General features: G+C 66.8%; 42 protein-coding genes and 3 pseudogenes (1 of these 45 only partly in view). 24 read left to right on the forward strand and 21 right to left on the reverse strand.

Translation table 11 applies throughout. The annotated features are described in order from the left end of the window. The 3 genes in view from U9978_RS00980 to U9978_RS00990 are tightly spaced (at most 60 nt apart) and all read left to right on the forward strand, a layout consistent with a single transcriptional unit that may run on beyond the window. Window positions 1-190 carry the 3' portion of an NAD-dependent epimerase/dehydratase family protein gene (locus U9978_RS00980; RefSeq protein ID WP_322759103.1) on the forward strand. Its footprint begins 803 nt before the window's first position, so only the last 190 of its 993 coding nucleotides appear in the window; its start codon lies beyond the left edge, outside the window; its stop codon occupies window positions 188-190. Window positions 191-193: 3 nt separating this feature from the next. Beyond that, a complete protein-coding gene (locus U9978_RS00985) occupies window positions 194-1,351 on the forward strand; it encodes an MGDG synthase family glycosyltransferase (RefSeq protein ID WP_322759104.1) in 1,158 nt (385 codons plus the stop codon). Between the two features lie 60 nt (window positions 1,352-1,411). Next, on the forward strand, window positions 1,412-2,305 hold the full coding sequence (locus U9978_RS00990) for a hypothetical protein (protein WP_322759105.1): 894 nt from the start codon (window positions 1,412-1,414) through the stop codon (window positions 2,303-2,305). Between the two features lie 857 nt (window positions 2,306-3,162). Here the strand turns inward: U9978_RS00990 and U9978_RS00995 are convergent. Beyond that, a complete protein-coding gene (locus U9978_RS00995; protein WP_322759106.1) occupies window positions 3,163-3,894 on the reverse strand; it encodes an NUDIX hydrolase in 732 nt (243 codons plus the stop codon). 89 nt (window positions 3,895-3,983) lie between these two features. Here U9978_RS00995 and U9978_RS01000 point away from each other — a divergent pair, with 89 nt between their 5' ends. After that, window positions 3,984-5,087 (forward strand): SPFH domain-containing protein, encoded by a 1,104-nt coding sequence (locus tag U9978_RS01000; RefSeq protein ID WP_322759107.1) that lies wholly within the window; start codon window positions 3,984-3,986, stop codon window positions 5,085-5,087. Then, window positions 5,087-6,028, forward strand: coding sequence for a hypothetical protein (locus U9978_RS01005; protein ID WP_322759108.1), 942 nt, complete (start codon window positions 5,087-5,089; stop codon window positions 6,026-6,028). Before U9978_RS01000 ends, U9978_RS01005 begins: the two co-directional genes overlap by 1 nt. Before the next feature lie 39 nt (window positions 6,029-6,067). Here U9978_RS01005 and U9978_RS01010 read toward each other — a convergent pair whose 3' ends face one another. From U9978_RS01010 to U9978_RS01020, 3 genes are all read right to left on the reverse strand, one after another. Then, window positions 6,068-6,226 (reverse strand): hypothetical protein, encoded by a 159-nt coding sequence (locus U9978_RS01010; protein ID WP_322759109.1) that lies wholly within the window; start codon window positions 6,224-6,226, stop codon window positions 6,068-6,070. Between the two features lie 707 nt (window positions 6,227-6,933). Next, window positions 6,934-7,167 carry a DUF397 domain-containing protein gene (locus tag U9978_RS01015; protein WP_322759110.1) on the reverse strand — a complete coding sequence of 78 codons (234 nt, stop codon included), beginning with the start codon at window positions 7,165-7,167 and terminating at the stop codon, window positions 6,934-6,936. Then, entirely contained in the window at window positions 7,164-8,024 is an 861-nt protein-coding gene (locus tag U9978_RS01020) for a helix-turn-helix transcriptional regulator (protein WP_322759111.1), read from the reverse strand. The genes U9978_RS01015 and U9978_RS01020 overlap by 4 nt, the downstream gene beginning before the upstream one ends. A 206-nt stretch (window positions 8,025-8,230) precedes the next feature. Between U9978_RS01020 and U9978_RS01025 the strand changes: the two genes are divergently transcribed. Next, window positions 8,231-8,524, forward strand: coding sequence for a hypothetical protein (locus U9978_RS01025; protein WP_322759112.1), 294 nt, complete (start codon window positions 8,231-8,233; stop codon window positions 8,522-8,524). Window positions 8,525-8,626: 102 nt separating this feature from the next. On the opposite strand, the gene U9978_RS01030 is transcribed toward U9978_RS01025, so the two are convergent. Further along, a complete protein-coding gene (locus tag U9978_RS01030; protein WP_322759113.1) occupies window positions 8,627-8,800 on the reverse strand; it encodes a hypothetical protein in 174 nt (57 codons plus the stop codon). Window positions 8,801-8,858: 58 nt separating this feature from the next. Here U9978_RS01030 and U9978_RS01035 point away from each other — a divergent pair, with 58 nt between their 5' ends. Both U9978_RS01035 and U9978_RS01040 read left to right on the forward strand, forming a co-directional pair. Further along, window positions 8,859-9,110, forward strand: coding sequence for a type II toxin-antitoxin system VapB family antitoxin (locus tag U9978_RS01035; protein ID WP_322759114.1), 252 nt, complete (start codon window positions 8,859-8,861; stop codon window positions 9,108-9,110). Further along, window positions 9,107-9,547: a type II toxin-antitoxin system VapC family toxin gene (locus U9978_RS01040; RefSeq protein ID WP_322759115.1), complete on the forward strand. Its 441-nt coding sequence runs from the start codon at window positions 9,107-9,109 to the stop codon at window positions 9,545-9,547. Before U9978_RS01035 ends, U9978_RS01040 begins: the two co-directional genes overlap by 4 nt. A gap of 279 nt (window positions 9,548-9,826) precedes the next feature. Here U9978_RS01040 and U9978_RS01045 read toward each other — a convergent pair whose 3' ends face one another. Beyond that, the gene (locus tag U9978_RS01045) at window positions 9,827-10,186 is read right to left on the reverse strand and encodes a hypothetical protein (protein WP_322759116.1); all 360 of its coding nucleotides are present in this window, start codon (window positions 10,184-10,186) and stop codon (window positions 9,827-9,829) included. Then, on the reverse strand, window positions 10,183-10,509 hold the full coding sequence (locus tag U9978_RS01050) for a PadR family transcriptional regulator (protein ID WP_322759117.1): 327 nt from the start codon (window positions 10,507-10,509) through the stop codon (window positions 10,183-10,185). The genes U9978_RS01045 and U9978_RS01050 overlap by 4 nt, the downstream gene beginning before the upstream one ends. 263 nt (window positions 10,510-10,772) lie before the next feature. Here U9978_RS01050 and U9978_RS01055 point away from each other — a divergent pair, with 263 nt between their 5' ends. From U9978_RS01055 to U9978_RS01080, 6 genes and pseudogenes are all read left to right on the forward strand, one after another. After that, a complete protein-coding gene (locus U9978_RS01055) occupies window positions 10,773-10,994 on the forward strand; it encodes a type II toxin-antitoxin system HicB family antitoxin (RefSeq protein ID WP_322759118.1) in 222 nt (73 codons plus the stop codon). Then, window positions 10,991-11,218, forward strand: coding sequence for a type II toxin-antitoxin system HicA family toxin (locus tag U9978_RS01060; protein WP_322759119.1), 228 nt, complete (start codon window positions 10,991-10,993; stop codon window positions 11,216-11,218). Before U9978_RS01055 ends, U9978_RS01060 begins: the two co-directional genes overlap by 4 nt. 390 nt (window positions 11,219-11,608) lie before the next feature. Beyond that, a complete protein-coding gene (locus U9978_RS01065; RefSeq protein ID WP_322759120.1) occupies window positions 11,609-12,487 on the forward strand; it encodes a phosphotransferase in 879 nt (292 codons plus the stop codon). A gap of 147 nt (window positions 12,488-12,634) precedes the next feature. Next, window positions 12,635-12,733, forward strand: a pseudogene (locus U9978_RS01070) (Fe-S cluster assembly protein HesB); the annotation flags it as partial. 138 nt (window positions 12,734-12,871) lie between these two features. Next, on the forward strand, window positions 12,872-13,861 hold the full coding sequence (locus tag U9978_RS01075) for an alpha/beta hydrolase fold domain-containing protein (RefSeq protein ID WP_322759121.1): 990 nt from the start codon (window positions 12,872-12,874) through the stop codon (window positions 13,859-13,861). A gap of 15 nt (window positions 13,862-13,876) precedes the next feature. Next, the gene (locus U9978_RS01080) at window positions 13,877-14,593 is read left to right on the forward strand and encodes a helix-turn-helix transcriptional regulator (RefSeq protein ID WP_322759122.1); all 717 of its coding nucleotides are present in this window, start codon (window positions 13,877-13,879) and stop codon (window positions 14,591-14,593) included. Between the two features lie 313 nt (window positions 14,594-14,906). Here U9978_RS01080 and U9978_RS01085 read toward each other — a convergent pair whose 3' ends face one another. After that, window positions 14,907-15,314 (reverse strand): type II toxin-antitoxin system VapC family toxin, encoded by a 408-nt coding sequence (locus U9978_RS01085; RefSeq protein WP_322759123.1) that lies wholly within the window; start codon window positions 15,312-15,314, stop codon window positions 14,907-14,909. Continuing rightward, on the reverse strand, window positions 15,305-15,574 hold the full coding sequence (locus U9978_RS01090) for a hypothetical protein (protein ID WP_322759124.1): 270 nt from the start codon (window positions 15,572-15,574) through the stop codon (window positions 15,305-15,307). Before U9978_RS01090 ends, U9978_RS01085 begins: the two co-directional genes overlap by 10 nt. Before the next feature lie 276 nt (window positions 15,575-15,850). Here U9978_RS01090 and U9978_RS01095 point away from each other — a divergent pair, with 276 nt between their 5' ends. Both U9978_RS01095 and U9978_RS01100 read left to right on the forward strand, forming a co-directional pair. Beyond that, a complete protein-coding gene (locus U9978_RS01095; protein WP_322759125.1) occupies window positions 15,851-16,378 on the forward strand; it encodes a cupin domain-containing protein in 528 nt (175 codons plus the stop codon). A 696-nt stretch (window positions 16,379-17,074) separates the two neighbouring features. Beyond that, window positions 17,075-17,164, forward strand: a pseudogene (locus U9978_RS01100) (NYN domain-containing protein); the annotation flags it as partial. Between the two features lie 126 nt (window positions 17,165-17,290). Here the strand turns inward: U9978_RS01100 and U9978_RS01105 are convergent. Next, a complete protein-coding gene (locus tag U9978_RS01105; protein WP_322759126.1) occupies window positions 17,291-19,105 on the reverse strand; it encodes an ATP-binding protein in 1,815 nt (604 codons plus the stop codon). Between the two features lie 225 nt (window positions 19,106-19,330). Between U9978_RS01105 and U9978_RS01110 the strand changes: the two genes are divergently transcribed. After that, a complete protein-coding gene (locus U9978_RS01110; protein WP_322759127.1) occupies window positions 19,331-19,906 on the forward strand; it encodes an HhH-GPD-type base excision DNA repair protein in 576 nt (191 codons plus the stop codon). Window positions 19,907-20,308: 402 nt separating this feature from the next. Continuing rightward, a complete protein-coding gene (locus U9978_RS01115) occupies window positions 20,309-23,980 on the forward strand; it encodes a choice-of-anchor D domain-containing protein (RefSeq protein ID WP_322759128.1) in 3,672 nt (1,223 codons plus the stop codon). Window positions 23,981-24,099: 119 nt separating this feature from the next. Here U9978_RS01115 and U9978_RS01120 read toward each other — a convergent pair whose 3' ends face one another. The 4 genes from U9978_RS01120 to U9978_RS01135 form a co-directional block, all read right to left on the reverse strand. After that, window positions 24,100-25,182 carry a M56 family metallopeptidase gene (locus U9978_RS01120; RefSeq protein ID WP_322759129.1) on the reverse strand — a complete coding sequence of 361 codons (1,083 nt, stop codon included), beginning with the start codon at window positions 25,180-25,182 and terminating at the stop codon, window positions 24,100-24,102. Further along, entirely contained in the window at window positions 25,179-25,718 is a 540-nt protein-coding gene (locus U9978_RS01125; RefSeq protein ID WP_322759130.1) for a BlaI/MecI/CopY family transcriptional regulator, read from the reverse strand. Before U9978_RS01125 ends, U9978_RS01120 begins: the two co-directional genes overlap by 4 nt. An 81-nt stretch (window positions 25,719-25,799) precedes the next feature. Beyond that, window positions 25,800-27,134: a PH domain-containing protein gene (locus tag U9978_RS01130; RefSeq protein WP_322759131.1), complete on the reverse strand. Its 1,335-nt coding sequence runs from the start codon at window positions 27,132-27,134 to the stop codon at window positions 25,800-25,802. Continuing rightward, window positions 27,131-27,604, reverse strand: coding sequence for a PH domain-containing protein (locus U9978_RS01135; protein ID WP_322759132.1), 474 nt, complete (start codon window positions 27,602-27,604; stop codon window positions 27,131-27,133). The genes U9978_RS01130 and U9978_RS01135 overlap by 4 nt, the downstream gene beginning before the upstream one ends. A gap of 299 nt (window positions 27,605-27,903) precedes the next feature. On the opposite strand from U9978_RS01135, the gene U9978_RS01140 reads away from it, so the two are divergent. Both U9978_RS01140 and U9978_RS01145 read left to right on the forward strand, forming a co-directional pair. After that, a complete protein-coding gene (locus tag U9978_RS01140) occupies window positions 27,904-28,710 on the forward strand; it encodes a type II CAAX endopeptidase family protein (RefSeq protein ID WP_322759133.1) in 807 nt (268 codons plus the stop codon). Between the two features lie 159 nt (window positions 28,711-28,869). Further along, window positions 28,870-30,582 (forward strand): CYTH and CHAD domain-containing protein, encoded by a 1,713-nt coding sequence (locus U9978_RS01145; protein WP_322759134.1) that lies wholly within the window; start codon window positions 28,870-28,872, stop codon window positions 30,580-30,582. Between the two features lie 29 nt (window positions 30,583-30,611). Here the strand turns inward: U9978_RS01145 and U9978_RS01150 are convergent, their stop codons facing one another. Further along, window positions 30,612-31,598 carry a helix-turn-helix transcriptional regulator gene (locus U9978_RS01150; protein ID WP_322759135.1) on the reverse strand — a complete coding sequence of 329 codons (987 nt, stop codon included), beginning with the start codon at window positions 31,596-31,598 and terminating at the stop codon, window positions 30,612-30,614. 381 nt (window positions 31,599-31,979) lie between these two features. On the opposite strand from U9978_RS01150, the gene U9978_RS01155 reads away from it, so the two are divergent. Next, window positions 31,980-32,450 (forward strand): DUF5666 domain-containing protein, encoded by a 471-nt coding sequence (locus U9978_RS01155; protein ID WP_322759136.1) that lies wholly within the window; start codon window positions 31,980-31,982, stop codon window positions 32,448-32,450. On the opposite strand, the gene U9978_RS01160 is transcribed toward U9978_RS01155, so the two are convergent. From U9978_RS01160 to U9978_RS01170, 3 genes are all read right to left on the reverse strand, one after another. Beyond that, window positions 32,434-33,756, reverse strand: coding sequence for a HAMP domain-containing sensor histidine kinase (locus tag U9978_RS01160; RefSeq protein ID WP_322759137.1), 1,323 nt, complete (start codon window positions 33,754-33,756; stop codon window positions 32,434-32,436). The genes U9978_RS01155 and U9978_RS01160 overlap by 17 nt on opposite strands. 151 nt (window positions 33,757-33,907) lie before the next feature. Further along, the gene (locus U9978_RS01165; RefSeq protein WP_416210814.1) at window positions 33,908-34,606 is read right to left on the reverse strand and encodes a response regulator transcription factor; all 699 of its coding nucleotides are present in this window, start codon (window positions 34,604-34,606) and stop codon (window positions 33,908-33,910) included. Window positions 34,607-34,737: 131 nt separating this feature from the next. Then, entirely contained in the window at window positions 34,738-35,331 is a 594-nt protein-coding gene (locus U9978_RS01170) for a hypothetical protein (RefSeq protein WP_322759139.1), read from the reverse strand. A gap of 175 nt (window positions 35,332-35,506) precedes the next feature. Here U9978_RS01170 and U9978_RS01175 point away from each other — a divergent pair, with 175 nt between their 5' ends. Further along, complete coding sequence (locus tag U9978_RS01175) at window positions 35,507-36,220, forward strand: response regulator transcription factor (protein WP_322759140.1); 714 nt, start codon at window positions 35,507-35,509, stop codon at window positions 36,218-36,220. Window positions 36,221-36,245: 25 nt separating this feature from the next. Here the strand turns inward: U9978_RS01175 and U9978_RS01180 are convergent, their stop codons facing one another. Continuing rightward, window positions 36,246-37,253: an aldo/keto reductase gene (locus tag U9978_RS01180; protein ID WP_322759141.1), complete on the reverse strand. Its 1,008-nt coding sequence runs from the start codon at window positions 37,251-37,253 to the stop codon at window positions 36,246-36,248. A gap of 769 nt (window positions 37,254-38,022) precedes the next feature. On the opposite strand from U9978_RS01180, the gene U9978_RS01185 reads away from it, so the two are divergent. After that, complete coding sequence (locus U9978_RS01185; RefSeq protein ID WP_013872098.1) at window positions 38,023-38,226, forward strand: cold-shock protein; 204 nt, start codon at window positions 38,023-38,025, stop codon at window positions 38,224-38,226. A 316-nt stretch (window positions 38,227-38,542) separates the two neighbouring features. Here the strand turns inward: U9978_RS01185 and U9978_RS01190 are convergent, their stop codons facing one another. Together U9978_RS01190 and U9978_RS01195 are read right to left on the reverse strand one after the other, a co-directional pair. Continuing rightward, entirely contained in the window at window positions 38,543-39,667 is a 1,125-nt protein-coding gene (locus tag U9978_RS01190; RefSeq protein ID WP_322759142.1) for an aspartate-semialdehyde dehydrogenase, read from the reverse strand. After that, window positions 39,664-40,932: an aspartate kinase gene (locus U9978_RS01195; protein WP_322759143.1), complete on the reverse strand. Its 1,269-nt coding sequence runs from the start codon at window positions 40,930-40,932 to the stop codon at window positions 39,664-39,666. Before U9978_RS01195 ends, U9978_RS01190 begins: the two co-directional genes overlap by 4 nt. 536 nt (window positions 40,933-41,468) lie before the next feature. Between U9978_RS01195 and U9978_RS01200 the strand changes: the two are divergent. Beyond that, window positions 41,469-41,740, forward strand: a pseudogene (locus U9978_RS01200) (hypothetical protein); the annotation flags it as partial.

A 41,740-nucleotide genomic window follows, 5' to 3' on the forward strand; every position in this document is an offset into this window, starting at 1 on the left:
CCGGGGTCGGTCCGTATCGAACGCAAAGGCCGAGGCACTGCTGGGCTGGCGGCCGACCACTCGCTTCGCCGACGGCGTCAGACAGTACGTCGAGTGGTACCTGGCGGACCGACAGGCCGCGAGCGAGCGGCCGGTGTCGGTACCCGCCCGTCGGGCCGACGGGGTCGGCGTCCCAGCCTCCGCCGAGTAGAGCATGACGGGCGATCACGCGGACGGGTCGGCGGAGTCCCCGACGAACGGGGGAGGACAGCCTGACCGGCGGGCGCTTCTACTCTCGGGTTCGCTCGGGATGGGCCATGACGTCATGGCCCAGGCATGTGCGCACTCGTTGGCCCTGCGTGGATTCTCCACCCGCACCTTGGACTCCCTGCGCATGATGGGCGGACGGGCCGGGTCGGCGGGTGAGGGCGTCTTTCGCGGGATGCTGGCCGTCCCCGGGCTGTATGACGCTGTGCACTTCTCACAGATGCGTCCCGGCGGCGGGCTGTCGAAGGCGATCGAGGCTGCTTCGTCGCGTTTTCTCGTACCCAAGCTCCGGATGGAACTGCGCGACCAGTCAGTGGAGCTGTTGGTGTCAATCTTCGCCACCGGGGCTGCCGCGGCCAGCAGGGTCAAGTCCGAACATTCCCGAATGGTGACCGCGGTTTTCTGCACGGATGTCTGCGTGCACCGGCTGTGGGTGCATGAGAACACCGACCTGTACCTGGTCACCTCGAACACGGCGGCACGGTTCGTCCGGCGCTTCCACCCGGAGGCGAGGATCGCCGTGGTACCGACGCCGGTTCGTCAGCCGTTCTACGATCCACCGACACAGGAGACGGCCCGCGAGGCACTCGAGATCCCCGCGGATGCACGGTGTGTGCTGTTGATGTCGGGTTCCTGGGGCCTCGGGCCGCTGGTCGAGGGCGCTCGGGCGCTTGCCGAGGCCGGCGTCTGGGTACTCGCGGTCGCTGGCCGCAACGTCTCGCTCGCTGGTCGTCTGCGAGAACTCGCGAACACGCACCCGCAGGTCGTCCCGTTCGGTTTTACCGACCGGATTCCCGAATTGATGGCAGCGAGTGATCTTGTTGTCACATCGTCGGGTGACACCTGTAGCGAGGCACGGGTCATCGGTCGTGATCTGCTGCTGTTGGACGTCGTGCCCGGCCACGGCCGGGACAACCTGCAGCTGGAGCTCGACCGGGGTCGGGCGGACGTCACCTCCGCCGATGCGGCATCCTTGCGCCGTTCAGTCTTGGCGGCCCTCGACCGCACCAAACCACCATCGGTGCGCGTGGTCGGGACGCCGGAGGCATGGGAGCAGGCATTCGACGGCGCGCTCAGTCAGGTTGAGCTGGCCAATGGTTGGTGACGTTCTGATCCCGCACAGTATGAGAACGGGTGCGAGCACGAACCGGTTCCTGGAAGACGTGTGAGCGACGCGCTCGTCATCGGCATCCCGGTCGCCATTGTGTCGGCGGCGCTGTACGGGATGGCCCCACTCATCCAGGCCGTTGCGGCACGCCAGGCCCCACCCGGTGGTGGGCTGGGGCTTGGCCTGCTGCTACGTCTCGTACTGCGACCGCTGTGGTTGCTCGGACTCGCCGTCGAAGCGGGGTCGTTCCTGCTGGAGGTAGTCGCGCTTTCGGTGGCACCGGTTGCCCTTGTCGCTCCGCTCATGGCGGGCGACATGGTGGTGTTCTCGTTGTTGGCCCGGCGGTTTCTGGGAGAACGGATCAGCCGGGTCGGCTGGCGTGGGATGGCGTGCATGGTCGCGGGAATCGGCCTGCTGGCACTCGCCTTCAGCCGCGGGGCCCAGGTCGGTACCCCGGCGAGCAATCACGATCTGGCTTTGTTCCTGGCCTTCGGACTGACGTTCACCGCGGTCGGGGCGTGGCTGGCCAACCGGGCGGGGCACAGGGAGCGGATCGCGCAGGCGGCTCTGCTGTTCGGATTATCGGCTGGGGTCGGCTATGCGATCGCAACGCTGGCGACCCGTCAGATCGGTCTTTATCTGGACGACCATGAGTTGACCGGGCTGCTGTGGACACCGACCCCCTATGTGCTGATCGCCTTCTCCGTCCTTGCTCTGGGTCTGGAACAGCGGGGCCTGCAGGGTCGGGCCGCTGTGATCGCGTTTCCCGTCACCAGCGGGGTCTCGGCCTTTCTGCCGGTGATGCTCGGCCTGACCCTCTTCGACGAGTCGGCACCTGAGGGGCCGCAGCTGGTGGCGTTTGTCGTCTCGTTGGGGCTGGTCGCGATCGGAATCTTCGGTCTTGGACGGGACCGGGCCGCAAGCGTCGCGCGGGAGTCCGCGACGGTCTGAGGGCCAGGGCCAGGGCCAGGCCCTGGCCTCGGTCTGACGGGATGCCGGTACACGATGTCGCTGGACGACGTCACGCCGGTGGGTGTTGTTGTGTTTTTATCGTCGATATTTGATGGTCTGGGCGTGCTGGTTGCCCGACCAGAGGGAAGACTTGTTGTCTTCGGCTATTGTATGTGCGGATTATCCGAGTATGGTTGTTGTCGTGGGCATGTTTTTCATAACCGTCTGTAATTAGGGTAGCGGTAATTGGGACGGGTTGTAGTCAGGCGTTGAGGCAATGGCCGCAAGCGACATGCGGGGGTGGCGCAACGTGTATTCGGACGGAGTGGGTGGCCCCTACCAGGTAGTGCCGGTGACACTTCCTGTGGATCTGGTGGAGCATCTGGTGAGCCGCGTTGGAGTCCAGGGACTCTCGGCCTACATAACGCAGGCCCTGGTTCGGCAGGAGCCGATGGCATCGCTTATCGATTTCCATCACATGACAGCCGTCGCACTCGGGCTTTTACCGGAAGCCGTGGAGCCGTCGCGGCCAGCCCTCTACGGTCGTGAGTCCGTCCGGTAGACGTTGTTCCCGCCAGGGTTCGGTTTCGGCGGTGACGTACCAGCCCAGCCCGGGTCGATGGGTGCCGGACGGGCGAGTTCGTCACCGCGGTCACACCACCAGCCGGCCCGCGGCGATTCCATTCCGTGTTTTCACTGCCCAGACCGCAGAGTGAGAGGTGGCCGGCCGTTCGGGTTCACCCCCCCGATCACCCGGGCTGCCGGCCACCCCGCTCCATCTCACCGCCGTAGAGTCCATTTTGGATCTTTCGTTCGGCTGTCGAACCGGGGCGACGATTTTACCCAGGAGCCCGATTTCAATGGTTGTTTCGGGTTGAATCCGGTGTTGGGCGCAGCATGGCTGGGTGCAGAATGCCGGCCGGGCCGCGCCGGAAGAGCTCGGCCGGCCGACCGCTGTCGCGCCTGGTCGTCCGTCCTGTTCGGAGCAGGAAGCCCGGGGTGCCCGTTACCTTGCGGTGGAAATTGCGCGGGTCGAGTCGGACCCCCCAAACTGTTTCGTAGATCTGGCGAAGATCCGCCACGGTGAACTCGGGCGGGCAGAACGCCGTTGCCAGCGGTGTATATTCGATCTTTGCACGAGCCCGTTCCACCCCGTCGGCCAGGATGCGCCCGTGGTCGAACGCGAGCGAGTCGTCATTGGCGAGCAGGTCGTCCACTGGCGCCCACCGGGAAGCCGTAGCGTCCGTTCCCGCCACCGGCACCGGCAGGTCGGGGGCCATGGCGAGGTAGGCGACGGTGATCACGCGTGTCCGCGGGTCACGGCCGGGTGCACCGTAGGTGGCCAGCTGCTCAAGGTGCCCGGGTAGGTTCGCAAGACCGGTTTCCTCGTCGAGCTCCCGGCGGGCGGCGGCCGCCAGGTCCTCATGGGGACGAACGAATCCTCCGGGTAGCGCCCACTGCCCCCGGTAGGGCTCGATGCCACGCTCCACGACGAGCGCGCACAGCACGTCCTGGCGGACCGTCAAGATGCTCAGATCGACCGTCACCGCAAACAAAGAGTAGTAGTCCTGGGTACTTTCAGTAGCCACTCATTCAGCCTATCTCGTCAGGTTGACGAAAACTCGCTCAACCGGTTATCGTCGATATGACGATAAAAAGTGAGTGAGGAGCCGCGACGGTGGCAGACATATCGAAGGCGCTGTTCCTGCGTCACCTGCGTGGCGCGCCTACCGCGCACATCCAGCACCTGCGCCGCGGACGGGTGGTCCACGAGGGGATCGGCCAGACTTTTTGGTACCGCCCGCGGACAGCCGTGATCAGCGAGATCCCGCTGGACGACCGGGAGTTACCGCTGCTGTTCCACGCGCCTACCCGTGACTTTCAGGACATCGCGGTGCAGGCGACGGTGACCTTCCGGATCGCCGACCCGGCCGTCGCGGCAAGCCGCCTGGACTTCGGAATCGATCCTGACACCGGCACCTGGCGAGCCGCGCCGCTCGAGCAGCTCGCTGGCCTGATCACCGAGACCGCCCAGCAACACGCCTTTGAGCTGCTCGCTCGGACGGTCTTGACCGATGCGCTGGTCAGCGGTGTTCCGGCGGTGCGAGCGCGTATTCTCGACGGTCTCGTCGGCGATCCGAGGCTCACCGAGACCGGAATCACGGTCGTGGGTGTCAGAGTCATCGCCGTCCGGCCGGAGGCCGACATGGAGAAGGCGTTGCGGACGCCCACCCGTGAGCAGGTCCAGACCGATGCAGACCGCGCGACGTACGGTCGTCGAGCGGTCGCGGTGGAGCAGGAACGCCGGATTGCCGAGGCCGAGATGCAGAACCAGATCGAACTGGCTCGTCGAGAGGAGCAGCTCGTCGCACAGCGGGGTGCCAACGACAACCTGCGGGTCACCCAGAAAGCAGCGGCCGAACGCATTGCCGCTGACGCCGCGGCAGAGCGTACCCGGGTCAGCGCGGCAGCAAAGGCCGAGGCCACCCGGCTGGTCGGCACGGCCCAGGGCGAGGCGGACACCGCGCGCGTCGCGGCTCTGCGGGACCTCGACAGGTCGGCTGTGATCGCCCTGGCTGTTCGGGACCTCGCGGGGAACCTGCCCAGCATCAACACGTTGACGATAACTCCGGACCTTGTCACGGCACTCGTCGCCAAGCTCGCCGGGTCGGCCGTGCCAGTTGTCGCACAACAGCTCCCGGCTGGCTCAGGCGGACCGGTGGCACCGGTGGCACCGGCGCCACCGGCGCCACCGGCGTCGGTGAACGATGGGGACTGGTGATGACCCTCGCGCCACGGGTGGTGGTCGTCCACCGCCGCACCGAATACTCCGAACTGCTCGACCGCCATGGCACCCGGGGCCAGGCCGCGTTCTTCCTCGCCAACAGGGACCGCGACCTGGCCGAGGTCGAGGCACGCCACGCGGCCCATCGCGATGCCCGTCGGGTGGTCGCGGCAGCCATCCCGCCGGACTGGCGGCGGGGGGAGGTCGAACGTCGCGACCTCGACCGATTCATGTTCGCCGCGGACGACATCATCGTCTGCGTCGGCCAGGATGGCTTGGTCGCCAACGTGGCGAAATACGTCGAAACCCAGCCGGTGGTGGGCGTCGACCCTGAACCGGGCCGCAACCCCGGCGTCCTGGTCCGCTACCGGCCGCGGGACATCGGTGGGCTCCTGCGCCAGATCGAGGCGGACCGCTCTGGTGCAGCGCGCCGAGGCAGTGGCAGCACCGATGCAGATGACGTGGTCAGGCGGTTGACCATGGCGGAAGCAGTGCTCGACGACGGCCAGCGACTGGTGGCCCTCAACGAGCTCTATGTCGGGGACATCGGGCACCAGACTGCGCGCTATGTGCTGCGGGCGCCCGGTCCCGACGGTCAGAGCACCGAGCGACAAGCATCGTCGGGTCTGCTCATCGGGACCGGGACCGGTTCAACCGGCTGGTGCCGATCGGTGTGGCAGGAACGCGTCAGTGGCCTCGGTCTTCCGAACCCGGAGGCGCGGGTGCTGGTGTGGTTCGTCCGGGAGGCATGGCCGTCACCCGCTACCGGCACGAGCCGCACCGAAGGGATGATCACTGGTTCGGCGCGCCTTGAGCTCTTTGCTGAGTCCGAGCGGATGGTTGTCTTCGGCGACGGCATCGAGACAGACACGTTGACGCTGGCCTGGGGTCAGCGCATATCCGTCGGTATCAGCAACCGGTACCTCCACCTGGTCTGAGCCTCTGGGTTGGAGTGCCCTTGGCCTGGCTGGCGGAGGTCATGGCCCGAACCGTTCCATCGCCTTGCGGACCCGGGAGTTCGCCTGGGCAAAACTGATCTTTCCGTCGACGTACGCCGCGAGAGCGTTGCGGCGCACCCGCTCGGTGCGCGGGTCCTCAAGCGGGGTGTTGAGCAGGTTCGTCGTGGCAGTGGCCACGCTGATCACCTCCCGTTGTGCAGGAACAGGACGACGAAAAGCCAGCCTGGCGTGCGTCAGGCGTGAGATGGATCAGGGGGCTCCCGGGTCGATGGGGTTGGTAATCCCTGCCCGTGAAGCGATCGATCGCCTATGTTCCGCCAGCGCGTGATCGACGGGCCCGGCTGGATCGGAGGCTCGGATGCAGGGGGAGCCCGGCACGCCCCGACCTTCGGGCCTCTGCCCAGGCGATGGCGTACATAGCGGCTTCGCTCCCTACGGCGACGGCGGGCACCAGCACCCGACAAGATGATCGGAATCTTCACCCGACGTCGACCAAGAGCCCGACGTCGACCAGAAGACAACGTTGACCAGGAAGACAACAGGGAAATAACTGTGACCCGAGCGGACCTCTACAGAGTGCGCTGTCGCCGGCCCGATCGCAAGGGCTTTTTCGCGAGGTCGTCGTACGTGCCCTCGCAGTGACCGTGTCGGTCATGTCAGCGGCACGGTGGTGTCGCTGCGAGCCGGTGCTGCTGCGCGACGGTTCGGGGCCGGACGGTAGGTGCCCCGTTCGACCCCGACCGCTACCTGTAGTAACCGGCACCGGTAGTAATCGGCATCCGTAGTTACCTGGTGGCCACTGTGTTACTCTCAGTTCTCAGAGAATCTGAAGGTGTGCGGCAAAGTTGTGATCAAATGTCACTGTGATCAAATTTTCCGGCCGCTCAGGCCCGGTCGAACTCGCCGTCCCTGGCGCCGGCGAGGAACGCATCCCATTCGCCGCCGGTGAAGGCCAGGACCGGCCCGGACGGGTTCTTCGAATCGCGGACGAAGATGCCCCCGTCAGCTACGGCAACCTCGACACACATGCCGCCGGCACCATTGCTGTAACTGCTCTTGCGCCAATCGGCGGTCTCGGCATCGATGGTGAGACTGGCCGACCTGGTGTGTTCAGTCATTTCATTTCCTCCGTCACTCTGGCTATCATCTCAAGGGACTGGTCGGGGCGGAGCGCGGCGGCCAACAGGTAGTCGGTCTTCAGTCGGTAGTGCCGAATTTCCGCCGCTCGTTCAAGATAGAGGCTCCCGGTCGCCTCCTCGATATAGACCACGTCGTGGTCTGTCGGGTCCGGAAAGCCGAGGATCGCGAACGTACTGCCCATTCCCGCGTGGGCACCCGCGGTGAAGGGTACGACCTGAATGGTGACGTTGGGTAGTTCCGCTCGCTTGATGAGATGTTCGAGTTGGACGCGCATCACGGCCGTGCCGCCAACCGGGCGGTGCAACACCGCCTCGTCGAGGACGACCCACAGTCGAGGTGGGCTCTCGTGCGTGAGGCGATTCTGCCGGTCGAGCCGGAGCGCGACCCTGCGTTCGACATCCTCATCCGCGATCTCCGGGTTGTCGGCACGGATGACATGCCGGGCGTACTCCGCCGTCTGCAACAGACCGTGGACGAGCTGCGCCTCATACACGCTTATCGAGGAGGCGTCCCCTTCGAGTCCGATGTAGATCTCGAACCAGGGTGGAACGACATCGTGGTAGGTATGCCACCAGCCACGTTTACGGGACTCGCGGGCAAGCGCGAGGAACGCCTCGCGCTGAGCGTCGTCCGTTACGCCGTAGAGCTGCAGGAGATCGTGGACGTCGCGCGTCCGGACGGGCACGCGGCCGTTCTCCATTCTGCTGATCTTTGAAACGGAGCAGCGGAGGAGTTCGCACGCCTGCTCGACTGACACGCCGGCCCCCTCGCGGAGCCGGCGGAGTTCGGCGCCGAGTCGCCGTCGCCGGACAGTCGGACCACTGTTGGTTCCCATTGGTCCTCCTTAGCATGGTCTATTGCTACATAATGCCACTGTCTCATCACTCCTATCGGATGGGGTTGCGCGTTCTGTGGTGACACGGTCACAGCTGCTCTTGCGGGGGTTGTCCGCCCGGTCCATGCTGTCTTTGGGATCACTTTAAGTCCGTGTTCTACTTCGAAGGGTGAGATGTTGATATGGGTGTGATGGGGGGAGATCAGGTGGACACAGGTAAGTCGATGATCGGACGCCGGTTTCTGGTCTTTGACGGAGACGGCGAGCTCGTCGCCACCTTCCCCGAGTGGGGTCCGGCCCACGCATGGGCGCATCTGCGGGCCATGGAACCCCGCACGCCACAGCCGGTGCAGGTCGAGGACAGATGCGACCGTCGGACGTGGACCATCGAGGCGGGACGCTGCCGGATGACGGTATGGCGTCGCGATGTCGAATATCGTTCCTGTGCACCGGACGTCGCGGTGTCGATGGGCCGGCGGGAGCATGCCTGGGCCTCCTGACCCCGGCAGATATGGGCACGCCAGCGCTGGTGGCGACGAATCAGGATGCAGCGCTGGTACCGGTTGCCGACAATGACGGCCTTCCAGGATATGTCTGAATAATCAGTTCGATGGCGCATCACGGACTGTGCGGACGGCTGCGACCGCATCGTCCGTGGTGAGCCCGGCGCACGGGCGGGCGTTGTCGATGTCGGTGAGCACCTCGTCCATGGTCGGAGTACTCGCCTCGCGGCTGAACACGTTGAGTCCGACGCCGGACGGGATGCGCCATGGCACGTCCCGAGATCCGGGTACCATGGTGGAGATCTGAGCTTCCATGGTGGAAGAAGGTTCGATGGCGCTGAACATCAAAAACGACGAAACGCAACGACTCAGTCGCGAGCTCGCCGAGTTGACCGGGGAGAGCATCACCACCGCTGTGACTGTTGCTGTTCGTGAGCGCCTCGACCGAATGCGTGCCGATCGTGAGGGCGCTGAGCAACGAGCCGCCCGCATTGTGGCCATCGGCCGTCAGATTGCTGCCGTTGTGTCCGCGTCGGGCCTGAGCATTGATGATCTTTATGACGAACGTGGGTTGCCGACGTGATCGTCGACTCCTCTGCGCTTGTCGCCGTCATTCGGGCCGAACCCGACGCGGCTCGTTATGCTGCTGCACTCGTTGCGGCGAACCGGCCGGCGATGTCGGCCGTCAACTATGTGGAGGCTGCCGTCGTCGTGGACTCGGTTCGTGATCCAGTCGCGAGCCGAAGGTTCGACGAACTCGTGATGGTAGCGGGCATAGACGTGGTCGCCGTCACCGCAGCGCAGGCCAGCATTGCTCGGCAGGCATACCGCGACTTCGGGCGGGGCAGCGGCAGCCCCGCCCGGTTGAATTTCGGAGACTGCTTTGCGTATGCGCTGGCGGCGCAGAGGCGGGAGCCGCTGTTGTTCAAGGGCGCGGACTTCACTCACACCGATCTGGTCGCCGTGGACATCCCCGACCAAGTAGTCCTCCACCGCAGCGAACCAACGCGGCTAACGTGACAAGAACTGCCGGGCCGACGTGGATGGCCATGACCCCGATGTAGTGCGGGCCGCCCCAGTCGTTTCGATAGGTCTCGGGATGACTGAGGTCGTCGGCGGCGATCACGAATCCGGCTCGCACGACGGCGAATGCGCCGATCGCGACCACGATGCCGCGGATGACGCCACGCCGCAGTCGGGTACCCCACCCGCGGCTCGGTGCGGGTGGGGGCCGGCGTGCGCAGGCCAGCCCGACCACGATCAGGCCCGCCGCGACCAGACCTGCGACGACCAGCCCTGTCACGGAGTGCCGCGCCCGCGGTCGAGGACTCGGCGCCGCACGACGGGGCTGGCTAGTAGGGCACCGGGAGTCAGGGCCGCGACCAGCGCCAGCGCCCGTAGCGCGGTGGACGGTGCCCACAGGATGTTGTCGGTCAGCCCGGTGCGTACCGCGATGATTTCGATGGCCGCGGTCGTGCAGACGGCGGCGGCCACCCGGACGAGCAGCGGGCGGGCGCGCAGCTGCAGCCCGATCGCGTGGTGCAGGACGTCAAGGATGACGGCAACGCTCAACCCCGTGTCGTCGAGGAGGGCGGCGAACTCCTCACCGTAGCGGGCACGCCACCGTCGGGGGTGCATCGCCAGCAGGAGACGTCTCATGCCTGGGCCAGCCGGGTGCGTCCCGTCTGCACGACCCGGGACCAGGTCGCGAGTTGGGTGGCCAGCGCGGCCCGTCCCGCCGTGGTGATCTCGTAGGGACGGCGCCGTTCCTCGCTGGGCAGCGCGGCGATCAGGCCGCGTTCGACCAGCTTGGTCAGTGAGCCATACAGCGTGCCAGGACCCAGTCGGACCCCGGTCTGCTCCTGAATGTCAGTAGTGATCGCGTACCCGTGCTTCGCGCCGTCGCTCAGTGACAGCAGCACCAGCATCCCGGGCTCACCAAAGCGGGCCAGCCCGTCCTCGTCTCGTCCTTGTCTCGCCATATGATGCATCGTATGGCGTAGTAGATGCGGAGTGCAACCGTCCACCGACGCGGGCCACGGTACGAGGGTGAGTCTGCGCCTGAATCAGCTCGACGAGGCGGCTGAGCTGCTGCCCAACGATCCGTTCGCCCTGCTGATCGGGATGCTTCTGGACTAGTACATGTCGTAACCATGGAGTGAGAATGTTAAGATCATGTCAGGCGGAGGTCGTGTCCACGGCGGAGGCCTCGCGATGTGTGTGGGATGCGACTAAGCTGATCTCCATGGAGCGAGCTGTCCGGCTGACCGCCATCGTCACGCACGAAGGCGACTGGTACGTGTCGCGGGCTCTGGAGGTCGAGGTGACCAGCCAGGGATGCGGTGTGGAGGAGTCGCTGGCGAACCTGCGGGAGGCCCTGGAGTTGTACTTCGAGGACGAGCCGCTCCCCGCGATCACTGTTGACGGGCCGATCGTCGCGCCCGTGGACGTCCGTCTGTCAGCGTGACACCGGCGCTGCCCAGAGTCTCAGGTCCGGAGGTCGTCCGGGCGCTGCATCGTGCCGGCTTTGACGAGGTGGCTACCAGGGGTTCGCACTGCAAGCTTCGGCACAAGGATGCGGCTCGCACCGTGATCGTGCCACTCCACCGTGAGCTCGCCGTAGGTACCCTGGCCTCGATCCTGCGCCAGGCCGGCATTGATGCCGAGAAGCTTCGAACTCTGCTCACCTGAGGCGGGCCGGGGGATAAGCGTAGATCGTTTCTTCCCTGGTCGGAATATCGATACCGGGAGTTGTAACCGGCATGGGCAGCGCAGGATGGCCTGGGGTCGGTTTGCCCCTGCCCCCTCTGCCGTAAGGAGACCATCTGCCGTAACGTATGTTCGCAGCGAAAATATTATCGTTCCCGGGCGCTCTTAAGACCTCAATCAGCCACCCGGATCTGTCGCGTGCAGGATCCTCGACACTTTTGATGCGCCCGAACACAGTGGTTCTGGTCGGCACAGCTCCGTAGTATCTCTCGTCCGGAGTGATGCCGGCCCTAGTGAGCGCTTCGGCGACCATTCGCGCCCGATTACGTTCACGATCGGCGGCGGCATCGGCGGCACGCTTCTCCCGCTCTCGTGACCTCATCCACGCCGCAGTGGCCACGCGCCGAACGGCTGGATGCCGAAGGCATCGTCGAGGCGATCGCCGCGAAGACCGGCCGTCGTCTTCGCGTGGAGGGCCCGTGCCCGGGAGGTCAGGTCAGCGCAGCGTACGTACGCTGGCCCGACGGTCATCGAGCCGTGCTCACCTGGCAACCGGACATCAGCCTGGCAGACCTGCGGGCCGGTCCCTTGACCGTCATCGAGGCGCTACGGACCGTCGGGTACCCGGCTCCCACGACTGAACTGGCGGTTCAGATCGGACGGGCTGTCGCTCTCGTCCAGGAATGCGCGTCCGACCAGAAGATCGACTATCTCACGCACCGGCTCCTGGACCAACTGCTGGAATTGAACGGCCTTCAGGTTGGCGTCCTCTCACAACGGCCGGACGCGCGGGCGGTTCAGCTCCACCTCGGGCACGATGGTCCGGGGTACTGCCTGCACGAACCGTTATGGCGTCACAGCCGGCGTACCGCCGCTCTGGAAAGGTGGATCGTTGCCGTGGCGGACGCATACCCCGACGGTCTGACCGGTGAGGACGCTGTGCACGGCGATTTCCACCCCGGCAACGTCCTCGCCGCCGACGGGCAGGTGACCGGCGTTGTCGACTGGGACGGCGCTGGCCGCGGTGACCGCTGTCCTGATCTGGTTGTTCTCCGCGTTGGCGTTCACCCGAAGACGGCCGATCCGGGTGTGGTCGAGCGTCTCGACGAGATCATCGACGCGCTGCCCGACGATGTCGTCAGGCCGGCATGGGCGCACCTGAGCCTGCGAATGATGGACTGGGCTATCCGGCATTTCGCCGCGGATGACGTCGATAGTTGGGTCGATCTCGCCACGAGCCGCCTGGACTGAGAGCGTGGACCGAAGTGGTCAAGCGTGACGCTCTGGCCCCGCCGAGGGCGTCCCCATCGCGATCTCGGTTCCGCCCCGTGATGGCTCGACGAGCCAGGGATGGTGGTCAGGCGGCTGCCCAGAGTCGGGCAAGGCTACGGCGAAGGCGTGCGCCTGCATTTGAGCCAGATTGACGAGGCGGACGAGCTGCTGACCAACGATCCGCTCGCCCTGCTGATTGGGATGGTTCTGGACCAGCCGATGCCGCAAGCATGGAGTGGGCTGGCGCGCTGACGCGGTGTGCCGCCGTGGTCCGGTACGAAGACAGTTGCCGGCGGATGAGTGACGCGGATCACCTTCCAAAGGTGACAGTACATTGTCGCCGTCCTCGACCACGATCGAGGCATGACACACGTCGCTACCGCGCATCCCGCCGGCCCTTGTCCCGATGATGTCGCCACGACCGGGCTTGACTGCCTCGCCGAAACCGCAGCGTTCAACGCCGCATTCGAGGCCAAGGCGAAGTCCCGTCCTGACCGGGCGAGGCGACCGGATGCCGTGATGCTGGCGGCTCTGCGGCGCAATCGACTGGGCGGCGACACGCCGCCGGTGCGTCTGGCTGAGGCGCACGACCGGGATGTTGAGGTCGACGGGGCACGTGTGAAGCTGCGGGTCTTGGTCCCGAGAGTGGTCGAGGGCGTATACCTGCATATGCATGGCGGCGGCTGGATGTTCGGCTCGGCCGATGGGCAGGACGAGCGGTTGTGGGACCTCGCCCGTACCGCGCGGCTCGCCGTGCTCAGCGTCGACTACCGCCTCGCCCCCGAGCACCCGTTCCCCGCGGCGCTGGATGACTGCGAGCGTGCGGCGCTGTGGCTGACACGTAACGCCGTGACGGAGTTCGGCACCGATCGTCTTCTCATAGGCGGCGAGTCCGCCGGCGCCCATCTGTCGCTGACCAGCCTGCTACGGCTTCGGGACCGGCACGCGATCACGAATGCGTTCCGAGCGGTCCACCTGACATTCGGCCCCTTCGATCTGTCGATGACGCCGAGCCAGCGGCTGTTCGGAGCACGCCCGCTACTGACCAACACCGACTCGCTTCGGACGGCCTACGAGGCGTTCCTCCCCGACTGGTCACCCGAACAGCGGCGTGACCCGGAGCTGTCGCCACTGTACGCCGACCTGTCGGGAATGCCGGCGGCGCGGATTGTCGTCGGGACGGCGGACCCGTTGCTGGACGACTCGTTGTTCCTGGCCGCGCGTTGGCGGGCCGCCTGCGTTCCCGTCGAATTGGAGGTCGTGGCCGGGGCGATGCACGGGTTCACCCTTTTCCCGCTCACCGTTACCGAACAGGAGCTGCGCAGACATGACGAGTTCCTGTCGCAGGTGTGAGGTAGCTTTTTTGACGTGACACGGACCGATCGTCTCTATGCGCTGGTGGAGGAGTTGCGCGCAGCAGCACCGCGTCCTCTGACGGTGTCGACGCTCGCGCGGCGGCTGGAGGTCAGCGAACGCACCGTCCAACGCGACCTGAAGGCAATGACCGAGACCGGAGTACCCATCTACAGCGCGAGCGGGCGCGGCGGCGGCTGGTATATCGACTCGGCGATGACTCTGCCGCCTATCAATTTCACTTCCCGTGAAGCCCTCGCGGTGGCCGCGGCGCTGGCCGCCGCGGAAAGCTCGGCACCGTTCTCCGACGGCGCCCGCGGCGCGATGCGGAAGATAGCCGCATCGCTGTCGGGTCAGGTCTCGATCGCGGCGCATGACCTTGCTGCCCAGATAGTCGCCATGCCCTCCCGTATTGACCCGACGGTGCGCGCTGCGGTCGAGAGGGCCGTTACCGAATGCGAGGTGCTGTGGTTGAGCTATCTGGATGCGAACGAGCAGGCTTCCGAGCGCGAAGTGGAACCGATCGGCCTGCTTACCGCCCAGGGCCGGTGGTACCTCCTGGCATGGTGCCGCGTACGGCGCGCCTCACGCGGGTTCCGGCTCGACCGTATCCAGGCTGCTGCCCTGACCGGGAAGGGCGCGCCCCGGCGTGTCCTGGCCGACATACTCGGATCGGCCGCTCCGGGTGCCGTCCCGCCGCCCGTGCTGGACTCCCTCACCACACATGCTTGATTGCGGCGGCTCTGGAATGATGGCCTGGCGAGGGTCGTCGGCTCTACGCCCCTCCGGCCGGCTGCGGTCTGTTCGACAGCCGTCGTTCCGTTCGTATGACCCACCGCTACGGTGGTGAGGTGGGCCTGTAGCTGAGCCAGATCGCTGAGGCGGACGAGCTGCTGACCAACGGCCCGCTTGCGCTCCTCATCGGCGTGGTCCTGGACCGGCACATGTCGTAAGCATGGAGTGGGCGATCAAGGTTCGGCCACTGACGAGCGTGCGGCTTGTACCTGTTGGCGGTGGTCGAAGTCGTTGCCCTGAGCCGGGCCGGCTAGGTGATGAGTTCGATGGCGCAGCGTAGGCCGGTCGTGGCGGCGTACTTGGCGTCGCAGGTGAGCAGGACGGCGTCAAGCTGCTCTGCAAGCGCGACGTAACCTGCGTCGTAGGCCGTCATATTTTCGCGCAGTTCCCACACGCGCGCAGCGGTCGGCCCGCTGAGCAGTTCGCGACGGATCGGCAGGCGGAGCAGGTTGGCGACGAGTATCGGGGCGTGCCCGGCCAGCCGGCTCGTACGTCGGGCAAGGCCGCGAAGCGCCGAGATGACCTCGATGTCCAGGTGTGCGGGGGCGTAGGGGGCGTCGCCACCGGCCATTCGATCCCTCGCCGCCTTACGTCGAGGACTGTCGTCTCCGGTGAGCAGATCGACGATCAGGGAAGCATCGACGACGATCAGCCCCACCGTTTCTCCTGTGCATCACGGACCGCGCGTACGGCGGCGACCGCGTCGTCCGTGGTGAGCCCGGCGCAAGGGCGGGCATTGTCGATGTCGGCAAGCACCTCGTCCATGGTCGGCGTGCTCGCCTCGCGGCTGAGCACGTCGAGCAGGTAGGCGTTCAGCGACTGCCGCCGCGCCTTCGCGCGGGTGGTCAGAGTGGCGCGCACCCGTGCCGGGAGTGCCCGGACGGTGAGGTTGGTCGTGGTTGCCTCGGTCCGATCCATGACGTCATTCTAGCGTCAAAGTGACGTCGCGCCGCGGGCGGGCGCGCTGCCATTTAAGATCGCCTCCGTGGGTCACGGTCACCATGAGTGGCCGAGTCAGCCCAGACCACCAGCCGCGCGACCGTCCATCCGTTGGCGCTCCTGATCGGGATCGTCCTAGGCCAGCACATTCGCTAACCATCGGGCGGGTAGTCAGGGCAGACTCGCGGGCTGTGCTGTCCGGGGCCGCGTGGGGCGTTCCGACGGTGCGGTTGTTGCAATGCATAGCGTGTGTGCGTGACGTTCGAGACCAGTCTCCCCCGCGCGCAGCACCAGCAGGCTGTTCGTGGCTTCGCCCGGGGCCGCGACGACGGCTTCCGGATTGACCTGCCGAACTGGTCGATGCTCGTCAAGGTCACAGCCGGCGACACCCTCGGTCGCGTGACTGTCCTGGAGGGCCGCATGGGCCCACGGCTGGCTGGGCCCGCCGCCCATGTTCACGACGGCCACGACGAGACGTTCGTGGTTCTCGAAGGTCGGATGCGGTTCCGCGTCGGCGACGGCTTCCACACAGCCGTCCCCGGCGAGACGGTGTTCGCCAGCCGGCGTCTGGCGCACGGCTTCAGCAATCCCTTCGACGAGTCAGCCCGGTACGTCGCCATTCTTACCCCCAGCGGCTACGAGGAGTACTTCGCCAGCGTCGCCGAACACGTTGCCCGGACCGGCGTCATGCCGGACGAGGACCGGACGCGGGAGCTGATGGCGCAGCACCAGACAGTCCTCGCGCCCAAGCTGTCGGACCCCGGTACCGATCTGCCGCGGTAGGTCCTGGTTCCGCACGGGTGGCGCCCGCGTTCAGACGCGGCGTCCAACCGCGCGGCTGGCACGGGCTACGGTGAAGGCGTGGGCTTGCATCTGAGCCAGATCAACGAGGCGGACGAGTTGCTGACGCGAGACCCGTTGGCCCTGCTGATCGGGATGGTTCTGGACCAGCGAGGTTCGGAAACAAGGAACGAAGCTGGACGATCTGTCTTGATCTGAATGCGGAGAGTGTTCGATCGGATATGGCGGGTGGCATCTGAGGAGGACTGTCTCCTCGGCGTGATCTGCCTCTTGCCGCGTTTCACACGCTGAACGTCGGGTGCCTAAAGTGAACCCACTTTTTCCCCGCCGTCCCACGGGACTGGCGGGGTTTTTTCTAGATCGGCTCCGTCATGACTCCACGAGTCGCGGTCTTCGTCGACTATCAAAATGTCTACCTTATCCGCGATCAAAGTCTTCCAACCACTCGAGACGTCCCGGTCGCGCGGGCATATCGATCCGGTACGGCTTTCGGAGCGGATCTGCGCCGGGCGTCGTCTTGACGGCGTGCTGACGGACATCCGTGTCTACCGCGGTCGTCCAAGCCCGGACCGCCAGCCGGAGGCCGCTCGCGCCAATGACCGATAGGCCAGCACGTGGGCGCGGCATCCGCTCGTGTCGGTGATCCGGCGACAGCTTCGGTATCCGAGGGACTGGCCGGTGGGCGCTGCCCAGGAGAAGGGCATCGACGTTGCTCTGGCAGTCGACTTCGTTCGTCTGGCCTGTGAGGGCGCCTTTGACGTCGGCATTCTGTTCAGTCGAGACACGGACCTCGTACCCGCGCTGGAGGCAGTTCGTGACCTTGGTTCGGATCGAGCGCACGTCGAGGTCGCGACCTGGGTTGGGACCAGTCGGCTCCGAGAAATGGCGTGGAATTCATACCGGCGGGCTCGTGAGGCGATACGCGGCATTAGGGTCGCTGTAGGCTGCGGTTGTTCTGGCGACCAGTCCCTCGGCGATCAGCTTGGTCAGCTCATAACTAACCTGCCGATCGCCCAAGGAAAGGCGGACGGCGATCTCCGTGCGGGTCAGGGGCGACTCGACGGCCAGGAGTTCCAGAACACGTTGTTTCCGTGTGGCGGATGCACGAGTCTCCCTGTTGCGGGCGGCCTTCGCGCGGTGGTGTCGCGGCTCGTGCTCAAGGAGTGCAGAGAAAGGCGTCGGGTGTGGATCCTCGGCCGCGTCGTCAAGGACGTACCTTGCCCATCGGCGCTGGTTGACCATTCTGACCAGACCTCGTTGGACAAGATCCCCCAGCTCTCGACGAGCGACCTTGCTGTCTACCGCGAGTTCGATGCGGTACTCGTCGCTCGTCAGCGCCCGGCCACTCCGAAGTACCGCGAGGGCCATCTCCTGTGTCGGGGAGATGCCCGGCTGACCCAGCGAGTACAGCCATGCCTGGGTGCTCTCGTCGAGCAAGGTCCTGTTTGGCATGATGACTCGGAAGTCGCTGATGTTGTCCTTGAACCTGGGGGGCACGAGCCCAGCCTGACGCAGGCTGTTTAGAACTGTGGGGATACCGGTCGCCCGCCCCTCGCACAGGGCCCTTCGATCGCGGTGGAAACGAACATTCTCGAGCATGTCGACGAGCACCCGGTTACGAGCAGACGCGATGCTCTCGTCTCCCAGCCGATCGATGCTGACGGGCCCGAAGAGCCCGCCCGGTGAAATTACCTCAAGGCGATCGGGGTACATCTCTACATGGATGCGCGTCCCCCGGGACATTGGACTGTAATCGCGGTGGGCTACGGCGTTGACCAAGATCTCCCGAAGCGCCTCCAGCGGATACTCCCAGTGATCTTCTCTGCCAATCCCCGCCACTATTCCGCGCCGGCTCATGCGGGCGTGCAGGACGTCAAAAACCGCTGCGAGAAGAATCGGCGCCGGGCCTTCAAGAATCTTGTCGTCCAGGAATCGCTGGCCGTCTGGACCGGGCTCGCCCTTGCGTGGCGTAGGGTACGCGGTCACCGTGATCGCGCATCCGCGTAGTGAGTCGAAACCCTGTGGATCCCGGCCCAGCGCAAGCAGCCCACCCAGCGACGGCACGAGCCTCTGATCATCCAGTGCACTTCTTACCAGCACTCCGCACCGGCGAAGTAGATCTTCGTCGTCCCGGCGGGCCAAGGTCGGTCGGGACCGGCGAAGGTCCCGCAGATAGTCCGCGACGAGTTCGTCGTGCAGATCGACTCTGCTTGCTTCTTCGACGGGTTCCATGTCGAAAACCGGCTGGCCTCGATTGATCAGCAGTTGACTTACTTCGTACGACGTAAGTCGATGATCACCATCCGAGATGCGGATGTACGAGCCGTTAGGCTGCCCTTTACCCCGGAGATAACAGGGCTTGTCCGCCGGGTCGAGCTCCGGCACCTCGGCGACGACAAGGGTCCTGTCCTCGAACTCCGGAAGGCTGATCAGAGGCATGAGCGGCGGAACGAGGCCGTCCCGACACAGTCCCGCGATGTCGGCGGCGAGTTTCGCGGCATGCTCGCACCCAGTCGCCGCGAATCCGCGTGCCTCGTCGAGGCCCAAGATCAGGGTGCCGCCGCCCGGAGTGTTCGCGAATGCGCATAGTGTTTGACTAGTCTCACTAGGCAACTTGTCGGTTGACGCCAGTTTGACCTCAAGACCTGTGTCATCTCGACCGATCCGGCGAAGCGAGACAACGATCTCGGCCAGTCCGTCCGCATTCATGCCACAGCCTCCCAGGGAGCTTGACGTAAGCCTAACACGATGTTGTAAGGTTGCCGAGATCTTGTTAGGCTGCGCCGGGTACGCTACGTGTCGGTGCTCGGATGCTGGCGCGGGATCGGGTATGCCCGCCCCTGATTGCCCTGGGGCGGGTAGGTGAGCCGGCGACTGTCGCTCATCGTGTGCACGATCGAGTGGGTCTGGCTTGCTGCCGAAGGGAAATCGACCGTGGGACTGCACCTGAGCCAGATCGACGAGGCGGACGAGCTGCTGACGCGAGACCCGCTCGCGCTCCTGGTGGGTATGGTTCTCGACCAGCAGATTCCGCTGGAGCGGGCGTTCGCCGCGCCGTATGAACTGAGCCGGCGGCTCGGTCGCCCCCTGGACGCGGCGGACCTCGCCGATGCAGACCCCGACGAACTCGGCGCGGTGTTCTCCCGGGTGCCGGCGCTGCACCGGTTCCCCGCGTCGATGGCCAAGCGGGTCCAGGCGATGTGCCGCCTGGTGGTCGACGACTACGACTCGGACGCCGCGAACGTCTGGCTGACCGCGACCGACGGTCGTGAGCTGTTGCGGCGTGTCTCAGCGTTGCCCGGGTTCGGGCCGCAGAAGGCCAAGATCTTCGTTGCGTTGCTCGGAAAGCAGCTCGGCGTCACCCCGCCGGGCTGGCGGGAGGCGTCGGCTCCCTTCGGAGAGGACGGATCGTTCCGTTCGATCGCCGACATCATCGATACGGTCACCCGTGACAAGGTTCGCGAGTACAAGAAGGCGATGAAGGCCGCCGCCAAGGCGTCCACCGGCTGAGCGGGGCCTCTCCAGCGCTGAAGATCGGCGCGAGTTTGTCATCGCGTACGCTAATCCGGCTGAAAAGCGTACCCAACGACAAACTCGCGCCGATCATGACCGGTGAGATGGCTGGAGACGGGATCCGTACGACCTGAGGCTGTCGCCGGGTCGGCGCTCGGGCGCCATGACCCGCGCTCCGGGGTACGACAACAGCCGGCGGATGTTGGGTTGAGCACTCCACGCACTCCACGCACTCCACGCACTCCACGCGCCCCAGGCTCCTTGTGCTACCTGTTCATTACCTCGTTCACCGCGTCGTCTCCTTTGTGACACCCAATGGGCGTGCGCAGATAAGGGAATCGACGTTGCGCGTCGGAATCGCAGATCGATAACCTGCGGCACGCCGTGTAGGGGGAAAGAATGAATTTTCGTTCACTGCCACGGGTGCTGGGTGCCTTCGCGGTGGCGCTCGCTACTGTGAGCGTATATCTGGTCGCCGTTCCGGGGCTTGCGCGTTCGGATGTTCTCACCGTGTCGCAGGATGCGCTGCGCACCGGCTGGGACCAGGCGGAGCCGGCTCTTTCCCCGTCATCGGTGAGCGCCTCCGACTTCGGAGTGCTCTATTCGGTGGATCTTGACGGCTCGGTCTACGGTGAACCTGTCATCGCCGGCGGAACGGTCGTCGTCACGACCGAGAACAACAACGTATATGGAATCGACGAGGTAACCGGCCTGAAGAAGTGGTCGGTATCGATGGGCGCGCCGTGGCCGCCTTCGGTCATCGGATGCGGCGACGTGGGAATCAACATCGGCATCACCTCGACGCCCGTTGTCGACAAGGCGACCAATACCGTCTATCTGACCGCGAAGGTCAATGACGGTGGCGATGCGCAACATCCTCATTACTACATGCATGCCCTGGATCTCGCGACCGGCGCGGAGCGTAGCGGCTGGCCGGCGACGATCCAGGGGGCGCCCAGCAACGACCCGGCCGGTACGCCGTTCGACGCTCGGGTCGAACTGCAGCGTCCGGGCCTGCTGTTGCTCAACGGCGTGGTGTACGCGGCGTTCGGTGGACACTGCGACATCGGCAGGTACCGCGGCTATGTCGTCGGCGTGAGCACGACCACCGCGAAGCTGACCACGATGTGGGCCAGCGAGGCCACCGGCAGTGACATCGGCGGCGGTATCTGGCAGAGCGGTGGCGGTCTGATCTCGGACGGACCTGGCCGGATCATCTTCACGACCGGCAACGGCGTGGCGCCGGCGCCCGGCCCCGGCTCGAGCGCGCCCGGCCAGCTTGCGCAGGCTGTGGTCCGACTCGGCGTCGGCGCTGACGGCAGACTCTCGGCGCAGGACTTCTTCAGCCCGGTGAACGCCGCGGCGCTGAACCAGAACGACACCGACCTCGGCTCGGGCGGTCCGCTGGCCTTGCCGGACGGGTTCGGCACCCCCACCCATCCCCATCTGCTGGTACAGGTCGGCAAGGACGGACGGGTGTTCCTGCTCGACCGGGACGACCTCGGTGGGCGTGGGCAGGGACCACAGGGCATCGACGACGTGGTGGGCATGACCGGGCCGTTCCAGGGTGTGTGGGGTCACCCGGCGTTCTGGGGCGGCGACGGTGGCTACGTCTATGTGGCGGGCAGTGGTGGGCCGCTGCGCGCGTTGAAGTACGGCGTGACGGGCGCGGGTGAGCCGGCCCTGGCCGCGGCGGGTACGAGTAGCGGCACGTTCCCGTTCGGCTCTGGCTCGCCCACGGTCACCTCTGATGGGACGACGTCCGGGTCCGCGCTGGTGTGGATGGTCTACGAAAGCGGCGCATCCGGCTCCAACGGCCAGCTCCGGGCTTACGATGCGGTCCCCACCAACGGTGTGCTCACCCAGCGCTTCTCCGCGCCGATCGGGATCGCGTCGAAGTTCACAAAGGTGGCGACCGACGCCAACCGCGTCTTCGTCGGTACGCGGGATGGCCACCTGCTCGCGTTCGGCCGGCCGACCGGCGCCGTGCTGTACGGCTCGGCGACGGACTTCGGGAAGGTCGCAGTCGGCGCCACCGCCACCGCCACGGCGCAGGTCACGGCGCGTGTGCCGCTGACCGTGTCGGCGATCTCCACGTTCGCGCCGTTCGCGGCGACGCTGCCGACGCTGCCGGTCACGCTCGCCGCCGGTGCGACCCTGAGCGTGCCGGTGACGTACACGCCGACGACCCCGGTCGCCACGGATGTCTCGCTCACGTTCACCACCGATGCCGGCCTGGCCTCGATTGACCTGCGGGGCATCGGCACGCAGTCGGGCCTGGCAGCGGACCCGCCGTCACTCCCATTTGACCGGCTCCCCACCGGCGGTGCGAGCGCGCTGTCGGTGAACATCGTCAACACCGGAACCGCGGCCACCACGATCATCGGGGCGACTCTGCCTGGTGATCCGTTCACCGTGAGTGGCCTACCCGCGTCCGGCACGACGATTCCGGCCGGCGGCTCGGTGACTGCGTCGGTGACGTTCGCTCCCAGGACTGCCGGGACCTTCGCCGCCACCCTGACGGTCACCAGTGCCGACGGCCCGGTGAGTGTGGCGTTGTCCGGGTCCGCGGTCACCGGCGCCCCGAAGATGACTATCTCACCGACGTCACTGGACTTCGGTCAGGTTCCGCAGGGCCAGGCACGGACGGCGACATTTGACGTCCGCAACGACGGCAACCTGGCGTTGACGATCACAAAGGCGAAGGCGCCGGTCGGTGACTTCGCCAGTACGCAGATCTCCGAAGGGCTCACGCTGGCCCCGGGTGAGGTGATCCACCAGTCGGTGACGTTCACGCCGACCTCGACCGGGGTGCAGGCCGGCTCGTACATCCTCACCGGCGATGACGGAGCGGGCGTACAGACCGTGACGTTGACCGGCGAGGGGACCTCGCCGGACCCGAACAGCTTCCCGCCGCCCAGCCAGGGTAAATGGACGCTCAACGGGACCGCGGCGATGTCCGGCGGTGATCTGGTGCTGACTCCGACGCAGCAGTACAAAGCCGGCTCCGCCGTCTACCCGGTGACCGTGTCGACCGACCGGCTGGCGATCGAGTTCACCGCGCAGATCGGTGGCGGCACAGGTGGCGACGGGCAGACGTTCGCGCTGCTGGACGCGACCAAGACGACCGACCGGGCGCTGGGCACGAACGGTGGGTCCATGGGTTTCGGCACCCTACCCGGGGTAGCGGTCGCCCTCGACACCTACACCCACGGCAATTCGCTCGCCGTGGCGACCGGCACATCCGGCGGATCCTCGACGTACGTGGCGCGCACGACCAACGTGCCCCACTGGCGCGACGGTACCCATGTCGTCGACGTGGTCGTCACCGGCGGCCGCGTGCAGGTCGCGGTCGACGGCCAGGCCAAGCTCGACGTCGCCGTGGCGGTGCCGGCCAACGCGCTGCTGGCCTTCACCGGTTCGACCGGTTCCGTCACCGATCTGCATGTGGTGCGCGACGTGACGATCACTCGTCTTCCGTCGACGCCGCCGCCGTTGACCGCGCCCGGATGGTCGCACAACGGCTCGGCGACGCTGTCGGGCAGCGACCTCGTGCTCACACCCGCGGCACAGAACCGCGCCGGGTCGTCGTTCTACGGCACCCCGCAGCCGACCGCCGGTGGTCTGCATGCAACGTTCACCGTGCAGATCGGTGGCGGCACCGGGGCGGACGGCCTGACCTACGCGCTGCTGGACGCCGCGAACGCCGGACCCACCGCGCTCGGGAAGAACGGCGGCGGGCTCGGGTTCAGCGGTCTGGCGGGCTTCGCCGTCACGCTTGCCACCTATCGCGGCGGTGCACCGTCGCATTATGTCTCGGTTGTGCGGGGCACCGCCGGCACGCCGCCGGTCGTCCTGGCAAGTTCGACCAAGATTGGTGACCTGCGTGCGGGTACCCACCTGATCGACGTGGAAGCCTCGGGCGGTCGGATCGTCGTCGTGGTGGACGGGATCACGGTGATCGACACTGCGGCGGACCTGCCGTCGAACGTGCTGGTCGGGTTCACCGGTGGGACCGGCAGCCGCACCGATGTACACACGGTCCGGAATGTGACGATCACCCATGGCTGATTGATCCACGCCCCTATTGCCGGGCGCTCCAAGTCCGGCCATGAGCTGGGGATGTCGAGCGGAAACCGGACAGGTCCTGCCGGGTCGGGTCGGCCAGGAGCTCCAGCGAGCAGTGTGGCCTAGGAAGCCAACAGGACGACGACGGGGAACGTGCTCACGGCGGCGGCTGTCAGGTAGACCGCCGCGTGTGCCCACAGCGGCGTTCGGGGCGAGGGATCGAGCAGGCGCGAGATGCGAGCGATCAGCGGGGTGTTGATTGGTGACCGGATGGGTGCGCCCAGCGGGACGTTCGCGTTTTTAATCCTTTTTATACTGTATGACCTTGTTGTGTCGCTGTTGTGGCCGATACGTGGTGGCCACAGCGTCCGGCCTCGTGCAGACAATCCGTGCTGGGGCATCCCGGTGATCGCGACCGCGCCCGCCGGTACCGGGGACCGGGCGACGCCGAGCCGGGCCAACGCGCGCGCGAGGGTCTGCCCGCTGGTACATCGGGCGGCGGCATCGTCGGCGAGCATCTCAACCAGAAGCGACACCGCGGCGGTCGCATCGCGGGCCGGCGGCAGGAAGGGGAACGTCTCCTGCCAGGCCAGAAAGGGTTGGATGACGAGATCGTGGCGACCCCGGGCGTGAGCTTCCTCGTGGGCGAGGACGGCTTCCAGCTCATCCGGGGCGAGGGCGGCGAGTAGCCCCTTGGAGACGACGACCCGGGTATGGCGTACCCCGGGTAGGCAGTACGCGACCGCCACCGGATGATCCAGCACGCGGAGCTGACCGCGTCGGCGGGTCCGTTCGCTGTGGTCGCTGTGGTCGCGGCCGGCGAGGTCGACCAGGTGGCGATGGCGGCGACGTTGTCGGGCGGTTCGTGACGTGGATAGAGCCAGGACGCCGAACAATCGGGCGGTGAGGGCCGATGCCACTGCAAGGCCGATCAGGTTGATCCAGCTGAGCCCGGCCAGCGGCTCGCCCGCAGCCAGATGGTCGGCGTGATCCTGCAGGCTCACCGGCACGTTCGCGGACAGCGGCGCGAACGTGAAGGCGATCACCGCGATCAGGGCGGAGACCCCACCTGCGAGCCCGATGGCCTGCCACAGCACGATCGCCGATCGAGGGCAGCGGGACGGCCAGCGGGCCGCGGCGAGTAGCCGTGGGACCGGCCACGCGAGGATGCCCGAGAACAGAGCGAGGATGGCCGCGGTCGTCATAGCGGGTGAACGATACCTCTGCCAGGAGGCCCTGCTTCCTCCCGCTCCCGTTGCCGGTGAGCATTCTGATCGGTGGTGTCCTGATCGGTGGTGGTGCCCGGTGCCTTGGTGCCCTGCCCCATGGTTTCGGGCCCCATGGTTTCGGGTTCGCGGGTGTCCTGCCCGAGGGCGTCCTGACCGGCCTCGGTTGGCCGGGTCAGCGCCCGGCGCAGGATTTCGGCTTCGGCGGGGGACACCGAACCGACGAAGCGGACCAGCGCCGAGTTGCGGTCGTCGGTGGTGTCGAGCACAGCGAGCATAGCCTCGGCTACCACCGCGTCCCGGCTGCTCGACGCCTGGTAGCGATGCGCGCGCTCGGCGCGTTCACGCTGAACGAATCCCTTGCGCTCGAGACGTTCCAGAACCGTGAGGACGGTGGTGTAGGCGAGGTCCCGTTCGTGGTCGAGGCGGACGGCGACCTCACGTGCGGTGAGCCAGCCGTCTGTATCCCACAGTACGTCCATGACTGACCGTTCAAGGTCACCCAGGCGCGCCATGGATACATCTTAGGGCGCGTCGAGAGGTTGTGTGACCTGATCCACAAATCCTGCGTCTGTGTTCCTGCGTCCATGGAGTCGTCACCGGCCGTGAAGGGCTCGCGGTGGCCGCTGACTGCGGCGGGCCGCCCGGCACTGACCCGGGAGAACGGCCAGCTGGCGGTCAACCTCGTCGACGTTGCGATCGGTCAGCTCCGCCTGGATGCGTCGTCCAGCGGTGTCGAGATGGATCGTCGCCAGACCGAGCATCCGCTGTACCGGTCCCTGGACCCGACGGACGCTCTGAACCTTCTCAAGCGGGACCCATCGGGTAACCCGGCGTACCCGACCGCTCGCCGTCACGACGCAACTGTCGTTTCCGCCCCAGGCGAGGTAGTGGTACCGAAGGGGCGCCTTCCACCTGGCTCGGGCCGGGGCACGTCGATCGGCGGTAGGTGCCCCGGGGATGAGCTGGGACAGCAGGTATGCGGCCTGGTCGTGGTCGCCGACCGGGAGGATTGCCCGTAGCTGGCGCCCCTCGGGCCTGTTCTCGTTCCTGGCCTGTCTGCCCGCCACCTCGACCTCGAGCCGGCACCACCGCAACGGCCGCCACAGGAGCGGCTCGACCAGTTGGACCGCCTGGACACGGCCGAAGGGGATCGTCTCGGCAGCGGTCTGGATCGCGCCGGAACGCAGGTGGATGCCGTCGGCAGCGACGGAGACAGTGAGCTCAAAGCCGCTGTTGAAGCGCCGCCAGGCAGCGGTGAGCATGCCGATCACCAGGCCCGCTGCGCCGCCCAGGGCGCCGACGGCTGCCGGGATCATGACCGCGACCACGGCGAAGGCGACCGTCGCGACCATCGTGACAACGCTCTGGCTGCTCAGCAGCATGGAACCGACCAGACGCCGGGTGGACAGCGCCACCAGCAGCCGTTCCGGTGGCGGCGGCGAATCCTCGGCGACACCGTGCGCCAAGGCCAGCAGGCGTGCGCGCAGGACCTCCGCGTCCGCCTTACGCAGGCATGCCAGCCGGCCGGTCGCGCCGCCGGAGGCCGCCATCCGCAGGTGGAGTTCGGCTAGGCCCAACAGCCTGGCCAGCCCGGACTCCACCAGGTCGATCGCCTGGATCTGGGTCAGTGGGTAGCGCTGTGAGCTGCGGCGCAGCAATCCCGTTTCGATCCGCAGCGTGCCGTTGTCAACCTGCCACCGGGTGACCAGCCACGAGACCACACCGATGACGACGACCACGGCGACAACCGTCAGCTCCCAGTAGCCTCCCTGCCCGCCGCCGTCCTGTTGGCGGGTGACCGCGCCGGACAGCACGACGGCCGCCACCAGCACAAGATGCCGACCGGCTCGTACCAGTGGCGACAATGGGTGCAGGCGGTGCCATCCGCCGGTACGAGCCGCAGCGGTCGGCTCGTCGGCGCTGTTCACAGCCCGGCCGCTTGGGCTTCGCCCAGCGCGGCCAGCGCGTCGCGAAGCCGTGCCGCTTCGGCTGCGACCAGGCCCGGGATCCGGGCGTCACTTGCCGCGGCGGCCGTGTGCATGCGCACGGTGGCGAGCCCGAACATGCGCTCGAACGGCCCCGCGGTGACGTCGACGAACTGCATTCGACCGTAGGGAACAACGGAGATTTTGCGGATCATAACGCCACGTCGAACGAGAAGGTCGTCATCCCGTTCGGCATATGCCCAGGCCCTGACCCGGCGATAGAGGAGTCGTTCCCATGCCAGTGCCACCGCCATGACCCCCAGCGCCAGCAGCCCGCCGAGTTCGGCCGAGCCCATGATGCCGCCGAGCAGGCCGACGGCCGTGATCGCCGGAATGGCGATGAGCGTCAGTTGCGTCCGACGCATGGCTAACAGGCGGGTCGACGGTGTGGTCCAGTCCTGGCTGTCGTTCATATGATCCGTCCGCTGGGCCTTTCGGGCCGTGGCCGTGAGACATCCGCTCCGCGGCCGGCGGCCCGGACCCGTCAGCGCGGTCGTGTGGCGGTGTGGCGGTGTGGCGGTGTGGCGGTGTGGCGACGCGACGGTGTGATGAGTGTGGCAGAACCGGGCGTCCCGCACTATTTTGACCCATCCCGGCGTCCACCGAGAACCTGCGGGCCGTGCTGATCGCGAACGGGGCCGGTGCAGACAGGCCCCAGGGCCTGTCTGCACCGTCGCGACGCAGGGGTCGGCCATGCGGTTACGGTCGCCAGATGAGTGTGCGTGGGGATGACCGGGGCACGGCACCGGTCAGCGTCGAGCGGCTGCTGCCGCGGCGGTTACTCGTCGCCGAGGTGTGGCTCGTTCTCGGCGTCTCGCTGGGAGCGTCCGCGCTGTGGGCCGCTGTCCGCTATATCGGTGATCTGACCGCGCCCGGACCGCTGCGCAGCCAGGTTGCCGAGCTGAACTCTTCGGCGGCTCCGGGACGTCCGTGGCTCGACCTTGCGCTGCAGCTGGTCGGTGTCGCGACCGCGCTGGTGCCCGCGCTGCTGGCGCTGTACCTGCTCGTGCGCGAAGGCGGCGGCCCGTCCGCCATCGGGTTCGATCGCCGTGAACCCACCCGTGATCTCTTTTTCGGTGCCGGCCTGGCCGCTGTGGTCGGTGGCGCCGGCCTGGGGCTGTACCTGCTGGCCTGGCACTCCGGCGCGAACCTGACGGTGGTCCCCACGAGTCTGCCGGACGTGTGGTGGCGCATTCCCGTTCTGCTGCTGTCGGCGGTGGAGAACGCGGTACTCGAGGAGGTCGTCGTGGTCGGCTACCTGCTGACCCGGCTGCGCCAGGTTGGCTGGACCGATCGGACCGCGCTGGTCACCAGTGCGCTCCTGCGCGGCTCGTACCACCTCTACCAGGGGCTCGGGGGCTTCGTCGCCAATTTGATCATGGGTCTGCTGTTCGGCCGGATCTACCAGCGCTGGGGACGGGTCGGTCCGCTCGTCGTGGCTCACTCCTTGATCGATTCTGTCGCGTTTGTCGGCTATGCAACCTTGGTCGGCCGGGTTTCCTGGCTTCCTACGCCATGACTCGTGCTCAGTACGGGCATGAAGGCCACGGGATGGTTAACATACGTTGAACAATAATAGTCTTTTAGTTGCCTCATGGGTTACAGGCGTCGGAAGGTGGCAGGGCGGAGCACGCGCCCGGTGGTGGCGATCCGGTCGGATGTGATGAGAGGGGACGGCATGGGCGGTGAACTGAGGGAAGTCGAACGCAAGTTCGTGGTGGAGCCGGTCTTCGTGCTTCCCGCGTTGGACCAATTGCAAGGCGTCACCACCGTTACCGAACCGGAAACGGTCACCCTGGAGGCCGTCTACTACGACTCCGACGATTTTCGGTTGGCCAATAACAAGATCACATTTCGACGGCGTACCGGCGGGTACGACGACGGTTGGCACCTGAAGCTGCCGATCAAAGTCGGTGAGCGCGACGAGATTCAACGTCCTCTCGAGCCGGCCCCGAATGCCATGAATGGTGCTGATGGCGCAAAAGGGGCGAATATCGCCGAGGATGGGAAGGGCCCGGTCGACGGTGCCGACGGGCCGCCGGTCGTGATTGATCCAGTACCGGAAGTGTCTGCCGCTGCTTATGTCGCCACCGGTCCAGACAATGGCTGGTCGAACCGAACCCCACCCGACGAGCTGGTCGACCTGGTGTGTGTCCACCTGCGCGGCGCACCGCTTCGACCGGTGGCGCGGCTGGTCACGACCCGCACCGCTATCCGCCTTCGCAATGCCGCCGGCGCTGATCTCGCGGAGGTCGTCGACGATCACGTCAGCGCCCAGACCCTCGGCGGGAACACCGTGCGCGCCCAGCGCAGCCAGTGGCGCGAGATCGAGGTCGAACGTGTCGGTGCCGGTGAGAACAGCCTGCTGGACAAGGTCGGCGCGACCCTTACCGCGGCCGGCGCGTCCCGAGCCCCGGACGCGTCGAAGCTGGCGCGGGTGCTCGGGCCGGCACTGGCGAACCAGCGGCACTCCGACGCGACGGCGCCCCGGACCAGGCCGAGGTTGAAGTCGCCAGCCGGTGAGGTTGTCCGGGCCTACCTGGCGGCCCAGGTGGAGGCCCTGCTCGCCGCCGATCCACGGGTTCGCCTGGATGTCCCCGATGCCGTACACAAGATGCGGGTGGCGACCCGTCGGTTCCGCAGCACGCTGCGTACCTTCGCGCCGATGTTCGACCCGGCGACCGCCAGCCACCTGGACGGCGAACTGCGCGATCTGGCCGGTGCGCTGTCCGCGGCCCGCGACTGCGAGGTGATGGTCGAGTACTTCGACGGGCGGATGGCCGAACTGCCCGGCGAGCTGGTGCGCGGCCCGGTCGTCGAGGCGATCGACAGCCAGCTGCTCGCAGGTCAGGCCGAGGCCCGCACCGAGACCTTGGCGATGCTGCGCAGCGAGCGGTACCTGACACTCGTCGCCGATCTGCGGGCGGTGGTCGCCGGACCGCTGCGTGGCCCGGCGACGCAGCCCGCGCGCACCGCCGTCCCGAAGCTGATCGGACGCGCGGACTGTCGGCTGACCCGCAAGGTCGAGGCCGCACTTGCCACTGCGGCCGGGCATGAGCGGGACATCCAGCTGCACAGCGCCCGCAAGCAGGCCAAGCGCCTGCGGTACGCGGCCGAGACGGCCGCGCCGGTCTTCGGCTCTGACGCGGTGGAGTTCGCCAGGCTGTCCGAGCAGATTCAGGAACTGCTCGGCACGCATCAGGATGCGATCGTCGCCCAGGGGCTGCTTCGTGGCTGGGGCACGGCGGCCGCCGATACCGGTGAGCAGACCGCGTTCACGCTCGGGCTGTTGCTGGGTCTGGAGGAATGCCGGGCGCGGACCGCGGAGCGGGATTTCATCGACTTCTGGCCGGAGGCATCCCGGCAGCGTCACCGTCGGTGGTTGCACTGATCGGCATCCTGCTATATGCCGGTCGCCGGCTATTGGTCGTAGAAGCCGCGTGACCGGTCGTTGCCGACCCAGCGCGCCGGCAATTCCAGCAGTTGTCGGATCCGGTCCCGGTCAGGCTGGCTGACCGGGGTCTGCAGCAGGATGGTCGAGTCCGGGTCATCCATCGGGCGCAAGGACGACAGGACCAGGCGGATGTCGCCGACGGTCGCGGTGCTCACCGTGACCGTCCGGCTGGCGAACTCGTGCGCAGTCCGACTTTCCCACCAATGGCGCAGCTCAGGCTTGTCGGCCTCGAGTAGTGCGAATATCTCCCGGGTCCGGTCGTCGGTCCGGTCGTCGGTCCGGTCGTCGGTCCGGTCGTCGGTCCGGTCGTCGGTCCGGTCGTCGTGGGGATTGCGATCGGCGTGATTCCGAAACTGTGCAAGCACGGCCTTTGTCACGGCCTCCCAGTCATTCAGCGTGCTGCTGAGCAAACGGCTGGTGACCATCAGATAAATAAGGTTCCGGCGCCGGTCGTCGACGAGGGCGGGGTCCGTCCACAGTGCGGCGTAGGCGTCGTTCCACCCGGTGATGTCAAATCTGTGGTCCAGTAGCAGCGCGGGGCTCGTCGGCCAACTGTCCAGGACGGGTTGGAGCAGCCGCGCCGTACCGCGGAGTCGATCATGGAGGTGTCGGCGTGCCACCGGTGGCACGTGCAGACCCGCAAGCGCGAGGACGTGTCGTCGGGCACCGTCGTCCAGCCGCAGCGCACGTGCCACGGCCTCGACAACTTGCGGGGATGCCTGTACCCGTCCCTGCTCGAGCCAGGTGTACCAGGCGAGCCCAAGGCCAGACAGCTGCGCCACTTCCTCCCGCAGCAGCCCCGGTGTCCGCTCGCGGTGGGCCTGCAGGAATCTGCCGAGCTCCCGTTGCTGGGCATCCCGCTGCACGTTGCTGTTCGCCGCGCTGTTCGCCGCGCTGTTCGCCGCGCTGTTCGCCGCGCTGTTCGCCGCGCTGTTCGCCGCGCTGTCTGTCATGGTCAACCGTCCTGTCGGTTATCGCCCGGACACCGGCAGCTGGGACATGGGTGGAGGTGTCCGGACAGGGCGGTGACCGCCTGTCCGATGAAGATTCAGATGCCGTTGACCGGGCAGCTGACCTTTGTGGGACACCTGTCGATGTTGACATCATCGGGGTCACCACCTATCGGAATCCCGGTCAGTGCGACCTTGCCCTCCCCGGGCGGCTCGATGCCCGGCCTGTGAGGAGACGGTCAGGGAGGTCGTGGCACGAAGTAGCACGCCGTGGGACGCGGTCCTTACACAGTTCTGACGATTTTCGGACGGAAGGCACACGGGCCACCGAAAAAGTGGTCGATGTCGCGGACCATGGTGGCCGCGCTCGACGGAGGTGACGGCATGAGGATGTCAGTGGCAACGAAGCTGGCCGCGGTGGCGGGCGCCGTGGTGGTCGCGGCCGGCGGGGTCGCGACCGCGGCACTGGCCGACTCGGGCGGGTCCGCCACGCCGACGGCCAGCGCCACGGCGGCCAGCGTCGATTCCCACCCGGATGCGTCGCCAAAGGGCCTGGGTCGCGCCTGGCTTGCCGAAAAGGGCGTCCACGGGGAGTTCGTGGCGCGCACGGCGGACGGCTTCAAGACGTTCGCCACTCAGCGGGGAACGGTAACGGCCGTGTCCAGCTCATCGTTGACCGTCCGCAGCGATGACGGGTACGTCGGTTCCTACTCGGTTACGGATAACACCGTTGTCCGCCAGAATAAGAACAAAACGGATATTTCGGCGGTAAAGGTCGGGGCGAAGGTCAGGGTCGGCGCTCGCGTCGACGGCCAGAGCCGGACAGCACTCCGTGTGATTATTTCGGCTGGTTGAGTCGCCGGTCGGCCCTGGGTGCGCGGATGCTCGTCGGCAGCCGGATGGCGAACGCCGCTCCGCCCTCGGCGGCCACACCGGCCTCGGCGTGGCCGCCGAGTCGTGCCGCGAGGCCGGCGACCAGGGCTAGGCCGAGGCCGGTGGAAACCGGGCGGATGCCCCGGTAGCGCTCGTAGAGCACGGACCGGTCAAAGGCAACGGCGAGATCCTCCGGCGTGAGGCCGGGCCCGCCGTCGCGGACCTCTATGACAATGTGAACACCTTCCTTGCGGAGGGCGAAAACGATCGGTGCGCCGGCTGGTACGACCCGCAGCGCGTTCTCGGCTAGCCCGTCGATGATCTGCCGGCACCGGGCCGCGTCGGTTACGGCGACGAGCTGGCCGGTCGGGATCTCCACCCGCAGCTCGACCCCTTCGGCCGCGCACCGCCGCTCCCAGACCTGCGCGGCGGCGCTGACGACCGCCGTCAGATCGACGGCGTCCAGATCGACGCGGAAGTCATCGGCACCCAGACGGGCCAGGTCGAGAAGGTCGCGGACCAGACGGTCGAGCCGCAGGGCCTCGGCGAGCAGTACGCGGCCGGTCGCCGCCACCGAATCAGCCGGGGTGATCTCATCCACCAGGGCCTCGGCAAAGCCACGGATCGCGGTCAACGGTGTGCGCAACTCGTGCGAAACAGAAAGCAGGAATTCACGTTGCCGTTCCTCGCTGATTATCAGGGCGGCGATGAGGTTGTTGAGCGCCTCGCCCACCTCGGCTATCTCCGCCGGCCCGTAGACCTCGACCCGAACGTCGCGGCGGCCAGCGGCCAGTTCGTGTGCCGCGCCGGCCATGGCCCGCAGGGGACGCGCGAGCCGGCGGGCGAGCAGCAAGCCCATCGCGGTCGCGGCGCACAGTGCGACAACGAGCGCGATCGCGAGCCGGCGCGAGACGGGCACGCTGAGTTCCCGACCCTGGGACGCCGGTTGCACCAGGGCCACCGCACCCCCGTCCGTCAATGGTCGGGCGGCGATGTTCACCGGATGTCCCGTGACAGTGGCGGCCCGTCCGACCGGATCACCGGCGCTCAGTCTGGCCAGGACTTCGCCCGACAACTCGGCCCGCCCGGCGCCACGCGCTCCCCAGCTTGACGTCACGACTCCTTCGCCGTTGAGGCGGATGACGGTGATCTGTTGGGCCACGAGCATCCGGACCGCGCCCGGCCTGAATTCGACGGTCTTCGCCGGGCGGTCGTAGAACTGCGCGACGAGGTCGGCCTGTCGTCCCAACGCCCGCCGGGCCTGGTCGTCGGTGGCTCCACCGATCAACCTCAGGAAGATCGCTCCAGTGAGGACGGCCGTGACCGTGGCTACGGCGGTGGCCAGAACGGCCGCTCGCAGCGCAAGACTGGTCCTGGTCCTGGTCCTGGTCCTGGTCCTGGTCCTGGTCCTGGTCCAAGACCAGGACCGGCGCCGGAGCTCAGGCGTCGGCGGTATAGCCGACACCGCGCACCGTCCGGATCGGACTTGCGTCGCCGAGCTTGGCGCGGACCTGGGCGACATGGACGTCGACGGTCCGCGTGCCCGCCGCCGCCGAATATCCCCACACCTGTGACAGCAGCCGTTCCCGGGAGTGGACCAGACCGGGCCGCCGCAGCAGGGTGGACAGCAGGTCGAACTCTGTCGCCGTGAGGACGACATCCCGGCCGTCGGCCAGCACGCGGCGGCGGCCGAGGTCCATCACGACGGTGCCGGCCCGCAGGGTCTGCGAGATGTCCGGGGTGCCGGCCGTGCGGCGTAACACCGTGCGCAGTCGGGTGACGAGTTCGCGCGGGGAGAAGGGCTTGGTGACATAGTCGTCCGCACCCAACTCCAGACCCAGGATCCGGTCCGCTTCGTCGTCGCGAGCGGTCACGATGAGTACGGGGATCCAGTTCTCCTCGCTCCGCAACGTCCGGACGATGTCCAGGCCGTTCATCCCGGGAAGGCGGATGTCGAGAATGATTGCTACCGGCGCCAGCAGTCTGGCCGCGGCCAGGCCGTCCGCGCCGTCGGGGCAGACATGCGCACCGAACCCGTCACGGGCCAGATACAGCCGGATGATGTCGGCGATATGTCGCTCGTCCTCGACGACCAGGACGAGACCGGACGAGTTGTCTCCCACGGTCGTCAGTGTGATGTCGGTGAGCGTGGCTGTGCGCACTGCCCCCGCGGCGAGCGGCGCGGTATTGCCGACGGGGACGGCGGCCCTCCGGCGATGGGCCAGAACCACGATCGCATCGCCTTTGGCCCCCCTGTTGCCGGGCGCTCTTATGCGGAGCAGGACCAGCTGATCGAACCGGCCAGGGTGCGGCCCGCTGAGGTCTGTCCGCTGAATGACAGCGAACCGCCCGTGGACGTGATCGCGGCGGTGGTTGCGATGGCCTCCACCGCGTACGTGCCTTCGGCGGATGAGCTGACCGAAACGGTGACCAGGGCCGGGTAGGACCCGGGGCCGTGGTAGGCGGCGACCCGCACGGTCTCGGCGACGGTGTATCCGCGAATGACGCCATTGGCGGTTTCGGCATAGCGTCGGCCGGCCTCGCAGGTGACGGTGGTGTCCACATGGCCGGCAACAGCGACTGGTGATGTGATCGATACTGTCAGGGATCCTGGGCCACCGGTTCCGCGCCCGGCGGGCACGGTGGCCGGCGGAGCCGTAGCGGGCGCCGTCGCGGGCGCGGTTACGGACGTGGCGGTGGTCGTCACCTCCGATGAGGAGGCGGTGGAAGCCTGCGTGGTTCCCGCGGCCACGGTCGTGTGGGCGGTACGGGCACCGGCCTGGCACGCTGCCAGCGGAAGAACCGCGACGCCGGCAAGGATCACGGCGGCCATCCGGGAGCGACTGGCGTGATGACGGTTCATCGTTGTTCGACACCTCTTCGGAGGGGGACTGCCAGGGGGAGTCCTTACATCTCCGGAGCCTGCCCGGCGTTTGTGAGAGTTGGATGTGCGAACAGATGGTTCGGCTCGAATGGAACTCACATGTTCGGTCGGTGTGATTACGGCCTGCGCGACATGCAGGAGGGGTGGGAAGCACATGAGCGAGAACGGGAACCGTGATCCGCAGCCGATGCGGGTCCTGGTGGTGGACGATGAGGCGAACATCGTCGATCTCGTGCGCATGTCCCTGCGTTTCCATGGCTTCGACGTGGTCACCGCCGCTTCCGGCCGGGATGCGATCGCCGCTGTCACCGAGACCGCACCCGATCTTGTGGTGCTTGACGTGTTGCTGCCCGACACCGACGGCTTCGAGGTCTGCCGCCGGCTGCGTGACGCGGGTATCGAAACTCCGGTGATCTTTTTGACCGCCCGTGATCGTCAGGCCGACAAGGTCGCCGGTCTGACCTATGGCGGCGACGACTACGTGACCAAGCCCTTTTCCATCGACGAACTGGTGGCCCGGGTGCGCGCAGTGCTCCGGCGGGCGCGACGTGACCAGTTACCACTGACCGTCCAGGTGCTTGCTTTCGCCGATCTCGTTCTGAACGAGGACACCCACGAGGTGACCCGTGACGGTCATCCGCTCGAGCTGTCGCCCACCGAGTTCAAGCTGCTGCGATACCTGCTGGCGAACCCGCGCCGGGTGCTCTCCCGTGCCCAGATCCTTGACGCGGTCTGGAACTACGACTTCGACGGCGGCCACACCATCGTCGACCAGTACGTGAGCTATCTGCGACGCAAACTCGCGCCGCACGGACCGCCGCTGATCCACACCCAGCGCGGATTCGGCTATGTGCTGCGGGAGCCCTGACCGTCGCCGTCAGCCCGTCAGCCCGTCAGCCCGTCAGCCGGGACGGCCCGGCGCCGACCCCGAGGCGATCAATGCCCAGCTCGATGTCATCGAGGTCGTCCGCGGTCAGCGTGAGACCGGCTGCGGTGATCCATCCGTCTACCTGGGTCGGCCTGCGTGCGCCGACGATCGCCGCGCTCACGCCGTCGAACGCCAGGGTCCAGGCGACGGCGACCGCAGCAACGGTCGTGTCGTGTCGCTTTGCCACTGTCCGCAGGATGTCGGCGAGAGCGAGATTGCTGTGCAGCGCCTCGCCGGTGAAGTCCGCCGACCCACGCCGCCAGTCGTCGGCCGGCAGATCCGCCGAGCGCTGCGCCGTCCATGCCCCGGTGAGAAGCCCCGACTGCATCGGGCTGTAGACGATCACCCCGATGTTGTGCTTCGCACAGTAGGGCAGGACATCCGTGGCCACGGTCCGCCTGATCGCCGAGAACGGCGGCTGGAGTACATCGACCCCACCTGCGTGCGCGGCACGTTCGAGCAGCTCGACGTTGAAGTTGGACACGCCGACCAACCGAATCTTTCCTTCCGCGCGCAGTTCGTGCAGGGTCGCGACGGAATCCTCGATCGGTGTGCCGTCTTTCGGTGGCCAGTGCAGCTGGTAAAGATCGATTCTATCGATCTTCAATCGTCGCAGGGACCCATCCACCTCACGGCGGATTGACTCGGGCGCTCCCACCATGACGGGCAGGGACGTTGCCTCCGCATCCCAGACCATGCCGCACTTGGTGAACACGTACGGCCGGTCATCGGCACTGAAATCCGTGAGTGCTCGTGCCACGACCTGCTCGGAGTGCCCACGCCCGTACACCGCCGCTGTGTCGATCCAGTTCACGCCGTGTTCGACGGCATGCCTGATGGCGGCCACCGATTCATCGTCGTCCTGGGCGCCCCATCCGAATGCGTGTTCTGCACCGCCGATCGCCCAGGCGCCGAAGCCGACCCGGGTGATGTTCAAACCGGTCGCGCCCAAGAGCGCTGTAGGAAGGGTCATGGTCAGTGCGCACCCCCATGCGAGATTCCCCGAACCGGATGGTCACGAACACTCCCAGCTGAGAGCGACCGGGACCGGGCTGGCTTCTCCAGCATGAAAGCATCCACAGGGCCGGAAGTCCTGGCGGCGGGGAATGCCAGCGATGTCATGCTTGTCCTGTTGACATCGTCGAGAGGGCCAAAGGGCGCGCGACGATCGTCGGATCGCGCCCGGAGGCCGCAGTCCCCGGAGCCCTAGGGCGGGTCCGGACACATCGTCAGCCTGGTCTCGGGCGCTCTTAGGGGCACTATGTGGTCGCACAGATCTGTGGGGCGAAACATGCGTCGTGTGAATTACTCTGAGTAATCAGATTGCTGCTTTGAGTCCCCATTCGAGTGGCAGGCGACCTGCCCTCAGCGAGCGCCGCGCCGCCGGGCGTGCCCGAAGGGCTCGCTATCAACAGTGCTGTCGGCGTGCCTACCGTGACGGCGTCCAGTCCGCCCGAAGCGGTCGGCGGCAGCCGCTGGACGCCCGCAGTCTGCGGTTGCGGTGGGTTACCGCGGGCGTTAGGGCGTCATCTGGCACGTGAGGTATGTAGTGGACTTCCTTCCCCAGAGACCTCCCGTGATGGCCTGTAGCCGTGTAGCGTCTTCCATGGCCAAGTTCGGCGGTTGGCGTCTACAAGGGGCGCCGACGGCGAACACTGTCGTGGGAGCGTCAAAATCCCACTTCAGACGGTCCGGGGCCCGCGCGGTGTGGGTCCTGACTGCACCAGCAGGGAGAACGGCACGTGGCTCAGGGCACGGTTAAGTGGTTCAACTCGGAGAAGGGCTTCGGCTTCATCTCCGTGGACGGCGGCGGTTCGGATGTCTTCGTCCACTACAGCGCGATTGACATGGACGGGTACAAGAGCCTGGAAGAGGGGCAGCGGGTCGAGTTCCAAGTGACCCAGGGACAGAAGGGTCCACAGGCTGACGCCGTTCGGGTCGTCTGAGCCACGAGGGACGTAACTCCACAGTCGTAGGGCGAGGGTCCGCCATCTTCAACTGAGGGGGCGGGCCCTTGTCATTTGCCGGTAGCGGGGCGATTCGTGCGTGGTCGGGGCGGGTCGGTTTTGTTCCCCTGTCGTTTTCCTTTCGGTGGATCGTGCGTTTTCGTCTGGCTGAACATGCGTGTCCAGCATGTCGGATGTGTCAATTTCGATCTTCAAGTCGTCGAATGAAAACTGTTCACCGAATTTTCCTGTTGCGCACATCCGTCGGATGAAACGTCTATGGAATCAGTTCCGTCAGCCATGGTGCCACGGTGAACTACCGACCGTGGGATACCAGCAGTTCGGCGATCTGAAGGGTGTTCAACGCCGCGCCCTTGCGGAGGTTGTCGCCGCACACGAACATGGCGAGCTCGCACGGGTCGTCGGGCGATTGCCTGATGCGCCCGACCCAGGTCGGATCGGTACCGACGACGTCTGCCGGTGTGGGGAAGTCTCCCGCTGCCGGGTCGTCCAGGACGGCCACTCCAGGCGCCGCACGTAGGACGGCCCGTGCGTCATCCGCGGCCACCGGGCGCGCGAACCGCGCGTGCACCGCCACCGCGTGGGTCGTCACGACGGGTACCCGTACACAGGTTGCGGACACCTTGAGCCCGGGAATCCCCAGGATCTTTCGGGACTCGTTCCGGATTTTCATTTCCTCGGACGACCAGCCGCCATCCCGGTACGAACCGGCCCACGGCACGACGTTCAGGGCCAGCGGCGCAGGGAACGGGCCGAGCCCGTGCTCCCCGATGGCCTTGCGGACGTCCCCGGCGCTCTGCCCGGGTCCGAGCCCGGTGTCGCCGGTGGACCTGCTGTCAGTGGACCCGCCGGGCGTTGGCATGGCGCTGACGACGGTGGCGAGCTGGGCGTAGAGGGTGTCGATACCGGCCTGGCCTGCTCCGCTCGCTGCCTGGTAGGACGTTGCGACCAGGGATTCCAGCCCGAACACGCGGTGCAGCGCGCCAACCGCGACGATCATCGACAGCGTCGTGCAGTTCGGGTTGGCGATGATCCCGCGAGGCCGGTCCGCTGCCGCATGTGCGTTCACCTCGGGGACGACCAGTGGGACGTCCGCCTCCATCCGGAAGGCGCCTGAATTGTCAACCGCGGTCGCCCCGCGGGATGCCGCGACCGGTGCCCACTGCTTGGAGACCTCGTCCGGGACGTCGAACATGGCGATGTCGACACCGTCGAAGACCTCGGGGGCCAGCGTGAGTACCTCGACGTCGCCGCCGCGCAGCCGCAGGCGGCGCCCGGCGGACCGGGCGGAGGCGATCAGGCGGATCTCGCCCCAGATGTCCGGGCGTTCGTCCAGCAGCGACAGCATCACGGTGCCGACCGCACCGGTCGCGCCGACGACGGCCAGCGTGGGACGGCCGCCGGCCGCCGGCGTGGTCATCGACCGGTCCCCGCGTATACAACCGCCTGACTGTTCGGATCGCCGAGTTCGAACGCGCTGTGGACGGCCCGGACCGCGACCGGCAGATCGGTGTCGCGGATGACCACCGAAATCCGGATCTCGGAGGTCGAGATGATCTCCACATTGACCCCGGCGTCCGCGAGTGCGCCGAAGAACCGGGCCGACACCCCCGGGTGCGATTTCATCCCGGCGCCGATCAGCGAGACCTTACCAATGTGATCGTCATACAGGGTCCGTTCGAAACCGATCTCACCACGGACCTTCTCCAGCGCGGTCAGCGCGGTGCGGCCGTCGGTCTTGGGGAGGGTGAAGGAGATGTCGGTCCGTCCGGTGCCGGCAACTGACCCGACTTGTACGATCATGTCGAGGTTGACGTCCGCGTCGGCGACGGCCCGGAACACGGCGGCGGCCACGCCGGGCTTGTCCGGGCAGCCGGCAACGGTCACCTTCGCCTCGCTCTGGTCGTGTGCGACTCCACGGATGATGGCCTGTTCCACGAGATCTGCCTCCGGAATCTCGGTGACCCACGTACCCGGCTTCAAGGAGAACGAGGACCGGACGTGTACGGGGACGGTGTAGCGGCGTGCGTACTCGACACAGCGAAGCATCAGCACCTTGGCTCCGCAGGCCGCCATCTCCATCATTTCCTCGTACGAGATGCACTCGATGCGGCGTGCGTCCGGCACGATCCGCGGGTCGGCGGTGAAAACGCCGTCCACATCGGTGTAGATCTCGCAGAAGTCGGCATGCAAGGCGGCTGCGAGGGCGACGGCGGTCGTGTCCGAGCCGCCTCGCCCGAGCGTCGTCACGTCCTTCGTGTCCTGGCTGACTCCCTGGAACCCGGCGACGATCGCGATCGCTCCCGAGTCCAGAGCGTCGCGGATGCGTCCCGGCGTGACATCGATGATGCGGGCCTTGCCGTGCGCCGACGTAGTGATCACCCCGGCCTGGGAGCCCGTGAACGAGCGCGCCTCGGCGCCCAGGTTCGAGATCGCCATGGCCAGCAGCGCCATTGAGATGCGTTCACCGGCGGTGAGCAGCATGTCGAGCTCGCGGGCCGGTGGGACGGGCGTGACCTGTTCGGCGAGTTCGAGCAGGTCATCGGTAGTGTCACCCATAGCGCTCACCACGACCACCACGTCGTCGCCGCAACGGCGTTGGGCCACGATTCGCTCGGCGACTCGTTTGATCCGGTCGGCATTCGAGACGGAGGAACCGCCGAACTTCGCCACCACGACCGCCATGTGCCCCAGGTTACCGGGCGCTGCGGGGAGGCGAGAAGATCTGTGGACGGGCTGCTTTCCGTCAGGCTACCGAGCTGTCTCGCCGGAGCCGCGGGCTGCCTGGTCACCCGCGGGGAATGAGTTCAGCCGCAGGGCAGTCGTTATCATATTTTGACTGTTGCGAAAAGGGCTCCTTATGGTCTTCCTGGAAATCTACTATCGCCATTTTGTGTAGGGCGCGGATGTGTGTGCGGTACGGGATGTGGGCCTGTCTCGTCCGTGGGTGTTCCACCGGACCCGCCGGCGGTGGTGCCAACGGTGCGTCACCGGTCATGATCCCATGATATGGGATGAAGCCGGTATTTTATATGTTCATCGAGCGATAACAGAAAATTTCACCGAATTATGTACTGTGCCGTCACTACGGATGGTGGCTACTGTTCGCCGCCTCGTGCACACCCGGTTGAGTGCGCTGGTCGCGGTACCGCTATGCTCCGTTCGTCCTACTTGGGGGGGACACCAAGATGGGGACTGACGAAGGGCTTGAAGAGCCAGTGATGATCAAGTATAGTGCCCGGTGGAATGCGACCGTGGTGCTCTCCGCCGCTCTCCTCGCCGGTGGGCTTGCCGCCTGTAAGCCAGCTGATTCGGGCCTGACGCAACCCGCCCACGGTACGGCGTCCCCCACGGGAAGCCAGACGCCACTTCGGGCTCCCGCCGGCACCGCAACCACGCCGCCGGCCGCGGCTGCTGTCCCGTCTCCGACCGCTACGCACGGCGTGCAGGCCCCGTCGGCCGCGCAGACCCTTCCGGCTCTCCCGGCCGGCGG

It is taken from the genome of Protofrankia sp. Cr2 (genome assembly GCF_963555885.1).
In the GTDB taxonomy this organism is placed as follows: domain Bacteria; phylum Actinomycetota; class Actinomycetes; order Frankiales; family Frankiaceae; genus Protofrankia.

What these genes read in the sequence shown, in the direction of transcription:
- U9978_RS00985 (WP_322759104.1), top strand. Translation starts at nt 194, where the DNA reads ATGACGGGCGATCACGCGGACGGGTCGGCGGAGTCCCCGACGAACGGG.
- U9978_RS01005 (WP_322759108.1), top strand. Translation starts at nt 5,087, where the DNA reads ATGACCCTCGCGCCACGGGTGGTGGTCGTCCACCGCCGCACCGAATAC.
- U9978_RS01015 (WP_322759110.1), bottom strand. Translation starts at nt 7,167, where the DNA reads ATGACTGAACACACCAGGTCGGCCAGTCTCACCATCGATGCCGAGACC.
- U9978_RS01020 (WP_322759111.1), bottom strand. Translation starts at nt 8,024, where the DNA reads ATGGGAACCAACAGTGGTCCGACTGTCCGGCGACGGCGACTCGGCGCC.
- U9978_RS01035 (WP_322759114.1), top strand. Translation starts at nt 8,859, where the DNA reads ATGGCGCTGAACATCAAAAACGACGAAACGCAACGACTCAGTCGCGAG.
- U9978_RS01045 (WP_322759116.1), bottom strand. Translation starts at nt 10,186, where the DNA reads ATGAGACGTCTCCTGCTGGCGATGCACCCCCGACGGTGGCGTGCCCGC.
- U9978_RS01050 (WP_322759117.1), bottom strand. Translation starts at nt 10,509, where the DNA reads ATGGCGAGACAAGGACGAGACGAGGACGGGCTGGCCCGCTTTGGTGAG.
- U9978_RS01055 (WP_322759118.1), top strand. Translation starts at nt 10,773, where the DNA reads ATGGAGCGAGCTGTCCGGCTGACCGCCATCGTCACGCACGAAGGCGAC.
- U9978_RS01075 (WP_322759121.1), top strand. Translation starts at nt 12,872, where the DNA reads ATGACACACGTCGCTACCGCGCATCCCGCCGGCCCTTGTCCCGATGAT.
- U9978_RS01090 (WP_322759124.1), bottom strand. Translation starts at nt 15,574, where the DNA reads ATGGATCGGACCGAGGCAACCACGACCAACCTCACCGTCCGGGCACTC.
- U9978_RS01105 (WP_322759126.1), bottom strand. Translation starts at nt 19,105, where the DNA reads ATGAATGCGGACGGACTGGCCGAGATCGTTGTCTCGCTTCGCCGGATC.
- U9978_RS01115 (WP_322759128.1), top strand. Translation starts at nt 20,309, where the DNA reads ATGAATTTTCGTTCACTGCCACGGGTGCTGGGTGCCTTCGCGGTGGCG.
- U9978_RS01120 (WP_322759129.1), bottom strand. Translation starts at nt 25,182, where the DNA reads ATGACGACCGCGGCCATCCTCGCTCTGTTCTCGGGCATCCTCGCGTGG.
- U9978_RS01125 (WP_322759130.1), bottom strand. Translation starts at nt 25,718, where the DNA reads ATGGCGCGCCTGGGTGACCTTGAACGGTCAGTCATGGACGTACTGTGG.
- U9978_RS01135 (WP_322759132.1), bottom strand. Translation starts at nt 27,604, where the DNA reads ATGAACGACAGCCAGGACTGGACCACACCGTCGACCCGCCTGTTAGCC.
- U9978_RS01140 (WP_322759133.1), top strand. Translation starts at nt 27,904, where the DNA reads ATGAGTGTGCGTGGGGATGACCGGGGCACGGCACCGGTCAGCGTCGAG.
- U9978_RS01145 (WP_322759134.1), top strand. Translation starts at nt 28,870, where the DNA reads ATGGGCGGTGAACTGAGGGAAGTCGAACGCAAGTTCGTGGTGGAGCCG.
- U9978_RS01150 (WP_322759135.1), bottom strand. Translation starts at nt 31,598, where the DNA reads ATGACAGACAGCGCGGCGAACAGCGCGGCGAACAGCGCGGCGAACAGC.
- U9978_RS01155 (WP_322759136.1), top strand. Translation starts at nt 31,980, where the DNA reads ATGAGGATGTCAGTGGCAACGAAGCTGGCCGCGGTGGCGGGCGCCGTG.
- U9978_RS01170 (WP_322759139.1), bottom strand. Translation starts at nt 35,331, where the DNA reads ATGAACCGTCATCACGCCAGTCGCTCCCGGATGGCCGCCGTGATCCTT.
- U9978_RS01175 (WP_322759140.1), top strand. Translation starts at nt 35,507, where the DNA reads ATGAGCGAGAACGGGAACCGTGATCCGCAGCCGATGCGGGTCCTGGTG.
- U9978_RS01180 (WP_322759141.1), bottom strand. Translation starts at nt 37,253, where the DNA reads ATGACCCTTCCTACAGCGCTCTTGGGCGCGACCGGTTTGAACATCACC.
- U9978_RS01190 (WP_322759142.1), bottom strand. Translation starts at nt 39,667, where the DNA reads ATGACCACGCCGGCGGCCGGCGGCCGTCCCACGCTGGCCGTCGTCGGC.
- U9978_RS01195 (WP_322759143.1), bottom strand. Translation starts at nt 40,932, where the DNA reads ATGGCGGTCGTGGTGGCGAAGTTCGGCGGTTCCTCCGTCTCGAATGCC.